The 45,827-nt window shown below is 42.9% G+C and carries 40 protein-coding genes (1 of these 40 cut by a window edge); 26 read left to right on the top strand and 14 right to left on the bottom strand.

Annotated elements, in window-relative coordinates; genetic code table 11:
* Positions 1-459 precede the first annotated feature (459 nt).
* The 5 genes from IM475_RS03780 (at position 460) to IM475_RS03760 (ending at position 5,452) form a co-directional block, all read left to right on the top strand.
* Positions 460-1,629, top strand: a complete 1,170-nt coding sequence (locus IM475_RS03780; protein WP_287726735.1) for a phosphotransferase — start codon at positions 460-462, stop codon at positions 1,627-1,629.
* Positions 1,630-1,653: 24 nt separating this feature from the next.
* The gene (locus tag IM475_RS03775; RefSeq protein ID WP_287726734.1) at positions 1,654-2,757 is read left to right on the top strand and encodes a T3SS effector HopA1 family protein; all 1,104 of its coding nucleotides are present in this window, start codon (positions 1,654-1,656) and stop codon (positions 2,755-2,757) included.
* A 380-nt stretch (positions 2,758-3,137) separates the two neighbouring features.
* Positions 3,138-3,359, top strand: coding sequence for a hypothetical protein (locus IM475_RS03770; RefSeq protein WP_287726733.1), 222 nt, complete (start codon positions 3,138-3,140; stop codon positions 3,357-3,359).
* A gap of 922 nt (positions 3,360-4,281) precedes the next feature.
* Positions 4,282-4,509, top strand: coding sequence for a hypothetical protein (locus tag IM475_RS03765; protein WP_287726732.1), 228 nt, complete (start codon positions 4,282-4,284; stop codon positions 4,507-4,509).
* A 721-nt stretch (positions 4,510-5,230) separates the two neighbouring features.
* Positions 5,231-5,452: a hypothetical protein gene (locus tag IM475_RS03760; RefSeq protein WP_287726731.1), complete on the top strand. Its 222-nt coding sequence runs from the start codon at positions 5,231-5,233 to the stop codon at positions 5,450-5,452.
* A 144-nt stretch (positions 5,453-5,596) separates the two neighbouring features.
* On the opposite strand, the gene IM475_RS03755 is transcribed toward IM475_RS03760, so the two are convergent.
* The 6 genes from IM475_RS03755 to tig form a co-directional block, all read right to left on the bottom strand.
* Positions 5,597-5,875 carry a peptidylprolyl isomerase gene (locus IM475_RS03755; RefSeq protein WP_287726730.1) on the bottom strand — a complete coding sequence of 93 codons (279 nt, stop codon included), beginning with the start codon at positions 5,873-5,875 and terminating at the stop codon, positions 5,597-5,599.
* A 15-nt stretch (positions 5,876-5,890) separates the two neighbouring features.
* Positions 5,891-6,748, bottom strand: a complete 858-nt coding sequence (locus tag IM475_RS03750) for an alpha/beta fold hydrolase (RefSeq protein ID WP_287657899.1) — start codon at positions 6,746-6,748, stop codon at positions 5,891-5,893.
* A complete protein-coding gene (locus IM475_RS03745; protein WP_002752152.1) occupies positions 6,726-6,935 on the bottom strand; it encodes a hypothetical protein in 210 nt (69 codons plus the stop codon). Before IM475_RS03745 ends, IM475_RS03750 begins: the two co-directional genes overlap by 23 nt.
* A 21-nt stretch (positions 6,936-6,956) precedes the next feature.
* A complete protein-coding gene (gene clpX, locus IM475_RS03740) occupies positions 6,957-8,291 on the bottom strand; it encodes an ATP-dependent protease ATP-binding subunit ClpX (protein ID WP_287703893.1) in 1,335 nt (444 codons plus the stop codon).
* A 7-nt stretch (positions 8,292-8,298) separates the two neighbouring features.
* A complete protein-coding gene (gene clpP / locus IM475_RS03735; RefSeq protein ID WP_002736918.1) occupies positions 8,299-9,000 on the bottom strand; it encodes an ATP-dependent Clp endopeptidase proteolytic subunit ClpP in 702 nt (233 codons plus the stop codon).
* 404 nt (positions 9,001-9,404) lie between these two features.
* Entirely contained in the window at positions 9,405-10,796 is a 1,392-nt protein-coding gene (tig, locus tag IM475_RS03730; protein ID WP_287726729.1) for a trigger factor, read from the bottom strand.
* A 324-nt stretch (positions 10,797-11,120) separates the two neighbouring features.
* Between tig and IM475_RS03725 the strand changes: the two genes are divergently transcribed.
* The 5 genes from IM475_RS03725 (at position 11,121) to dxs (ending at position 18,239) form a co-directional block, all read left to right on the top strand.
* Positions 11,121-12,158, top strand: coding sequence for an aspartate-semialdehyde dehydrogenase (locus tag IM475_RS03725; RefSeq protein WP_287726728.1), 1,038 nt, complete (start codon positions 11,121-11,123; stop codon positions 12,156-12,158).
* A 274-nt stretch (positions 12,159-12,432) separates the two neighbouring features.
* Positions 12,433-13,326 carry a 4-hydroxy-tetrahydrodipicolinate synthase gene (dapA, locus tag IM475_RS03720; RefSeq protein ID WP_287726727.1) on the top strand — a complete coding sequence of 298 codons (894 nt, stop codon included), beginning with the start codon at positions 12,433-12,435 and terminating at the stop codon, positions 13,324-13,326.
* A 242-nt stretch (positions 13,327-13,568) separates the two neighbouring features.
* Positions 13,569-15,317 (top strand): ribonuclease J, encoded by a 1,749-nt coding sequence (locus IM475_RS03715; RefSeq protein ID WP_287726726.1) that lies wholly within the window; start codon positions 13,569-13,571, stop codon positions 15,315-15,317.
* A gap of 167 nt (positions 15,318-15,484) precedes the next feature.
* Positions 15,485-16,255, top strand: coding sequence for a nickel pincer cofactor biosynthesis protein LarB (gene larB / locus IM475_RS03710; RefSeq protein WP_287726725.1), 771 nt, complete (start codon positions 15,485-15,487; stop codon positions 16,253-16,255).
* Between the two features lie 73 nt (positions 16,256-16,328).
* Entirely contained in the window at positions 16,329-18,239 is a 1,911-nt protein-coding gene (gene dxs, locus IM475_RS03705) for a 1-deoxy-D-xylulose-5-phosphate synthase (RefSeq protein ID WP_287726724.1), read from the top strand.
* Between the two features lie 68 nt (positions 18,240-18,307).
* Here the strand turns inward: dxs and IM475_RS22930 are convergent, their stop codons facing one another.
* Complete coding sequence (locus IM475_RS22930; protein WP_002797375.1) at positions 18,308-18,481, bottom strand: type II toxin-antitoxin system VapB family antitoxin; 174 nt, start codon at positions 18,479-18,481, stop codon at positions 18,308-18,310.
* A 195-nt stretch (positions 18,482-18,676) separates the two neighbouring features.
* Here IM475_RS22930 and IM475_RS03700 point away from each other — a divergent pair, with 195 nt between their 5' ends.
* The 4 genes from IM475_RS03700 to IM475_RS03685 all read left to right on the top strand — a co-directional run bounded on the left by IM475_RS03700 (position 18,677) and on the right by IM475_RS03685 (position 20,013).
* On the top strand, positions 18,677-18,913 hold the full coding sequence (locus tag IM475_RS03700; protein ID WP_002758607.1) for a DUF433 domain-containing protein: 237 nt from the start codon (positions 18,677-18,679) through the stop codon (positions 18,911-18,913).
* Entirely contained in the window at positions 18,910-19,263 is a 354-nt protein-coding gene (locus IM475_RS03695) for a DUF5615 family PIN-like protein (RefSeq protein WP_002777887.1), read from the top strand. The genes IM475_RS03700 and IM475_RS03695 overlap by 4 nt, the downstream gene beginning before the upstream one ends.
* A gap of 118 nt (positions 19,264-19,381) precedes the next feature.
* Positions 19,382-19,594: a hypothetical protein gene (locus tag IM475_RS03690; protein ID WP_287671218.1), complete on the top strand. Its 213-nt coding sequence runs from the start codon at positions 19,382-19,384 to the stop codon at positions 19,592-19,594.
* A gap of 20 nt (positions 19,595-19,614) precedes the next feature.
* Entirely contained in the window at positions 19,615-20,013 is a 399-nt protein-coding gene (locus IM475_RS03685) for a helix-turn-helix domain-containing protein (protein WP_002777883.1), read from the top strand.
* A 175-nt stretch (positions 20,014-20,188) separates the two neighbouring features.
* Here IM475_RS03685 and IM475_RS03680 read toward each other — a convergent pair whose 3' ends face one another.
* Entirely contained in the window at positions 20,189-22,288 is a 2,100-nt protein-coding gene (locus IM475_RS03680; protein WP_287726723.1) for a serine/threonine-protein kinase, read from the bottom strand.
* A gap of 470 nt (positions 22,289-22,758) precedes the next feature.
* Here IM475_RS03680 and IM475_RS03675 point away from each other — a divergent pair, with 470 nt between their 5' ends.
* Positions 22,759-23,547 carry an ABC transporter permease gene (locus IM475_RS03675; protein ID WP_287657911.1) on the top strand — a complete coding sequence of 263 codons (789 nt, stop codon included), beginning with the start codon at positions 22,759-22,761 and terminating at the stop codon, positions 23,545-23,547.
* Positions 23,548-23,732: 185 nt separating this feature from the next.
* Positions 23,733-24,317, top strand: a complete 585-nt coding sequence (locus IM475_RS03670; RefSeq protein WP_002793040.1) for a pseudouridine synthase — start codon at positions 23,733-23,735, stop codon at positions 24,315-24,317.
* Positions 24,318-24,338: 21 nt separating this feature from the next.
* Here the strand turns inward: IM475_RS03670 and IM475_RS03665 are convergent, their stop codons facing one another.
* Complete coding sequence (locus IM475_RS03665) at positions 24,339-24,767, bottom strand: Tery_1686 family protein (RefSeq protein ID WP_108936199.1); 429 nt, start codon at positions 24,765-24,767, stop codon at positions 24,339-24,341.
* Between the two features lie 198 nt (positions 24,768-24,965).
* Here IM475_RS03665 and IM475_RS03660 point away from each other — a divergent pair, with 198 nt between their 5' ends.
* Entirely contained in the window at positions 24,966-26,270 is a 1,305-nt protein-coding gene (locus tag IM475_RS03660; protein ID WP_287726722.1) for a hypothetical protein, read from the top strand.
* 251 nt (positions 26,271-26,521) lie between these two features.
* Here the strand turns inward: IM475_RS03660 and IM475_RS03655 are convergent, their stop codons facing one another.
* Complete coding sequence (locus IM475_RS03655; RefSeq protein ID WP_409817266.1) at positions 26,522-27,997, bottom strand: YifB family Mg chelatase-like AAA ATPase; 1,476 nt, start codon at positions 27,995-27,997, stop codon at positions 26,522-26,524.
* Between the two features lie 232 nt (positions 27,998-28,229).
* Between IM475_RS03655 and IM475_RS03650 the strand changes: the two genes are divergently transcribed.
* Both IM475_RS03650 and IM475_RS03645 read left to right on the top strand, forming a co-directional pair.
* Positions 28,230-28,571: a histidine triad nucleotide-binding protein gene (locus IM475_RS03650; RefSeq protein ID WP_287726720.1), complete on the top strand. Its 342-nt coding sequence runs from the start codon at positions 28,230-28,232 to the stop codon at positions 28,569-28,571.
* An 83-nt stretch (positions 28,572-28,654) separates the two neighbouring features.
* Positions 28,655-29,188: a retropepsin-like aspartic protease family protein gene (locus IM475_RS03645; RefSeq protein ID WP_287726719.1), complete on the top strand. Its 534-nt coding sequence runs from the start codon at positions 28,655-28,657 to the stop codon at positions 29,186-29,188.
* A gap of 144 nt (positions 29,189-29,332) precedes the next feature.
* Here the strand turns inward: IM475_RS03645 and hppD are convergent, their stop codons facing one another.
* Positions 29,333-30,418 (bottom strand): 4-hydroxyphenylpyruvate dioxygenase, encoded by a 1,086-nt coding sequence (gene hppD / locus IM475_RS03640; protein ID WP_287726718.1) that lies wholly within the window; start codon positions 30,416-30,418, stop codon positions 29,333-29,335.
* Positions 30,419-30,538: 120 nt separating this feature from the next.
* The gene (locus tag IM475_RS03635) at positions 30,539-31,243 is read right to left on the bottom strand and encodes an SDR family oxidoreductase (RefSeq protein WP_002757862.1); all 705 of its coding nucleotides are present in this window, start codon (positions 31,241-31,243) and stop codon (positions 30,539-30,541) included.
* 131 nt (positions 31,244-31,374) lie between these two features.
* Here IM475_RS03635 and sat point away from each other — a divergent pair, with 131 nt between their 5' ends.
* From sat to msrA, 4 genes are all read left to right on the top strand, one after another.
* Entirely contained in the window at positions 31,375-32,544 is a 1,170-nt protein-coding gene (sat, locus tag IM475_RS03630; RefSeq protein ID WP_002803711.1) for a sulfate adenylyltransferase, read from the top strand.
* On the top strand, positions 32,541-34,613 hold the full coding sequence (locus tag IM475_RS03625) for a caspase family protein (protein WP_287726717.1): 2,073 nt from the start codon (positions 32,541-32,543) through the stop codon (positions 34,611-34,613). The genes sat and IM475_RS03625 overlap by 4 nt, the downstream gene beginning before the upstream one ends.
* Before the next feature lie 75 nt (positions 34,614-34,688).
* Complete coding sequence (locus IM475_RS03620; protein ID WP_287657922.1) at positions 34,689-36,338, top strand: DUF6930 domain-containing protein; 1,650 nt, start codon at positions 34,689-34,691, stop codon at positions 36,336-36,338.
* Between the two features lie 135 nt (positions 36,339-36,473).
* A complete protein-coding gene (msrA, locus tag IM475_RS03615) occupies positions 36,474-37,136 on the top strand; it encodes a peptide-methionine (S)-S-oxide reductase MsrA (protein ID WP_287726716.1) in 663 nt (220 codons plus the stop codon).
* A gap of 193 nt (positions 37,137-37,329) precedes the next feature.
* On the opposite strand, the gene IM475_RS03610 is transcribed toward msrA, so the two are convergent.
* Positions 37,330-39,729: an ATP-binding cassette domain-containing protein gene (locus IM475_RS03610; RefSeq protein ID WP_287726715.1), complete on the bottom strand. Its 2,400-nt coding sequence runs from the start codon at positions 39,727-39,729 to the stop codon at positions 37,330-37,332.
* Positions 39,730-39,925: 196 nt separating this feature from the next.
* Here IM475_RS03610 and sir point away from each other — a divergent pair, with 196 nt between their 5' ends.
* The 3 genes from sir to IM475_RS03595 all read left to right on the top strand — a co-directional run bounded on the left by sir (position 39,926) and on the right by IM475_RS03595 (position 45,009).
* The gene (gene sir, locus IM475_RS03605) at positions 39,926-41,863 is read left to right on the top strand and encodes a sulfite reductase, ferredoxin dependent (protein ID WP_287726714.1); all 1,938 of its coding nucleotides are present in this window, start codon (positions 39,926-39,928) and stop codon (positions 41,861-41,863) included.
* Between the two features lie 113 nt (positions 41,864-41,976).
* The gene (locus tag IM475_RS03600; RefSeq protein ID WP_287726713.1) at positions 41,977-43,752 is read left to right on the top strand and encodes a tetratricopeptide repeat protein; all 1,776 of its coding nucleotides are present in this window, start codon (positions 41,977-41,979) and stop codon (positions 43,750-43,752) included.
* A gap of 3 nt (positions 43,753-43,755) precedes the next feature.
* On the top strand, positions 43,756-45,009 hold the full coding sequence (locus IM475_RS03595) for an AAA family ATPase (protein ID WP_287726712.1): 1,254 nt from the start codon (positions 43,756-43,758) through the stop codon (positions 45,007-45,009).
* Positions 45,010-45,313: 304 nt separating this feature from the next.
* Here IM475_RS03595 and IM475_RS03590 read toward each other — a convergent pair whose 3' ends face one another.
* Positions 45,314-45,827: the 3' portion of an NAD(P)H-dependent glycerol-3-phosphate dehydrogenase gene (locus IM475_RS03590; RefSeq protein WP_287657931.1), read on the bottom strand. Its footprint extends 416 nt past the window's final position; only the last 514 of its 930 coding nucleotides appear in the window; the start codon falls outside the window, past its right edge; its stop codon occupies positions 45,314-45,316.

The raw sequence follows: 45,827 nt of genomic DNA, 5'->3' as shown, positions 1-45,827 counted from the left end.
GCTCTTCTAGGTTCTGTGTGATAAGTTTAACTTACATAGGATCGATCTTTGTGTCCTCTGTGTCTGGAGTGGTTCCCTCCACTCCCTCGCCAGCAGGACTGTATCTCAGAATACATTTTACCCACCAAATCCAAAAGAGCCGGTACTTTTAAAAACCAATCATAACGAAACTGTACCATATACTTACCGAATTTATGGAAGGCAGCAAAAGCCGCCTTGTCCCTGTGGAGAAACCCAGTTTCCAGTTGAGAAACCGGGTTTCTTTGTCTATGGAGCGATCGCAATTAGCCCTAAACCAATCTAACAGGTAGGTTGACTGGCGCGATTAGTTGAAGTTTAGACATAATTGTGTTAATTATGTTTTTTTAATGCAGATGAATAGCTTGGCAATAAGGCTATCATCAATTATAATTAAAATCAATAAAAACAGATCAGCGATATTTGAGAATAATTGTAATTATGAAATTTGTGTTAAGTTCTCAAAATGTTTATGACTATTTAATCGACCAAAAAATCTGCGATCGCTTTCTAGAAAATCCGGGAGTAGAGCAGATTCAGGCTAAAAATTTTAACTTATTAGTGACTTTACCAGAGGGGCGAAAGTTACTGGTTAAACAAGAACAATTTATTAATTTACAAAAGGAAACGGTGGGTGAGTTTTTTGGGGAATGGCGAATCCCCAAATTTCTAGAGAACTTTCCTGAAATTGACCATTGGCGTAGTTTTCTGCCAGAATTACTGCTCCACGATGCTGATAACTCAATTTTAGTTTCTACTTATCTGGATAATTATCAGGATTTAGCAGAGTTTTATTCTAAAGAGAATCTCTTTCCGGCTCAGGTTGCTACTCAAATCGGCAGTTGTTTGGCGACAATTCACCGTGATACCTGGAATCAGAGTATTTATCGGGAATTTTTTGTCAAAGAAGAGTTTGCTGGAAAACCGAAAGTATCTCCGCTATTATTAGAGAGTTTGGAAAGGATCGGTCCTGAAATTTTTGGACTGGCTCCGATGGATGGATTGAAATTTTTTGCACTTTATCAACGATATGATAGCTTAGGAGAAGCAGTTCATCGAGCCAGTGAAACTATTTCTCCTATTTGTCTGACTCACAATGACATCAAGCTGAATAATATTCTTCTGAATCGAAACTGGGAAGATATTAATGGAAATGTGATCCGGTTGATTGATTGGGAAAGGTCTGATTGGGGAGATCCAGCATTTGATTTGGGAATGGCGATCGCTAGTTATCTACAAATTTGGTTGGGTAGCTTGGTGATTAGTAATTCTCTCAGTATTGAAGAGTCTCTGCGACTAGCCACTACTCCCCTAGAATTACTGCAGCCATCTATCGGTGGGTTAACTTTAGCTTATTTAGAAACTTTCCCAGAAATCTTAGAATATCGTCCTGATTTCTTAAAGCAAGTAGTCCAGTTGGCTGGTTTTTCTTTAATTATTGCAATTTTGGCCATGGTTCAGTATCAAAAAATCTTTAATAATACCGGAATTGCTATGCTTCAGGTAGCCAAGGCTTTGTTATGTCGTCCTGAATCATCAATGCCCACGATTTTTGGAGCTACTGCTACTCAGTTAAATCAGATGAATTCTTCTGTTGTTGGCCAAGTTTAATATCGTTGAGTATCTTGAAAAATTATGTCATTACTTAATTCTCAATTCCATCATTTAGCCCCTGAGGTTAGAGGTCGGTTAAAGGAAGTTTTGTTAGATATTGTTGAAAATCTCGAAATTTCCGCTGATTTTTCGATTCGTCATCCTAACTATCAACCCTGGGAAATGCCTGCTGAGATGTTGTCTCGGATTCAGGCTTTACCGAAGGAAATACAGGATAAATATATGAGTTTACAGTTGAGGAGTTTTCTTTATGGCATTTATTATAATGGGTCGATGCAAGCATCGCAAGCATTAGGTTCTGAGAATAAGGGTCAGCAATTAGATTTGGAGAATAATAGTTTTGCTGGCGTAGCTATGGACTTTTTTTTACAGTTGGAAGCAGCGAACAAGGGGGAGGGATATTTTGATTCAGGTTGGTCGATTTTGAGAGAGGAAACCGATGGCAGTTTGGCTGTGACTAAGGGCGGTTTGCGACTGCATATCCAACGGGAAAAGCATCTTCAAGAGTCTGAGCAAGCGGCGGCAGTGGGGGCTGTTGTGTCAATTTTGATGCCTAAGAATTTTGTACAAAATGGCTTTTATATGGCGGTGGGTAATGCTGGTTTACAGAGAGAGGAAGCTATGGTGCGGCTCTATTTTAATGTTACTCCTGAAGGCGCGGTGGCTGTGATGACTGGGTTGACTGAAAAGTTAAATCAGAGGGGGATTCCTTTTAGTTTTAAGGCTTTATATAATCCGGTTGATTATCAACGATATGATGCTGGGGTGCTTTATTTTGGCAAAACAGATTATGAGTTGGTCAGGCAGGTTGTGGCTCATGTTTATCAAGAAAATCAGTCTGTTTTTAAGCCAGAAATACCTTTGTTTACTCTGGAGTTAGCACCGGGTTTGGGGTTGGCGGAAGAACCAGACAAAAAGTTTGGCAGTGAGGAGAGTTTTGGGATGAATCGCTGTCAGATTATAGCCAATGGGTTATTGATGGCTTGGCAACAGGAGGACAATTCTGCGGCGGGTCGGATTACTGCTATTTCTGAGCAGTTTTCTGGGTTGGGGATTGATTGGCAGCGTCCTTATTTGAATGCTGATTCTGAGGATGTTTATCAGGGATTAGAGTTGGCAGGCTGATATTAGTCGCCTATCTGGGAATCAAAGAGTGATTGGCCCGTCGGTAGATTTTAGCCTCATTAGGTCATGGGGCTATTTTTTTGCTCTGCCACCACCCGAACCCTGGGCAGAGAGATATAAAAAAAACATAATTGTGTTATTTATGTCTTGAAAAACAAGGCTCGTTGATACGAGATTATGGGCATTTGCGGTCATAATCTAGATGAAGTTACGGTTTTTAGTCGGTAAAATTGAGACATAATTGTGTCATTTATATTAATTTTAAAGTTGCTTAACCTATTGTCATTGTTGGAGAGTTAGGCAATAATAATAGTCATAGGGAAAGGAAGAACATAAATCTGATTACCTCAAAGTAAAACTTATTCCAAGAGGAAGTAAAAATGGCTAATATTACTATTTCTGAGTTACGCCCTGCTGGTGCGGATTTACTCTTTGATTCTGAAAGCTTTTTAGATTATCTAAATGATGACGAGCTTTACAGTGTTTCTGGTGGAGGCTTAACGCCAACGACGTCAACGATTGTTACGACCACTTTTGCTTGTGGAGTGGTTGTTGGTATCGCCGCAGTTGGTTCTATTGCTTGGGCGATCTCAAAAAAATAAAGGATGAGTATTATGCAAAAAATCAGGCGTTGTCAAATTGAAAGATGATCCGAATCAGCTTGGAACTCAAATTACTTTGATAGCAAGGATTGCATTGCATCTTTCATATTCTGATCTGACAACGCCAAAAATCAGGATTGACAACTTAGAGTGTCCTGCTGGATAGGATTTATTCCTTGATTCTGAAAGCTTTTTAGATGAAGTACATGAATCTGAATACCAGAGAATCAATGGTGGAGTTGCACCTACAATTGCTAAGTATTCGGACATAAGTTTTTGCTGGTGTATAAAGTTCTGTAAATAGGGTAGAAAGCTGTATGCAGCAGCGAAAACCGCCTATTTTACATTCCTTAACATAGTGTTGTTGATTTATGTCCGACTGCTTAGTAGTGTTTGGTGTTTCGCAGGAGGTGTGGCAGTTGGGGCGGCTATATCGGCTGGCATTGCATGGGGTGTAAACAAAATTATGGGAAAATAGAATTTACCTAGGTAAACCTGATTTTTCTGAGAATGTTTATCAGGGATTAGAGTTGGCAGGCTGATATTAGTCGCCTATCTGGGAATCAAAGGGCGATCAGCCCATCGGTAGATTTTAGCCTCATTAGGTCATGGGGCTATTTTTTGCTCTGCCACCACCCAAACCCTGGGGAGAGATCTAAAAAAGACATAATTGTGTTAGTTATGTCTTGAAAAACAAAGCTCGTTGATACGAGATTATGGGCATTTGCGGTCATAATCTACATGAAGTTACGGTGTTTAGTCGGTAAAATTGAGACATAATTGTGTCATTTAGATTAATTTTAAAGTTGCTTAACCTATTGTCATTGTTGGAGAGTTGGGCAATAATAAATAGAAAGAGGAAGAACATAGATCTGATTACCTCAAAGTAAAACAGTAAAACTTATTCCAAGAGGAAGTAAAAATGGTTAATATTACTATTTCTGAGTTACGCCCTGCTGGTGCGGATTTACTCTTTGATTCTGAAAGCTTTTTAGATTATCTAAATGATGACGAGCTTTACAGTGTTTCTGGTGGAGCCGTACAGACGATAACGACAACGATAAAGACAGTTGTTACGACCACTTTTGCTTGTGGAGTGCTTGTTGGTATCGCCGCAGTTGCTGTTATTGCTTGGACGCTCTCAAAATAAAGGATGAGTATTATGCAAAAAATCAGGATTGACAACTTAGAGTGTCCTGCTGGATAGGATTTATTCCTTGATTCTGAAAGCTTTTTAGATGAAGTACATGAATCTGAATACCAGAGAATCAATGGTGGAGTTTCACCTACAATTGCTAGTAGTGCTTGGTGTTTCGCAGGAGGTGTGGTAGTTGGGGCGGCTATATCGGCTGGCATTGTATGGGGTGTAAAGAAAATTTTAGCATAGAATTTACAGTGTAAATCCTAGTATTTTGTCTCAAAATACTAGGATTTATCTAGGTAAACCTGATTTTTCTGTGGATGTTTATCAGGGATTAGAGTTGGCAGGCTGATATTAGTCGCCTATCTGAGAATCAAAGAGCGATCGGCCCATCGGTAGATTTTAGCCTCATTAGGTCATGGGGCTATTTTTTTGCTCTGCCACCACCCGAACCCTGGGGAGAGATATAAAAAAGACATAATTGGGTTATTTATGTCTTGAAAAACAAAGCTCGTTGATACGAGAGTATGGGCATTTGCGGTCATAATCTACATGAAGTTACGGTGTTTAGTCGGTAAAATTGAGACATAATTGTGTCATTTATATTAATTTTAAAGTTGCTTAACCTATTGTCATTGTTGGAGAGTTAGGCAATAATAATAGTCATAGGGAAAGGAAGAACATAAATCTGATTACCTCAAAGTAGAACTTATTCCAAAAAGAAACAAAAATGGCTAATATTACTATTTCTGAGTTGCGCCCTGCTGGATATGATTTATTCCTTGATTCTGAAAGCTTTTTAGATGAAGTACATGAATCCGAATACCAGAGAATCAATGGTGGAGCTACACCTACACTTGCTAGTACTGCTTGGTGTTTCGCAGGAGGTGTGGCAGTTGGGGTGGCTATATCGGGTGCCATTGTATGGGGTGTAAAGAAAATTTTAGCATAGAATTTACAGTGTAAATTCTATTTTGAGACAAAAGACTAGGATTTATCTAGGTAAACCTGACTTTTCTGTCTCTAAATAGGAAGCTATTTTTAGATAAAAAATCTACTTAAAATAGCTTCTATTTACTTTTATTGATGAGTTGAACTACTCCAACCTTGTCCTTAAGCCACTCGCCAAACAACTCTGACCCAATTTGATAGCGTAACTGATCATCCAATTCCGCTGTATAATTTCCTCCACTAAAATCAAGCTTATCCCTTTAGCTTTCACAATAGGTTTAAGCAACTGAGGAGGTTTCGTAGCAAACACAGCAGCAGATATTTCTGGTTTTAAATCCTGGCGACGCTGTACCCCCAAATATCCACCCTGACGGCGTAACTCTTTATCCTCAATATACTTGCGAGTCACATCATGGAAACTCATTTCCCCTAGCAAACCCTAATTAATTTCCAAAAAATCTCGCAATTTTTTTAGATAAGTAGGGGCATCTTCTAACATGGGAAAGTGAGCGGTATTAGCCATCTCCACATACTGGATATTATTATTCAAATCCGCCGCCATTTTGCCCATTTTGGCGGGGATGATAATATCTTTTTCCCCGGATACTAAAAGAGTTGGTACCTTAATCTCGGCAAATTTACCCGGCATAATTTCCACTGCCTTTTTACTCACAGATGTATAAATTGTGCCTAGGGCGGCCTCGTAATCCGCCGCCAAAAAATCTTCTAAAAAAGCAATTCTTTCTGATTTTGGGATCGATCGATGCAAAAATCTCGCCATAAATAATCGATCAGCAAAAGGTACTTTTAAAAACCAATCATAACGAAACTGTACCACATACTTACCGAATTTATGGAAAGCAGTAAAAGCGGCTTTATTATACTCAAAAATGCCATTACAGGTTAAAATTGCTTTGACTACTCTTTCGGGGTACATAGTAATAAAAAAAGTCGCCACCGATGCCCCCATAGAGTGACTATTGAGATAGATTTTTTCAATTTCCAAACTATCTAAAAACAAGGCTAAATCAAGGGCATATTCTTCTAAATCGTAGGAAAGATCGGGGGATTTTTCCGGCAATTTAGACCGACCAAAACCCCGCATATCGTACAATAAACAATCAAAGCGATCGCAAATTGCCGCAGCCGTTGATCGCCAATAGCGTCCCGATCCTCCCCAACCATGAATAAACACCATGACTGGCTTTTTCTGGGCAGATTCCGACTGTCGAATCCACTCGTAATAGTGGGGAACACCGCGGACAGTGATTGTTTTATCTATTATTTGAGTTTTCATGATAGATGTCGTCTTCCAGATTATCCCAAATCTTAGCCAGTGCAGTTTCGCTGACTTTTTGCCAGAAATCCGAGTTTGTCTCCTCCGGGATGAGGGTGACTAAAACCCTAGTACCCTCTGGAATCGGCACAGATTCGAGGAGTTCGATCCGGCCTTCTTTGACGATCGCGGGAACGGTGTTCAGCATGGTTAACCTCGATTTTTCCCCTTAAGCGGATTCTTGAGTGGGTAGAGAGGAAGGATGAACCAATAGATCTGCCGTGGAACGTTTTTCCACCATTTCGCGGGTGATTAAACATCGTTTCACGTCTTTGCGCGAGGGCAATTCGTACATGACATCGAGCATTAATTCCTCGACAATACCCCGCAGGGCCCGGGCCCCAGTTTTGCGACGATAGGCCTCTTGGGCGATCGCTAGGACGGCATCAGATTTAAACTCTAACTGTACATTGTCCATCTTCAACAGTTTTTGATACTGTTTCACCAAAGCGTTGCGGGGTTGCGTCAGGATAGCGATTAAAGCTTCCTCATCCAGGGGTGACAGTGCCGCTAGGACGGGAATCCGACCGACAAACTCTGGAATCATGCCAAATTTGACTAAATCATCGGGAGTCATTTGTTTTAATAACCCTGCCGCTACCTTATCCTTACTAGCTTGGCCATCTCCCGGTTGAATAAAGCCCATGGATTTTTTACCGAGACGCTGATCGATCACCTTATCTAAACCGACAAACGCCCCACCGCAGATAAACAGGATATTGCTGGTGTCAATCTGAATACAATCCTGATAGGGGTGTTTGCGGCCGCCTTGGGGGGGAACATTGGCGATCGTTCCCTCTAACATTTTCAGTAAAGCTTGCTGTACCCCTTCTCCGGACACATCCCGGGTAATCGAGGTATTTTCGCTCTTGCGGGCAATTTTATCGATTTCATCGATGTAGATAATGCCTCGCTGCGCTTCTTCCACGTCTAAATCTGCCACTTGTAACAGACGCAAGAGAATATTTTCCACATCTTCCCCCACATAACCGGCCTCGGTTAAAGTGGTGGCATCGGCGACAGCAAAAGGTACATCGAGGATTTTAGCCAGAGTTTGAGCTAGAAGGGTTTTTCCCGATCCTGTGGGACCAATTAACAGAATATTAGATTTTTGCAGTTCGATGCTATCTTCTGGACTACCGCCACCGGCTTTTTGGGTTTGGATATCTTTGAGGCGTTTGTAATGGTTATAAACGGCCACAGAAAGCACTTTTTTCGCCTCATTTTGACCGATAACGTAGTCATCGAGGTATTTTTTAATCTCTCTGGGTTTGGGAATTTGTTCCCAAGTGGTTTTGTTTTGGCCCGATCGCCGTTTGTTGGGACGTTCCTCCACTGGGGCGACCGGACTGGGCGGTTCCATCAATTCCTCATCGAGAATTTCGTTACACAGTTCCACACACTCGTCACAAATATAGACCCCCGGCCCGGCGATTAATTTTCGCACTTGTTCCTGGGATTTGCCGCAAAATGAACACTTGAGGTGGGAGTCGTACTTAGACATAGTTTATTTACAGGGAAGTAACGGGAACGGTAGGATCGGGCAGTTCGGGACGGGAAATCACCAGATCGATTAACCCATATTCTTTGGCTTCGACGGCCGACATGAAAAAGTCCCGTTCGGTGTCGTTGGCGATACGATCGTAGGGTTGACCGGTGTGATGAGCCAGCATGGTATTGAGTCTCTGTTTAATATAGAGGATCTCTTTGGCTTGGATGGCGATATCACTAGCTTGACCTTGGGCGCCGCCGAGGGGTTGGTGAATCATGATCCGGCTACTGGGTAGGGACATCCGTTTACCTGCCGCGCCACCACAAAGCAGGAATGCTCCCATACTAGCGGCTAAACCGAAACAAATTGTCGCCACGTCGGGGCGAATTTGTTGCATGGTGTCGTAGATAGCTAGTCCGGCATAAACGGAACCACCGGGGGAGTTGATATAAAGTTGGATATCCTTTTCGGGATCTTCTGCTTCCAAGTAGAGGAGTTGGGCGACGATCGAATCAGCGACCTGATCATCGACGGGGGTTCCCAAAAAGACAATTCTCTCGCGCAGGAGTCGAGAATAGATATCAAAAGCCCGTTCACCCATGCCAGACTGTTCGATTACCACGGGTAAAACGTTAGCTAGGGAGTTTCTCCCCGTGTTGGCGTAGATAGCAGGGCGACAATTACTGGTAATTGGGTAGTCAGGTGATCTCGATTCGAGCATAATTTTTTCGGTTCCGCTATCACAATCTTAGGGGTTTTGCTTGGCTGTGGAGCTTTTACTGGCAAATGTTAAGCATCTTTAGCACTTCTGTCCATCTATTATGCCCTAAGTTTCCCCCGGTTGGCAGGAATCAGTCATCAGTTATCGGTGATCAGTTATCAGTGATCAGCTTGTGAAGGCAAAAGGCAAAAGGCAAAAGGCAAAAGAAAGAATCTGGCAATTGTCTTACCTAAAAATAAGGTTAGAAACTAAGCACATCAAAGCTTTTAGCTTAATAAATTAGGTTTTAGATTCGGTCGAGTTGTCAGTGATCACTGATCAGTTATCAGGGAATGGGGGGATGGGGGAATTCAACCAATACCCTAAAACCCCAACACCCCAAAACGACTGCTAACTCCTTACGGTTATTCTTCCTCGGCTGCCAACACTTCCACTTCGGTGAATGCGAAGGTTTCTTCTGTTTCCTCCTCCTCGCTTGCTTCCTCCTCTAGGGAACCTTTGGGGACGAGGGTGATAGTAGCTTTTTCTTTCAGCCATGCCAGGGTGTTTTCCGCCAGGATTTCTTCGGCGATCACCTGTTCCAGACGCTCTCTATCTATGTCGCGATCGGACAATTGCGCCATGATTTTGGCGATTTTTTCCGTTACCGCTTCGGGACTGACTTCAATGCCGGCGACTTTAGCCAATTCTTGCACCACCAGAGTCTCTTTCAGACTTTCGATCGCATCGGGACGGGTACTTTCCCGCATTTTGGGAATATTATCTTTTGTAAACAACTGGTTGACATCTAGCCCCATTTGTTGAAATTCCATGAAGCTTTGGGTCAAAATATGCGTCACTTCCTTTTCGATCAGCGTCTCCGGTAAATCTAAAGTCGCACCCTTAACTAATTCCTTGGTTAAAGCGTCATAAATGCTTTCTTTGGTTTCCTTCTCCGCTTGTTCTTGGAAGCGTTTCTCTAAACTTGCTCTTAATTCGGCGATTGTCTCCTGATCGCTGACTTCTTGGGCAAAATCGTCGTCAAGCTCTGGTAATTCCTTTGCCTTTAACTCTTTCATCGTAATGGTAAAAATTACCGCTTTTGCTGCCACATCTTCTTTGGGATAATCTTCTGGGAAAGTTAAAGTCATCTCTTTGACTTCTTCCGGTTTCATGCCGACAATTCCTTCCACCATCCCCTCGATAAAGCGTCCTGCTTCCATATCCACCCGCAGATCTTCGCCGTCAATATCCGGGATATCTTCGCCAGTTTCGGCGGATTTGCCTCGATAATCAACGATCGCCACATCTCCCAGCTGCGCTCCCCGATCTTCCACGGGAACCAATGTCGCTAACTGTTCTTGACGCTCTTTAAACCAATTTTCCACGGATTCGGGATCATAAACGGTTTCTTCGGCAGTAACGCTCAGATTTTCGTAATCTCCGAGAATAATTGTCGGGGCCACATCCACGGAAACTGAAAAAGTCAAAGCTTTACCCGGTTCATAGGTAGCGATCAAATCCTCAAACTTAGACAATAGCTGCGGATTGCCCAGGGACTCGATCCCCTCCTGTTTCAGGGCAGATTCGAGGCAATTCTCGATTAATTCCTCAATTACTGCCGCTTTTACCGCCTTAGTTCCCAATCTTTGCAGAAGAATCTGACGGGGAACTTTCCCGGGGCGAAAACCGGGTATATTGGCCGACTTCGCTAAATTATTTACCACTTTCTCGTGGGTGTTTTTCGTGGTTTCGGCGGGAATTTCAATTTCTAAACCTATCTGACTGGCAGGAAGCTTTTCCTGAATAACTTTCATTGATTTTTCTAGCTCTTACGACAAGGAACGTTTATAATAGGGTGAGCGGTGTTTACGCCTGCGGTGGATCCGTCCCGCTCATGATATTCTAGGGGAATAGCTGCAGTTGTTCCCCAAGCTGTCACAATCTTTTTATTTTAGCGGTCAATGGGGTATATTTAACTTATTCCGTCCTTGGGGCAGTTAAGCCCAATCAGAAAATTTTGCTGATCAAAAGCCGATCAATCCAAGTTTTAGAATAACTCGGTGGACAAAAAAGATTTTTTACTGTAACGATTTCTTCGGATCATTATCATCACCCAACTCGTCAGGAGGTCACACAATTTGAGTCAAAAAGTACGGGTCGCTATTTTAGGAGCCACCGGGGCCGTGGGAACGGAATTACTAGAGTTATTAGCTAGTCGTCAATTTCCTCTCGCTAGTCTAAAATTACTGGCTTCCGAGCGTTCTGCTGGAAAAACCCTCGATTTTCGGGGCGAAAGTCTCCTCATCGAAGCGGTAAACGAGCGCTCTTTTCAGGACGTGGATATAGTTCTTGCTTCTGCGGGGGGGTCCACCTCGAAAGCTTGGGCGAAAACTATTGTCGAGTCGGGTGCGACGATTATCGATAACTCCAGTGCTTTTCGCATGAATCCCGAAGTGCCTTTGGTTGTACCAGAAATCAATCCCGACAGTGTGGACAATCACCGGGGCATTATCGCTAATCCCAACTGTACGACAATTCTTTTAGGAGTGGCGATCTGGCCTCTCCACCAAGTACAGGCGATCGAGCGAGTAGTAGTTTCTACTTATCAGTCCGCCAGTGGTGCTGGAGCGCGAGCCATGGAGGAGGTAAAACAGCAAGCACAAGCAATTCTTGACAATCGGCAACCTCCCACTAATTCCTTCCCCTATCCCCTCGCTTTTAATCTTTTTCCCCACAATACCCCGATTAATGGTCAAGGGTACTGCGAGGAAGAAATGAAAATGGTCAACGAAACCCGCAAGATTTTTGCTTGTCCAGGACTGCGGGTTAGCGCCACCTGTGTGAGGGTTCCCGTCCTGCGGGCCCATTCGGAATCGGTTAACCTAGAATTTAGTCGGCCTTTTTCTGTGGTGAAGGCTAGAGAAATTCTTCAATCCGCTCCGGGGGTAAGATTAGTGGAAGATTGGGACGCTAATTATTTTCCCATGCCAATTGATGCTACCGGTCGCGATGAAGTATTAGTGGGACGCATTCGTCAAGATATCTCCCATCCTAACGGTCTAGAATTGTGGCTATGCGGCGATCAAATTCGCAAGGGTGCGGCTTTAAATGCTGTACAAATTGCGGAACTTTTAGTGAAGAAAAATCTCGTCGGTTCAAGATTAGCAACAGTTTGATAATTAAGCGATCGGCCGTCAGCTAGATCAAGGCGATAATAACTAGAAAAATCGCTAATTAATCGGATAAATCAAGTCTGAAAGCTGATTGCTGATCGCTCAAAAACTGATAACAAGAACCGAATCTAAAACCTAATTTGTTAAGCTAAAAGCTTCAATGTACTTAGTTTCTAACCTTCTTTTTGGGTAGGAGGATTGCCAGATTCTTTCTTTTGCCTGTTGCCTGTTGCCTCTTGCCTTCAGAAGCTGATAACTGATAACTGATAACTGATCAATGAGTGAAACAACATATTTTGGACGAGTAATTACGGCGATGGTGACTCCCTTCACCGTCGAGGGTCAAGTTAATTATGCCCTGGTGGAAAAATTGGCCGATTATCTAGTTACTCACGGTAGCGATGCTATAGTGGTCTGTGGGACGACGGGAGAATCACCCACCCTAAGTTGGCAGGAAGAATACGAACTATTTAGTATTGTCAAAAAAGCGGTTAATGGTCGGGGAAAAGTGATCGCGGGGACGGGTTCTAATTCCACTTCCGAAGCGATCGAAGCTACCCAACAGGCTGCTAAACTGGGTTTAGATGGTTCTTTACAAGTGGTTCCCTACTACAATAAACCACCCCAAGAGGGTTTATACGAGCATTTTCGCACCATTGCCAAAGCTTGTCCCGATCTGCCGGTGATGCTTTATAATATCCCTGGTCGTACGGGTCAAAATATGACCCCGGAAACGATTATTAAACTGGCAGCAGTTGATAATATTGTGGCGGTAAAAGAAGCTAGTGGTAATTTAGAACAAACCTGCAAGATTTACTGTCACACCCCTGAAAATTTCGCTATTTATTCCGGCGATGATTTTCTCACCTTACCCCTGATGACCTGTGGTGCGGTGGGGGTGGTCAGTGTTGCTAGTCATCTAGTAGGAGAAGAAATCCAAGGGATGATTCAAGCTTTATTAACCGGAGATGCGGCCAAAGCGATCGAGATTAACTTGAAATTATTTCCCCTGTTTAAAGGTTTATTCTGTGCCACTAATCCAATTCCAATTAAAGCGGCCTTAAATCTAGTCGGTTGGGAAGTGGGGGGTCTAAGACTTCCTTTATGTTCCTTAAGTCCCGAACTAGAAGAAGGATTAGCAAAAATTATGCAAGAATTGGCTTTAATCTAGAAAAATACTAGAAAATTTGGCTAACTAAACTAGGATTTTTTCGAGAAAGTAGGTTATAATATTAATAGCTTAACTAGAAGAAAAGAAATATAGTTTAGAACGGCGAGAAAGTATTGATATAAGTGAATTTAGCTAGGTGTTATTCCCCTAGTCAGACTTATTCTAACTATTCATTTTTTGAGATTTCCTGTCTACAAAACCCACCTGAAAAATCACCATAACTTACCATCAAAGGATACCTAATGAATCAAGATAAAACCGAAGCAAAACTAAAGATCATTCCCCTAGGAGGATTACACGAAATCGGCAAAAACACCTGTGTTTTTGAATACGATGATGAGATTATTCTCTTGGATGCCGGTTTAGCTTTTCCTTCCGATGATATGCACGGGGTCAATGTAGTGCTTCCCGATATGACTTATCTAAGAGAAAATCGCCATAAAATTAAGGGTATGATCGTTACCCACGGTCACGAAGATCATATCGGTGGCATTCCCTACCATCTCAAACAATTTGATGTACCAATTATCTACGGTCCGCGTCTAGCGATGGCTTTATTGCGGGATAAATTGGAAGAAGCAGGATTAGCAAATCGTACCAAATTAGAAACCGTAGTTCCTCGGCAAATGGTGCGTTTAGGTAAATCTTTCATGGTGGAATATATCCGCAATACCCACTCGATCGCCGATAGTTTTTGTGTAGCAATTCACACTCCTTTAGGGGTAGTTATTCACACGGGAGATTTTAAAATTGACCATACTCCTGTGGATGGCGAATTCTTTGATCTACAAAAAATTGCCGAACATGGCGAGAAAGGGGTGCTATGTTTATTGAGTGATTCCACTAACGCGGAAGTACCCGGTTATACTCCCTCGGAAGCTTCCGTTTATCCCGGTTTAGAGCGGGTTTTTAACCAAGCAACGGGACGGATTATGATCACTACCTTTGCTTCCTCGGTGCATCGGATTAATCTGGTGTTGAAATTGGCCCAGAAATTTAACCGGAAAGTGGTGGTAGTGGGTCGATCGATGTTAAATGTCATCGCTCATGCGCGCAATTTGGGGTATATAAAATGTCCCGATGATCTATTTGAACCCTTGAAAGCGACCCGCAATTTAGCCGATGAAAAAATCGTTATTTTAACCACAGGCTCCCAGGGGGAACTTTTAGCGGCCATGACGCGGATTTCTAAGGGTGAACATCCTCATATTCGCGTGCGTCAGGGAGATACAATTGTCTTTTCCGCTAATCCGATTCCGGGTAATACCATCGCTGTGGTCAATACAATTGATCGCCTGATGATGCAGGGTGCTAACGTGGTTTACGGACGCGATAAGGGAATTCACGTTTCCGGCCATGGTTCCCAAGAAGACCATAAATTGATGCTATCTTTGACCCGGCCGAAGTTTTTTGTGCCAGTGCATGGAGAACACCGAATGCTGGTCAAACACGCTCAGATGGCCCAAAGTATGGGGATTCCCGCCGAAAATATGGTGATTGTCAAAAATGGTGACACGATCGAGTTAACCAGCGATCGCATTGGACTTGGCGCTCCAGTGCCTTCGGGAATCGAGTTAGTCGATCAAGCGGGTGTAGTCCACGAACACATTATGCAGGAAAGACAACAGTTAGCCGAAGATGGTGTGATTACGATCGCATCCTTCGTTAACGGTGAGGGACAATTAAGCGCACCTCCAGAGATTAATTTGCGCGGTGTGGTCACAAAAGTGGAAATCTCGCTGCTGAATCAGTTAATTATTCGGGCGATCGAACGCTGTTTAAGCGATCGCATCGGTGAATTTAAAACCGCCACGGGGTCCCCGGATTGGGCCGGTTTGCGGGCCGAAATCGAGACGACTTTGCAACGTTTAATCAAACGGGAGTTACAGAGTCAACCTCTAGTGATTTTCCTCTTGCAAGCGGCGGCAACGGAACCAGCGAACAATCGTACTTATCGCCGCCGTCGTCCCGCAGCCACCATGGCCTCCTAATAGCAGTGAGCAGTAATCAGTAATCAGTGATCAGTAAACAGTGAAAAGATGGCAAGAAACTGCTATTTAATACTGGTCACTTAACACATACTGCTCACTTAAAACTCAAATCTGATAACTGTTAACTTACCCACTGATAACTGATAACTGATAACTGATAACTGATCATGTTCCATGCTGCCGATTTGCGATCGCTGCTGACCGCCGTTGCCAGGGGAGAAATTAACCCGGAGACAGCCTTAGATAAACTTAAACATCTGGCCTTTGAACCGGTGGAAGACTTCGCTAAAATTGACCATCATCGTCAATTAAGAACGGGATTTCCGGAGGTTATCTGGGGGCCGGGTAAAACCACCGCTCAAATCGCCCAAATTATCGGTGTATTGCGTCAAAATAGTCCCGTGGTTATGGCCACCCGCATTGAAGCAGAGACAGCAGCCCAGCTACAGGAACAGGTAACGGACTTAGTTTATTATCCCTTAGCCCGCATCTGTGCCATTGCCGCAGCCGCTCCAGAAAATCCCCCAAAAGGGATAATTTCCATCCTAACGGCGGGAACTGCCGATATTCCCGTAGCGGAGGAGGCGGCGGTTACTGCTCAATTATGCGGTTTTTCCGTGCAGCGTCTCTGGGATGTGGGAGTAGCGGGAATTCATCGCCTCTTGAATCATCGCCATCTACTGGATGCCGCCGATGTGTTAATTGTTGTTGCGGGAATGGAAGGAGCCTTACCAAGTGTGGTAGCGGGATTAGTCGATCGCCCAGTGATCGCCGTTCCCACCAGTATCGGTTACGGAACCAGTTTCGGCGGTATTGCTCCTTTGTTAACTATGCTCAATTCCTGCGCGGTCGGCATCGGTGTGGTTAATATAGATAATGGTTTTGGGGCTGCCATGTTAGCCGGCCAAATTTTACGCACGGCGGCCAGATTAGCCTAGATTTTCCCTCATCTCAGGCTGAAAATCCTATACAGTTGGTATAGGGATAAACTACTTTGAAAAAGAAGCCGATATGCACCTAAGTGAAATTACTCATCCCAACCAGTTACATGGTTTATCACTCCGTCAATTAGAAGATATTGCCCGTCAGATTCGCGAAAAACACCTCCAGACGATCGCCGCTACCGGTGGACATTTGGGACCGGGGTTAGGAGTCGTAGAGCTAACGATCGCCCTTTACCAGACCCTCGATCTCGATCGAGATAAAGTCCTTTGGGACGTGGGACACCAAGCTTATCCGCACAAACTCCTCACCGGTCGCTATAACGATTTTCACACCCTGCGCCAAAAAAACGGCGTTGCGGGCTATCTAAAACGTTGCGAGAGCAAATTTGACCATTTTGGGGCTGGACACGCCTCCACGAGCATTTCTGCGGGGTTAGGAATGGCTTTAGCCCGGGATGCCAAGGGGGAAGATTTCAAGGTGGTATCGATCATCGGGGACGGCGCTTTAACCGGGGGTATGGCCCTAGAAGCGATTAACCATGCTGGACATTTACCGAACACCAACATCATGGTTATCCTCAACGATAACGAGATGTCCATTTCCCCCAACGTCGGGGCAATTTCCCGCTATCTCAACAAAGTTCGTCTAAGCGAACCCGTCCAGTTTATTGCCGATAATCTCGAGGAACAATTTAAAAATCTACCCTTCTTCGGTGACTCCCTCACTCCCGAAATGGAACGAGTCAAAGAAGGAATGAAACGGTTAGCAGTTCCCAAAGTTGGCGCAGTGATTGAGGAATTGGGCTTTAAATATTTTGGCCCGATTGATGGTCATAATATTCCCGAATTAATCGCCACTTTTAAACAGGCCCATAAGGTCCACGGACCGGTTTTCGTCCACGTTGCCACCGTTAAAGGCAAAGGCTACGAATGGGCCGAAAAAGATCAAGTGGGTTATCATGCCCAAAATCCCTTTAATTTAGCCACGGGTAAACCGATTCCCTCCAGTAAGCCGAAACCTCCCGCTTATTCCAAAGTTTTCGGGCATACTCTCACTAAATTGGCGGAAAATGACCCGCGCATTATCGGTATCACCGCCGCTATGGCCACCGGGACGGGATTAGATAAATTTCAGGCAAAACTACCGAAACAGTATATCGATGTGGGAATTGCCGAACAACACGCCGTTACTCTCGCTGGTGGTCTTGCTTGCGAAGGAATGCGCCCGGTTGTCACTATTTACTCTACTTTCCTGCAGCGGGCTTTTGATCAGATTATTCATGATATCTGCATTCAAAATCTACCGGTTTTCTTCTGCATGGACCGGGCCGGTATTGTCGGGGCCGATGGACCGACTCACCAAGGGATGTACGATATCGCCTACCTGCGTTGTATCCCCAATATGACCATTATGGCCCCCAAAGATGAGGCGGAACTGCAAAGAATGGTGGTGACGGGGATTAATCATACCAGCGGACCCATTGCCATGCGTTACCCCCGGGGCAACGGTTTAGGGGTTCCCCTGATGGAAGAGGGTTGGGAAGCTTTACCCATCGGTAAGGGCGAAATTCTCCGCAGTGGCGATGATATTCTCCTGTTAGGATACGGCACTATGGTCAACACTTCCCTACAGGTGGCCGAAATCCTCAGCGAACACGGCATCGAAGCCACAGTGGTTAATGCTCGTTTTGTCAAGCCCCTTGATACAGAACTTATCTTTCCCCTTGCCCAACGTCTTGGTAAGGTGGTGACTTTAGAAGAAGGTTGTTTGATGGGTGGTTTTGGTTCTGCGGTTTTGGAAGCTTTACAGGATGCTAATATTCTAGTTCCGGTCAAGCGTTTCGGGGTTCCCGATAAATTAGTGGACCACGCAACACCGGAGGAATCCTTCGCTGATTTGGGTTTAACCAGTCCCCAGATTGCCGAACAGGTTTTGGCGGTATTTTTTAGCCAAAAACAAACCGCTAACGTTGGTTAAAATCTCAAGATTAGCTTGGCCAGTTTTCCCGAAAAATTAGGGAAGACTGGTTTTTTTGGTCTAGATAGTTAATGAAGACTGCCGGCAATAAATAGTGAGGGGAACGAACCACAGAGACACAAAGGACACAAAGATCGATCACTACTATAGAAGTTAAATTTATCACACAAAGAATAGGAGAGTCCAGTAGCTTTAAGAGCATCAGCCATGAGTTGGTCATCAATGACAGTGTTAGTTCTCATAGTATCCCTAGTTGTGTATAGTAGATTAAACCTCTTGCATAATTAATTTGCGAGGGTTCAAAAATGAGAAAAAAGGTTAAATTTTGTCAAGAAATTGCTTAAAGTTTTGTAAAGCAACTTGACTTAAAGACAGAATTGTGCATAGTAGAAGTAGGCGGAGAGAAGATTGGACGATTACAAGCAACTGAATTACCTATGGAAAACCAACTTTGGCAGCGAATCACCCTCGATTTAAATATCTGTCATGGCAAACCTTGCCTTCGAGGATTGCGTTATCCTGTTGAATTTATCCTAGAATTACTTAGTTCTGGCATGAGTATCGAAGACATTTTAGCCGACTACGATGATTTGGAACGGGAGGATATTCTAGCGGCGTTATTGTTTGCCACTCGATTAACTCAGGTAAAAAGCATCTACCAAATTGCACCATGAACTTTTTAGTCGATGCCCAATTGCCAGTTCGTTTAGCCCGTTTTTTGCAAGCTGCTGGTCATGATACAATTCATACTAAAGATTTACCCCAACAAAATGCCACGACAGATGCAGAAATTAACGCTCTTTCAATTCAACAAAATCGTATTGTTATTACCAAAGACACAGATTTTCTCGATTCATTTTTGATTAGTCAAGAACCTTATAAGCTTCTGCTAGTGACTACGGGTAATATTACGAATGTTGAATTAGAAGCATTATTTCAGAATAATTTACCTCAAATAAAAGCACTTTTTACTCAACATTCCCTAATAGAAATGAGTCGCAACTCAATCATCGTTCATCAATAATTTTACCCGGAGTGCTGTGTATGGTTTCATCAGTTCATCGTATGGCTTCTGGCGTTGAAACAAATTTTGTTTTAAAGCTAACCTTTGAGCAAGAGCAGAATAGGAGGATATGTCAACCATGTTAAGCACTGATCTAGAGATAAGACTAGCAGCTTTAGAAGCTGAAGTAGCACTGCTTAAGCGTTTGCTACCTACTGTCAGCGAAACTCCCTGGTGGGAAAAAATTGTCGGCACTTTTGCTGATGATCCAGCTTACGAAGAGGCAATGCAGTTTGGTCAAGAGTACCGCCAGTCTCTAAAACCATTAGCCGAGGAAGCATCCGAACCCTGAAATGTATCTCCTTGACACCGATGACCCTTACTTTTAATCCAGAAAAATACAAAGAATTACTAGCTCGCCATTTACCTAAAGTTATTAAAACAGAGGCAGAAAATGAAAAAGCTTTGGCTATTGTGGAAGAATTAATGCACCGTCAGCAGCGAACTCCCGAAGAAGATGAACTTTATGAGCTTCTAATTTTTTTAATTGGGAATTTTGAAAAAAGCTTTTATCTACAGGAATCAACCACACCTCATTCTATGTTATTGTTTTTGATGGAACAGCAAAGCGTTAATAAGAAAGACATAGCCAGAATCCTTGGCTCTGACAAAATTGCCTCTAGTTTAATTGAAGGAAAAGGGTCAATTACCCAAGAACAGGCGAAATTATTAGGACATTTCTTTAATGTAGATTATAGTTTGTTGATGTAGATACGACCCCCTCTAGCTTGTCGGTTGGGTTGAGCGCTTTAATATTTAGAAGAAAACTGCTCGATTCAATAATTTGAGCCAAAACCCAATATTTTTAAAGACATCGGTGCAGTTTCCCGCAAGTGTCGCTCATTTTCGATAGACAAAAATTATTGCTGTCACCCCAAACACAACTTTACTGTCCCACCCGCCAAATTTTGATAGTTTTGTCACGACTCCCACTAGCTAAATAGCGGCCATCGGGACTATATACCACTGAACTAACCCAGCTAGAATGACCGTTAAGGGTACGCAATTCTTTTCCCGTTGCCACCTCCCAAATTTTGATAGTTTTGTCACGACTCCCACTAGCTAAATAGCGACCATCGGGACTATATACCACTGACTCAACCCAGTCAGAATGACCGTTAAGGGTACGCAATTCTTTTCCCGTTGCCACCTCCCAAATTTTGATAGTTTTGTCACGACTCCCACTAGCTAAATAGCGGCCATCGGGACTATATACTACTGACAAAACCTCACTAGAATGACCAGTAAGGATACGCAATCCTTTTCCCGTTGCTACCTCCCAAATTTTGATAGTTTTGTCATCACCCCCACTAGCTAAATAGCGGCCATCGGGACTATATACTACTGAATTAACGGGGAGATAATAACCAGTGAGGTTACGCAATTCTGTTCCCGTTGCTACCTGCCAAATTTTGATAGTACCGAAACTATCCCCACTAGCTAAATAGCGACCATCGGGACTATATACTACTGATTGAACTGAGTAAGAATGACCAGTAAGGGTACGCAATTCTTTTCCCGTTGCCACCTCCCAAATTTTGATAGTATCGTCCCAACTCCCACGAGCTAAATAGCGTCCATCGGGACTATATACCACTGAACTACCCCAGCCAGAATGACCAGTAAGGGTACGCAGTTCTTTTCCCGTTGCTACCTCCCAAATTTTGATAGTATTGTCATAACTACCACTAGCTAAATAGTGGCCATCGGGACTATATACCACTGAGTAAACCATGTCAGAATGACCAGTTAGGGTTTTATCGAGAAAGCTAACACTAGGAAAATTAGAGATCAATAATTGAAGACTGGCGGGAAACTGCTTATATTTAAAATAACCATAACCTTGAGTTACTCCTATTCCTAATAACAAAACTCCACCAATAGCTATTAATCCATTTCTCAGATTATTATTTTTAACCAGTTGTGCTGGTGTTTTTTTTGGTACAGCTACGGGTGAAACTGGCGGAGAAGGATTAATCTTAGGAATAACCTGTGGTTGTTTTTGAGTTACAACAGGCTGCGGATTTGGTGGTGGTGGAGATGGTCTATTAGGAGTTATAGGAGGTAACTTTAATTGCCGTTCAATCTCATCCAAACGCTGTAAAATAACCCTAGTATTAGCCGGTCTATTCTTGGGTAATCTTCCCATCAACTCATCAATAAAATCCAACAATAACGGGTGAATATTTTCCGTTTCTTCTCGCCAAGGTAAAACATCATTAATCGGATCATAAATTTCTAAGGGATGTTTTCCGGTTAATAAATGCACAAAAGTTCGTCCTAAAGCATGAAAATCTGATTGAATCACTGCTTGGCCATGTTGTTGTTCATTGGGGGTATATCCGGCTGAGGTAATACCTGTTACCTGTTGACCTTTTACCTTTTGATGATAGGTTTGGGTTTCTTCCCTTGCTGTCCCAAAATCAATTAACACCAACTCGCCACTATTCCGCAGCATAATATTAGGGGGTTTAATATCTCGATGCAGCCAATTCTGTTGATGAATTTTATCGAGAATTAAAGTAATTTCTCTCAGCCATTTTAAAGCCCGTTTTTGACTTAACTTATCATACTGGTTTAGCCACTGTTCTAAATCAATACCCTCCACTTTTTCCATAACTAAACAGTGTAATATTTTCCCTTCTCTCGTGGAATATTGAAAATAGGCATCTGCGCGAGGAACACCGGTGACATTTTGACGACTTAACTCTAATAAAACGTCATATTCCCGTTTAAATAATTCCACTGCCTTCGGGTCATTATTCCATTTTTCTTGTAATACCTTGAGGATTTTGGCTGTAAAACCTTCAAAAGCCTCATAAACAACCCCAAAACCGGTCGTATCACTCAATAACCGACTTACCCTATATTTACCATTTAACAACAATTGAGAGCCGCAACTTTGACAGTAACGAGTATTCGAGTTATTATTACTCGGATGCTCCGGTTGAGAACAATCGGGATTAATGCAGTAACAGGGTTTCATCTCGGCTATCAGTTATTTTATTGGGTGAATAATTGCAAGTTTTCCCTCCCTGACCTTGACAGCATTTTATCATAAGTAAGCTGGTTATAATTAAATTAAAAATGGATTTTGCCTTTAATCCCCCCTTAATAAGGGGGGTGCCGATAGGCGGGGGGATCCCCCCTTGATCCCCCCTTAATAAGGGGGGCATCTGATAATTTTTAACGCCTACCTACTTAAGTAAGCTAAAACGGATTTTAACCGCCTATCCTTAAATTAGCTGAATCTCTCCCAATCCCTTTACTGTTGCCTTTTGCCTTTTGCCTCTTGCCTATCCTTAAATTAGCTGAATCTCCCCCAATCCCTTTACTGTTGCCTCTTGCCTATCCTTAGACGATGATTATTTTTCTGGTGCGAAAAGCTCACTCTTGAAAAAGGGGACAATTATTAATTATTATTAAAAGTGTATTTACTAATTAACCAAAATACCAGTGAAACTAGCTCAAGCTCAGACGATATTAACAGACACTTTAACCGTATTTTGGGGAGAATGGCTAGATTTACGCGCGAGAGTCCTTCAGATCGCCGCCACAGGTTTAGTTTCTCCCCTAATCTATATTATCGGTTTCGGGTTGGGGTTGGGAAGCGCCCTCGATCGCTCGATGAAACCCTCGCTCGGCGATTCCTATCTAGAATTTATTTTACCCGGAATGGTGGCCCTGTCCTCAATGGCGATCAGTTTCGGGGGAACCACCTTTTCCATCTGTGGCGATCGCTTATTTAGTAAAACCTTCGAGGAATTATTATTACTTCCCGTCCATCCCCTCTCATTATTTTTAGGCAAAGTTTTCGCGGGAATTTTGCGCGGTGTAATGACTTCTGCATCAGTGATTCTCGTTGCTATCTTATTTACAGGAAAATTTGTCAGTTTTCTCAATCCCCTCTTTTTATTAGTTTTAATCTTAAATTGTGCCGTCTTTGCCGGTTTAGGGGCAATTGTCGGATTGCGAGTTAAATCCCTCGAAAGTGTCGGTCTCTATAATAACTTTTTAATCGTGCCGATGTCTTTTTTAGGAGCAACTTTTTTCGATCCCCAAACCTTACCCTGGCCATTAAAAATTATTGTTTATTCCTTACCCCTCACCTATGCTAGTCTGGGATTAAGAGCCGCAGCCTACGATATTAGTCAATTTCCTTGGTTCGCTATCCCTATTTTATTAATCGTCGCTATTCTTCTCTCGATTGTCGGTGCTTATCAATTCTCCCATCAACGGGATTGAATCAGTGATCAGTAATCAGTAATCAGTTATCAGTTATCAGTTATCAGATTTAAGTATTCGGTGAACAGTATTAAGTGGCAAGTTTTGAGCTTTATTTTCACGGATTACTGTTTACTGTTTACTGATAAAAGCAAAAAGCTCCTGACTCCTATCTCCTGACTCCTGACTCCTGACTCCTTTTTCCCTTGAATAAATATATCCTTTTTTATAAACCCTACGATGTATTATGTCAGTTTACTGATGAAAATGGTCGCTCGACTTTAAAAGATTATATTCCCATCCCAAATATCTATTCTGTCGGTCGTTTAGATAGGGACAGCGAGGGATTATTATTACTCACAGATAACGGTCAATTACAGCATCGTTTGGGTCATCGTCAATTTGCACATCCGCGCACCTATTGGGTACAAGTCGAAAGAATTCCAGACCTAAACGCTTTAGAAAAATTGCGTCAAGGTCTTCCTATTCAGGATTATCGCACTCGACCGGCAATAGTTAATTTACTAGATTTTGAACCAGATTTACCCCCCAGAGAGCCACCGATTCGTTATCGAAAATCTGTCCCCACCGCTTGGTTAGAAATTACCTTAACTGAGGGGAGAAATCGTCAGGTAAGACGGATGACGGCAGCCGTTGGTTATCCCACTTTAAGATTAATTAGAACAGCCATTACTATTGACAAAAACAATAAATTATGCTTAACAGGATTACAACCCGGTCAATGGCGAGAAGTGACTGAAAAAGAGAGAAAAGCCTTAGAAAAATTGTAGATCAAATTATTGATAAATCAGCTATAGATTCTCATTTTTAAAAACTTCAAACACCTGCCGGCTGAAATATTTTAACTTATCAGCCACCTTAGCAGAAGGTTGATAATTGCCGACTAATTGCCAATTTTCCACCGTAGATAGTCGCCAAGCGGTTCCTTGATGGTTAAAAGCCTGCATTTCTAAGCCAATCAAACGCTGATGCTGATCCTCGCTATCGAGATGAAAACGAATTTGTACCAGAATACTGCGCCCTTGAATTCTGGGACTCCAGCCGGGAAAATGGAAAGCGATATCGATCGAGTCGGGATCCGTTAACTCCCTTGTGTGGGGATCATTGCGCCAAGGTTTCAGATCTGCCTTTGCATCGGGGAATTGTTGTTTAAACAGGTTGACGAGTGTGGCGATCTTCGCCGTTAATTCTAATCCTTTTGCCTGTTCCGACGCATTCATGCTCACCTCTGATAATTGCTTATAAAGTAACTATTTATACAGTTTAGCCCTGCTTTTTGCGACTATTGGAACAATTATAACGATATTTTCTCGATCGAGTCCAAAATGCCGCACCTGTCAATCAAGATAGCCGCTGCCAAAAAGACAAAATCAAAACTAAACTAGAAAGTAGGATAATCGACAGGAACAGTATTTTCTATGAATCCCCAAGAGTCTCTATTACAATCGATCGAAAAATTAGGCTATCGGGTTACGGTGGGTGATGTGGCGGCAAAATCGGGTTTAGAGATTAACGCCGCACAACAGGGATTATTAGCTTTAGCGGCGGAAGCGGGGGGACATTTACAGGTAGCAGATACGGGGGAGATTATCTATCTTTTTCCCGAAAATTTTCGCTCGATTCTCCTGAGTAAATATTGGCAATTGCAGTTAAAAGCTTTCGCCAGTAAAATCTGGAAAGTAGTTTTTTATGTTATTCGCATTTCCTTTGGCATTGTTTTAATTATTTCGATTTTAATCCTCTTGTTTGCTATTCTGGCGATCCTGATAGCTTCAATGTTTAAAGATAGTGACTCGGATAACAATTCTGGAAATAACAACATTAATATTAACTTCTTTCCCACGGACTTTTTCTGGATTTTTTATCCCGATTTTGGTAATAACTACTACGAAAAAAGAGATAGGGAAGTTAAGGCAGAAAAACCCCCTAGTAAGATGAATTTTCTCGAGTCAGTTTTTTCTTTTCTTTTTGGCGATGGCGATCCTAATTTTAATTTAGAGGAGAGACGCTGGCAAACTATCGGTAAAGTAATTCAAAATAATCGTGGCTCGATTATCGCTCCACAAATTGCCCCCTATCTCGATAGTATTAACCCCAGTCAGGAGGAGACAGAAGATTATATACTCCCAGTTTTAACTCGTTTTAATGGGTTGCCGCAAGTGTCCGATCGAGGCGATATTATCTATTATTTTCCCGATCTACAGGTGACAACCAAAGAGAGAAAAGTACAAGCATTGTCACCCTATCTAAGGGAAAAACGCTGGAAGTTTAGCGAAGCAGATAGCGGTCAAATTATCTTAGCTTTAGGTTTAGGGGCGGTTAACTTTATCCTCGCTTTAGTTTTAGGATATTTGCTCAACAGTGATAGTGTCGATTTGAGCGGTTCTCTGGGGTCGATAGTCACAGGTATCTACGGTTTTCTCCTCAGTTATGCCGCTGCTTTTTTGGGGATTCCCCTCGGTCGTTATTTCTTTTTGCAGTGGAGAAATGAGCGGGTTAATCAACGCAATCAACAGCGAGAAAAAAGAGCAGATCTATTAGCCCAAAATAATCCTGAATTAGAGCAAAAACTGGCCTACTCTCGTCAATTCGCTGACCAAAAAGTGATTACAGATGCTGATATTAGTTATTCTACCGATCAAGACTATCTCGAACAAGAGATCGAGCGATCGGATAAAATCGATCGAGAATGGCAAAAACGCTTAGAATCGCCCGATTCCTGACTCCTGACTTGAAAGAGGGTGTAGGGTGTAGGGTGTGGGGTGTGGGGTGTGGGGTGTAGGGTGTGGGAATTATGAATTATGAATTATGAAGTGGGGAATGGGGAAGTGGAGTAGTGGGGTATTGGGGGAATTTCAACTAAAACCCCAACACCCTAAAACCCTAAAACCCTAAAACCCTATCTCCAGACGACCGACGACCGACGACCGACGACCGACTCCTAACCCCACCAACAAACTTTTTGCCGCAAACCCTAACTTAAACGATCAAGAGTGCGATACTGAATTGCTTCGGCAACGTGGGAACTTTTCAGCATTTCACTATCTCCTAAATCGGCAATGGTGCGGGCAACTTTGAGAATGCGATCCATTGCCCGGGCTGATAAACCCAATTTTCGGATTGCCCCTTCTAAAATATGGCGACTGCTATCATCAAGAGCGCAAAAACCCCGCAAATGCTCGGAATTCATCTCCGCATTAGAGCGAATCCCCGTATTCTGAAAGCGATCGCTGGCCTTTTGCCTGGCCCCTTCTACCCGTTGCCGCACCTGCTCAGAAGCTTCTCCCCGACTCTCTTGGGTCATTTCTTCTGGTTTCAGGCGATTTACCGTCACTTGTAGGTCAATACGGTCTAAAAGCGGCCCCGATAATTTCGCCCAATATTGTTCCCGTTGTCGCGGGGAACAGCTGCAGGGTTGCACCGAATCGCCGTAATAACCGCAGGGACAGGGATTGGTGCTGGCTACCAGGGTAAAACGGGCCGGAAAAGCGACGGAAAGACGAGTGCGAGAAATGCTCACATAACCATCCTCTAGGGGTTGCCGGAGATATTCCAAGACACTGCGCTTAAATTCCGTTAATTCGTCCAAAAATAAAATACCACGGTGGGAAAGGGAGATTTCCCCCGGTCGGGGATAAGTGCCACCTCCCACCAGTGCCGCTCCGGAAGCGGAGTGATGGGGACTGCGAAAAGGACGCTCGCGCACCAGGGAACCTCGATCCTTCAGTAATCCGGCGACGGAATGAATCTGGGAGACTTCTAGGGATTCGGCAAAGGTAAGCTGGGGCAGAATACCGGGTAAACGTCGCGCTAACATGGTTTTACCGCTGCCCGGCGGCCCGACAAAAATTAGGTTATGACCTCCAGCTGCGGCAATTTCCAGGGCCCGACGGCCAATGGCTTGGCCTTTGACATCCTTGAGATCGGGGAGATTTACTCGCGATCGCCCAAATTCCTCGGCAGCGTTAAAAGTCATCGGTGAATGGCGATCGGGTTCATTTAAGAAATTTACCACTTCCGATAGATGACGAAACCCATACACTTGTACGCCTTTGACCACGGCCGCTTCTTTGGCATTATCGGCGGGAACCACTAAACCCTTGATCCCCATTTTTTCGGCAGCGGCAGCAATGGGTAAAACCCCCGCCACGGGACGCAAACTACCATCGAGGGATAATTCACCTAAAAAGAGAAAATCCCCCAATAAATCGGCTTCTACCTGTTCGGAAGCCCCTAAAATGCCGATACTAATCGGTAAATCATAAATTGGACCCTCTTTGCGGATATCGGCAGGACTTAAATTGATGACAATTTTGCGGATGGGAAAGGCAAATCCGGCATTTTTTAGGGAAGCTTTTACCCTTTCTTTCGACTCCTGCACGGCGGTATCGGGTAAACCCACCACGGCAATTCCGGGTAATCCCCCCGATACATCCACCTCTACCCCGATTTTAATGGCATCGATGCCGATAATTGCCGCACTCCAAACCCTTGCTAACATTTTGGCTCAAGTAAAAATAAAGTGAGTTCTTAGGAAAATGAAACAGGATGTTAGGCTAGTTTTCCGCATAAAAATGATTTTATCTGGGAATTTACCCTGAAAATCAGTCTATTTCTCGGGATAAACTAGCCAGAAAAGCTGAGAGCTTAATGGTATAGTTGAAAAAAAAAGCAATTTGTCTATGAGCGAGACTATTTTTAGCAAAATTATCCGTAAAGAAATTCCAGCCTCGATCGTTTATGAAGATGATCTGGTTCTCGCTTTTCGAGATGTTAATCCCCAAGCACCCACCCATATCCTCATTATCCCCAAAAAACCGATTCCGAAACTAGAGGAAGCCAGCGACAGCGATTGCGATTTATTGGGACATTTGTTACTAACTGTTAAAAAGGTGGCCGCCGAAGCTAAATTAAGTCAAGGTTATCGAGTAGTGATCAATAATGGGGAACATGGGGGTCAAACCGTCGATCATCTTCATGTCCATCTCTTAGGCGATCGCCCAATGACCTGGCCCCCCGGTTAAACCCCCGTTATTTTCCCGCATTTTTGGGGAATTATAGAACTAGAATCGTTCTTTTCCGAGTCAGTCTTCTCGATGTTAAACCCATGAATAGGTCTATTTCTGCGATCGCATTGTCCAGCACCCTGCTGTTATTTCCCTTCACCGCTGCGACTCTCGCTCAATCGGAATGCTTTCTCCAAAGAGCAGATGGACAACACATAGATCTTAGCCGTCTCTGTGGCAGTTCATCTAGAAATAGGAAAAATTCCCCGCAAGTTTATCAGCTACCGATTCAACGCCGGGTTAACGGCATTCCCACGGTGATGGTAGTTTTTAATCACCGTCACTATTATGAAATGCTTTTTGATACAGGTGCTAGTGGTATCGTCCTCACCGATGCCATGGCGAAGGCGATGAAAGTCAAACGGGAAAAGGAAGTACTCGCTCATACCGCCGGCGGTGTCGTTACTGTGTATCTTGGTCGCATTAATTCTGTTAAAGTTGGCGAGGTGGTTTTATCTAATCAGATTGTTGGTATTTCTCCCCAAATGGAAGGATTAGGACTCTTGGGACAAACCTTTTTTGGTTCCTATGATGTCACGATCAAAAAAGATGTGATTGAATTACGTTATCGTTGATAAGTAGCTGGTTATAATTAAATTAAAAATGGATTTTGCCTTTAATCCCCCCTTGATCCCCCCTTAATAAGGGGGATGTCTGAAAACTTTTATTTTAACACCTACCTACTTAGTCTCAGGGGAAAAATTATCGCTTTCCTGATTCTAATCTAAAGTTCCTCGCTGTATTTGTTCCCGTTCGATCGCTTCAAATAAGGCCCGGAAGTTGCCTTCTCCAAAACCTCTAGCGGCATGACGTCGCTCGATTAATTCAAAAAAGAAAGTCGGCTGGGAAAAAATTGGTTTAGTGAAAATTTGCAGTAAAGTTGGCTTTTCTGGGAGGGAATGACTATTTTGTTCAAAATCGATGAGAATTTCCCTTTTTTTTATTTCTGACCATTCCCAATCAGCAATATTAAAATCTTTTTTTTGATAGTTAATTTGTTGATAATAACTGTCGGGAACTGATAAAAATTCTACTTTTCTTTCTTTTAATTTTTGAGTTAAGTTTACAATATTTTCTGTTTTTAAAGCAATGTGTTGAATGCCAGATTTTTGATTAATATCTAAAAATTCTTGAATTTGAGAACTGTTACTATCTGGCTCATTAATCGGTAATTTTAATTCGGTTTTGGGGTGAACAAGTACCTGGGAATAAAGACCAGAACGCTCCGTTTTAATAGTAAAAGTTTGCCTTTTTTTAAAGCCTAAATTTTCCTCGTACCAATTGGCTGTTAACTCTAAATTCCCTTGAAAAACATTTAAAACTAAGTGATCAATTGCCAGAATATCCTGATTATATTGTTCCCTACCATCGTATTGAATCAGATGAGGATCGGCTAAAATTGGCGTGATTCCCTGCCTTTCAATTAACGTATGTTTGAGATTAGCAATGCTAGAGATTTGACAGCTTTTTATCTTACCCCTAGCCAAAACAGTTTCCTGAATAAAAATATCCTGTTTAATTTTCCTAGCTAAACTGTCTAAATCCTGCACTTGAAAAGCTACGTCCGCCACCCCTTCAGGATATTTACTTAAAAATTCCGCCACGGGACTAAGGGAATTTAAGGGAGAAGATAAGATAAAAATAATCTGTTTAGTTTTATCTTTTTGGATGCCATTGCCGACTATTTCCGTGTGTGTGTGGAGATTAACTAAACTTGCGATCGCCTGAAAATCCATCACCCCCACAAACCAATCCCGCCATTTTTTGGCCGATTCTACATAAAAATGAATATGATCAATAAACATAGATAAAGTCAAAAAAGGGGTGTTTTTCAGTGAGCAGTAAACATTGAAAATAAAACTCCGAACTTGCCACTTAATGCTATTCACTGATAACTGATAACTGATAACTGAAAAAGCTGACGACTAAAAAAAGAGATGACTATCGGGTTGAATATTAATTTCCATGGGGACGGCTTGGGGTTCAGCATTCATGGCAAAATAGATAGCATCGGCGGCAGTTTGAGCGGTTAACATTTTAGTGCGATCAACTTTTAAGCTCACCTGATCCCAAAAAGGAGTATCGACACCACCAAAATAGAATAAAGTCATTTTAATACCATAGCGTTTTAACTCATCGGCCAAACATTTACTAAAACCGACCACCCCGTACTTAGAAGCACAATAAGCGGCAGCCATAGCCATAGAATGCTTACCCAAAATTCCCACCACATTACAGATATGACCAGCTTTATTTTCCTTCATCACATTAGCGGCAGCCTGACAGGTATAAAAACTCCCCTTCAGATTGAGGTCGAGCATTTTATCTAAATCTTCCGGCGTGATTTTATTGTATTGTTTCATCACACCGGCTCCGGCCGCATTAACCAACACATCCAACCGGCCGTAATGGGAGACAATTTTTTCCATCAAAGTTTCTACCTGGGTTGGATTGGTGATATCCGTCGGCACAATTAAAGAGGGACAAGGCAACTCACTCGCTAAATTAGATAAATTATCGGCATTTCTGGCTACTAATACGAGTTTATGACCATTAACAGCTAGTTTACGCGCTAAAGTGGCACCGATCCCCCCCGTAGCACCGACAATCAGGACAACTTTTTCGCTCATAATTATTGATAATTCTTTACAAATCTTATTGTAAACTGTTCCGACTGGAAAATCATCGCTAGTCCCAACCCCTTGATTAAGGGTTAACCAACTTCTGATAGGATAAACCGTGACAATGTAAAGAAATTTTTATGACTGTACTGACCGAAGGAATTGCGCCCCACGGTGGGCAATTAATTAATCGTATTGCTACCGCTGCCGAAAAAGCAGAATTTCTGGCCTTAGCTGAAAAACTACCGCGAGTTTCCTTAGATGAACGAGCGCTCTCGGATTTAGTTATGATTGCTATTGGTGGTTTCAGTCCCCTCAAAGGCTTTATGGAACAGGACGACTACGAAAAAGTCGTCGATGATATGCGTCTAATCAATGGTTTACCCTGGGCAATTCCCGTGACTCTTTCCGTTAGGGAAGAAGTGGCGGATCCCCTCAAAGAAGGCAACTGGATTCGTTTAGATGACAGCGAAGGCAACTTTGTCGGAGTCCTAGAACTAACCCAAAAATACCGTTATAATAAGGCCCACGAAGCAGTTAACGTCTATCGTACCGACGACCAGAAACACCCCGGGGTAAAAGTCCTCTATGAACAGGGAGAAATTAACCTCGCAGGTCCAATATGGTTACTTCAGCGCGATCCTCATCCTCAGTTTCCCAAATATCAGATCGATCCTCTGCAATCGCGCAAGATGTTCCACGAAAAAGCTTGGAAAACGATTGTCGGTTTCCAAACCCGTAATCCCATCCACCGGGCCCACGAATACATTCAAAAATGCGCCCTAGAAGTGGTAGATGGTTTATTCTTGCATCCCCTTGTCGGCGCTACCAAAAGCGATGATGTGCCGGCCGATGTGCGGATGCGTTGCTATGAGATCATGATGGATAAATACTTCCCCCAAGATCGCGTTATTCTAGCTATCAACCCCTCAGCTATGCGTTACGCCGGTCCCCGGGAAGCAATTTTCCACGCTATTATCCGTAAAAACTACGGTTGTACCCATTTTATCGTCGGTCGTGACCATGCCGGAGTCGGGGACTACTACGGAACCTACGATGCTCAGTATATCTTTGATGAGTTCGAGCCTGGGGAATTGGGAATCGTGCCGATGAAGTTTGAACACGCTTTCTACTGTACCCGCACTTCGGGAATGGCAACCACCAAAACTAGCCCCAGTTTACCGGAAGAAAGAATCCACCTTTCGGGAACGAAAGTCCGGGAACTGCTGCGCAAAGGAGAATTACCACCTCCGGAATTCTCCCGTCCAGAAGTAGCTGCCGAATTAATCCGCGCCATGCAAGGATCATGAAGATAACTAGGCGAGAATTTATCCAGCAGACAGGTTGGGGGTTGCTGACTTTGGCGATTAGTCAAGGAACCCTTAACCGTCATTTGGCTGCTCTCGCCGCCCCCAATCCCCGAAAATTGGCTCTTTTAGTCGGTATTGACCAGTATGGGGCGAATATTCCGCCGCTGCCCGGCTGTCTTACCGATGTGGAGTTACAAAAAGACCTTCTCCGTTATCGTTTTGGCTTTCAGGATGCTGATATAGTGACTTTAACGGGACAACAAGCCAGTCGAGAAGCGATCAAAGCGGCTTTTTTAGAACACCTGATCGCCCAAGCCAGGTTGGGGGATGTGGTAATTTTTCACTTTAGCGGTTATGGCAGTGTTGGGGCCGGAAAAGAGGTTTTTATTGCTGCGGATGGGGCAGAAAATGCTTTACTTAAGGAAAATATCCTGCTGATGGCTCGCTGTCTAGCTACGGATAAGTTTAGCTTGATTTTTGATAGTAGTCATCTCCCCCAACCTCAGCCCTATCTCGGTAATCTTCGCGTTCGTTCCTATTCTAAAACCATTACTGATCTTAACCCCGCCGAATTAACTTTCGCTGCCGATATTAAAACCCGTTTTAACCTCAAAAATAAGCCTAGTAACGGCGTTATTCTCGCTGCCGCTAAACCAGAGCAAATCGCCCTGGAATTGAGCGGTAATAGCCCCAATGCCGGCTTATTCACCTATGATCTCACTCAGTATCTCTGGCAAGTTTCCCCCAGTCCGACAATTGCGATCGCTTTTCCCCATCTCCGTCATCTCGTCGCTAGTCACAGCAGTCAACAACAGCAACCAGCAATCCTGACCAATAATCAAAATAATTCTGTGTCGCTGTATCATACAACGCCAGAAAAGTCAAGGGGTGGGGCGGCAATTGTTACAAATCTTATTGATGAACGCACCCTAGAAGTCAATCTGGTCGGCCTGCCCTTAGAAATCCTAGAAAATTACGGGATTAACTCCTGTTTAAGCTTTATTGAGGCGACTGGGGAGGAAATCAGCCTACAAATTCTCTCCCGTCAGGGTTTAAAAGCCAAAGCCCAGTTATTATCAGCAACCGCCTCCCTAGAAACTGGACAGATTCTAGAGGAAAAATTGCGGGTTTTTCCGGGTCAAATCGGCTTAATCGTCGGTTTGGATAGTAACTTAACCCGGATTGAACGGGTAGATGCCACCAGTACCTTTGCCAGTTTGCCCGATGTGGCCGCCGTGGTTAACATTGGCGAACAAACGGTAGATTGTCTCTTAAGTCGAGTTGGTGGCGAAGAAACTGGCAATTATCAGTTATTATCTGCCAATGGCTCCCCAATTATCGGTAGTTTAGGGGCGGCCAACGAAGCGATTAAATCGGGGATCAAACGACTGCAATCGCAACTAGAAACCCTGCTGGCCCGCAAATTGTGGCACTTGTTGATCAATCAAGAATCCTCCGGTTTAGCCGTCATTGTCACCCTGGAAAGCCTCGATCAAACCTATATCTCGACGCTCCAAACCCAAAAAATACCGGGTAGCAGGGGGGCTAATATCGCTAAAAACGACTTAATTCTGCCCGTCGGGACGGAAATTCGCTATCAAATTGAGAATCAAGAAGAACAACCCCTCTACGCAATGATCCTTGTCCTCAACAGCGATCGCCAGCCGCTTTTATACTGTTTCCGTCCAGAAAACCCCGATAATTTCACCGATTCCAGCCCATTAGCCCCCTTTGTCGTGGCCGCCAAAACCAAGGCCACCATCCCCAATGACCGCCAAGGGCATTGGAAAATTAGTCAACCCAAGGGCATCAGAGAAAATCTACTGATCCTCAGTCGCCATCCTTTCCCGAACACCTTGACCCTTCTCAATGCCACTCAAAGCCTCAAGGGAGAAGCCACCCAACTGCTCACCCTGACTAACCCCCTAGAAATAGCCAGAGCTTTCTGGAGCGATCTAAAATTAGATTTAGGCTTAAAAATGGATAGTTCTGGCAGTGTAATTGATGAATACGCCTTTGATCTAGGAACTTGGTCAGGTTTCCGGTTTATTTATCAAGTTATCGACTAAATCGATAGAATAATTCTATGGAATCCTTGAAAAGAAAAGGTTAAAATCCTAACACAGCTACCCCTAAATTTTCCGATGAATCTTCTGCCCCGGACAACCCAAAGCCGCCTCAAAAAAATTCCCCAAATTCCCAGTGTTTGGGAAGGAGATCGTCGTGCTTTATCCTTATCCGAGAGAATGCCCCGGGCCACCTTAGAACCAAATCAAGAAAGCGGCGGCGAGTGCGTGATCTGGGTGGATGGTAGCGAGGGCTGTGTACGCTCTATGGAAGTAGTTTCCCCCGAAACCGGGCCGGAGGCCATGGTCAGAACCTTAATCCGCGCCATCGAAACACCGCAAAGTCCCGCCCGGCCAGCCAGACCGAAAAAAATTATCGTCCGCGATCGAGAAACACAGTTTTTTCTGCGCGGAGTACTGCAAGATCTCGATATCACCATCGATTATGTCCCCAGTTTGCCCCTGATCGATGATCTCTTTCGTGGATTCGACGAATTCCAAAATAACCGCCCCCCGGCAATTCCTCCCGCTTGGCAGTCCGCTTTAGTGAAAACCGCTCACGAAATTTGGAAAGCTGAACCCTGGTCCTGTTTAGCCGATTACGATATTTTGCAAATTAAGCTCGATCGCTCCGATTTCCCGAATCTTTACGCCTGTGTCATGGGAATGCTCGGTCGGGAATACGGAGTCATTCTCTATCGTTCCCTAGAATCCCTCAAACAATTCCGGCAGTCCGCTTTAGAAGAAAAATCGATGGAAAGATTAGAAAAGGCCTTTCTTTCCCAAGATTGCTGGTTTTTAAGCTACGAATTGGCCGATGATGATGAGGATGATGATGAGGATGACTACGATCTAGCCTCGGCCGCCCCCTCCCAAATCCATCCAGTTTTCGGCAGCGTGCATCCCTACGAAGGTATTCGCCCCTATTTAGATGAAGAAGAAGCAATCACGGTATATTTAGCTTTAATAGCTCTGTTGCGCTTTTTTAAAGGCAATCAATCCGCTTTATCCGAAGAACCGATCGGAGAATTACAGCGTCGTTTTCGCATTCCCATCGATCCCGAACAAGCAAAAGGGGAAACCGTGGCGGTGACAGTAGCCACGATGCCCGATCTATGTGCGGAATTTATGCAACTCTTAGAGGAGGAGGAGGACGACGACGACGATGATGAGGATGATGAGGAAGAATCCGTACTCAAGGAGAATCTAGTCCCTGATAATGCACATCTCAGTCTGGGAATGGTTCCCTGGCAATTATTAGATAAAATTCGCAGTCGTCCAAAAGTCCATTATCAACCCCAATCCGTACCCACAAAAGGAGAGGGTTTCCCCGTGGTTATGATCCAGACCTCCCGACCGAAAGCCAAGGAACTGATCGAAAAAATCGAACAAGCTGGCGGTTTGGCGGCCATTGGTTTTAACCCCGGCGAAGATCCCCTCGAAGATACCCGTTATGATCTGGGGATTCTGAAAATGGCTAATGGTGATCTCTATCTGTTTGGGGAATTTGAGGAAGACGATCCCGACCACCGTAACGCACGCCGCAATTGGCAAAAACGCATCAAAAATACCGAGGGTTATTGTGGTTTGATTATTGCCATGGGCGTAACCGGTTCCTCCTGCGGTAATCCCCAATTAAACGATATGTTAGCCCTCTACGAGGCAAAATCGATCGATAGTAAAGATTTAGACTTGGGGGTTTTGACTCTTATGCCTCACTTCGGTTAATTTGAACCGGCAGCGACGGAGCTTTTTTCAGTGAACAGTAATCAGTGAACTGAAAACTCTAATCTGATCACTGAAATCCCTAAAATTAAGCGACAATGTAAAGTAAAGTAAAACTTTCTGGACAAATTCTTAATTATGGTGTTATTCGGATTCGGAAAAAAAGTAACTTTGCCCACAGCAAGGGAAGCACTACCCGGGCGATCGGAAAAAATGCCCGTACCTAGCGGCCACTACGTTAACGGTCATCCTTTGCAGCCCCCCTTTCCCGCCGGTATGGAAACCGCAATGTTTGGTTTAGGCTGTTTTTGGGGAGCAGAGCGGAAATTTTGGCAATTAGAAGATGTTTACACCACGGCCGTAGGTTATGCGGCTGGTATCACCCCCAATCCCACCTATCAGGAAGTGTGTACCGGCATGACTGGGCATAATGAAGTGGTCTTAGTGGTCTATGATCCCAGTGTGATTTCCTACGAACAACTGTTAAAGGTTTTCTGGGAAAGTCATAATCCCACCCAAGGAATGCGTCAGGGTAATGATACGGGAACTCAGTATCGATCGGGTATCTATACTTATAGTCCCCAGCAAAAGCAATTAGCGGAAAAATCTCGATCGATCTATCAAGAAGCTCTCAATAAAGCGGGCCATGGTCAAATTACCACGGAAATTATCGACGCACCTGAATTTTATTATGCTGAAGTTTATCATCAGCAGTATTTAGCTAAAAACCCCGGCGGTTACTGCGGTTTAGGGGGAACGAAAGTGGAATGTCCGATCGCTCTTGATCTGAAGTTAAATTAAGTAGGGTTAGCCGTCAGTTATCAGTTATCAGTTATCAGTTATCAGTTATCAGTTATCAGTTATCATTCATAATTTATCATTCATAATTTATAGCGTTTCCTGTTCGCAAGAGGTACATTATCGATGTTGAAAAGCCTAATCAGCAAAGGTTTAACTGTCACACCCAGGTGTGAGAACCGCTATATCATTCAGATCATAAAATATCTTTTCTTTTTTGCAACCAAGAGGTAAGGAGAAAATAAATAAGAGAATGAAGAATTAATACTCCCCAATTCAATAACAAATTATTGATAGATAATTGATAAACTTGATTGGTATCCTCAAAGGGTAAAGGGAAATTAAAACTATTTTGTTCTTTTGCTTCTGCAATCATAGTTTCCACCTCTACTAATACCCCATAGGCAGCAATCGACCAGCGACTAATCATCAACCATGATAGATATTTTCCCAGACCTTCTAAGTTAAATAATACCCCAGCAAAGATAATCTGAGGAATTAAAATTAAAGGTAAGGCACTATTTGCTTGGGTGATATTATTAACGCCAGCAGAAATTAATAAACCGAGATTAATCGCCGCAAATATAGTTAAAAATGTGGTAACAAAACAGCCAGTTAACCAGGTCATTAATTCTGGTTGCGGGTCAGTAAATCCCCAAAATATCACGCAGGTAATTACAATTGTTTGCAGAAAAGCTAAGGCTGCTAAAACCAGAATTTTTGAGAATAAATAGGGTAATAATCCCAGATTAACTAATCTTTCTCGCCGATAAATTGGCGATTCTTTGACAATTTCCTGTAGGGAACAGGCAAAACCTACCCATAATTCCGCGCAGGTAAAAACAAAGAGAGTTTTTAAGGCTAAAGGTGCGGATTGGATAGCCTCATCAAAACTAGGATTATCTCCCAAAAATAAAGGATTTTTGCCACCTAAAACCATAGCCATTAATAAAATTCCGATCGGGGCGGTTAATAGGTATAAAATTAAACTAACCTGATCGCGGATAATTAATTGGCTATAGCGTTGACATAAGACCTGTAGTTGTGGCCAAAAAGATTGTTGAACCTGTTGTGGTTTACTATTATTTTGCTGAAATACTTTACCGATTCTTGCTTCAATATTATTTTTGTAGTAGTCGGATTGTTGGAAACGTTGGCATTCTTGCTCAACTTTTTCGCTAGTTTCCAGATGAATATAAATATCGGCAAAATCCCCCTGAGGTAAAGAGAAAAAATTTAAGGCCTCCCCCGGAGAACCAAAATAACATAAATTGCCTCCTTGACCGAGAAAAACTAATCGATCGCAGAGATTGATATTATTAGTAGCATGGGTGACTAGGAGAATTGTTCTGCCTTCTTTGGCCAATTTTGCCAGCAATTCCATCATCTTTTTATCTAAACCGGGGTCTAATCCCGAGGTGGGTTCATCTAAAAAGAATAATTTGGGATTGGCTAATAATTCTACCGCAATACTCACCCTTTTTAACTGACCACCGCTTAAGTCTCTGACTAAAGTATTTCTTCTTGCTAACAATTCCACCTGCTCTAGGGTTTTCTCGATCACTTCTTGGCAATTAAGATCGGGAGGTAGCCTTAATTTAGAAGCGTAATATAACACTTCTCCCACGGTTAAATCCCTGTGGACGATATCGTATTGGGGAACATAACCGATTTGGGTGCGATAGATATTAAAATTCTGGCGCAGCTCTTCCCCATTCAGATAAACTGTCCCCGAGGTGGTGGGTTCAATTCCCAATAAAGTCTTTAATAAAGTCGATTTTCCCGCACCGCTTCCCCCGACAATCGCCACTAATTGACTCGGTTCGATCGGTAAGGAGATATGATTGAGAATTATCAAAGGTTGTTTCTTTTTATCCCGCACCATCCTGACGATATTTTCGGCATCCAGACGGATATTATCCCCCGTATCTAATAAAACTAATTCATCTCCTTGCAACCGAAAACTATAGGGGCCGATTCTCACCGTACAACCGTTGGTTAAAATGGCACTACCCGATACTTTTTCTCCGTCGATAAAGACTCCATTGGTGCTTTTGTCGTAGAGAATATAACGATTTTGGTTATCGCTATCGATAATCGCGTGTTGTCGGGAAATTGTCGGAGCGTCTAAAACCACAGTGGCAGCATTATCTCGTCCTAAAACTACACTACGATTGCTTAGGGAAACTGATTTAAAAGCTAAAGATTGGCTTTTTACTGGTTGGTTAGGATGATAATAGGTGATCTTGACCCAATTTTTGACATCTTGACCGATATTAATCTCATCCCCATTTTGTAAAAGATAGCCCTCTTTGGGAGTAATGACGCGATTATTGATAAAAAGTTTATTGGAACTAGGATTAGTCCCGTCTCCATCGTAGATATAGTAATCATCTCCCTGACGACGAAAACAAGCTTGGACTCGACTCACCACCGTCCAGTGTTGGGGAACAACTAAATCCACCTGTTGACCATCCCGACCCAATTTATAATTAGGACGACTCAGATTAATAGAAGGGAGAATTTCTCCCTGATTGTTAAGAATAATGTAGGGTTCTTGACTAATAACCGTTTTAATGTTAGGAGAATTGGTCATAAAAACTCGATCGGTAGATGGCGTTCGCGGGGGACGGTAAGAAGCTAAGATAGAATTAAGGTCTCGATCGCTACTGTTAACCTCAGAGTCTGGAACGAACTCTAGAGATCATCTTAGTAAAACTTCTTAGGATTGATCGAGCTTGTCTAAATTCCTATTCCTAAGACCTATCCACAGGTTATCGTGCTGTTAGACGATGGTTACAACTCCTATTTCTCCTACCGCCAAGGTTTCTAAAGTCGAAGGTATCAAAGAACGCAGTAATTATCTACGAGAACCTTTGGCCAGTGAACTCCTCGAAGATACAACCCATTTTACCGATGCGGCGGTGCAGATCCTCAAGTTTCACGGTTCCTATCAACAGGATAATCGCGACAATAGAGCCAAAGGTCAAGAAAAAGACTATCAAATGATGTTGCGTACCCGCAGTCCGGGGGGTTTTATTCCCGCGCAACTATATCTTACCCTCGATAGTTTGTCCGATCGCTACGGTAACGGCACTTTACGCGTGACAACCCGCCAAGGCTTCCAATTACACGGCATTTTAAAGAAAAATCTCAAAGCTACCCTCGGGGAAATTATCCGCAGTATGGGATCCACTTTAGCGGCCTGTGGTGATGTTAACCGCAATGTCACCGCACCGCCAGCCCCCTACAAAAATCGCCCCGAATACGGCTATGCTTGGGAATATGCCAATAATATCGCCGATTTGCTCACTCCCCAAACTGGAGCTTACTACGAAATTTGGCTCGATGGCGAAAAAGTGATCAGTGCAGAAGAAGCGCCAGAAGTCAAAGCATCGAGACAAAAAGATACAAATGGCATTAACAAAAACGATCCGATCGAACCGATCTACGGTCAACATTATATGCCCCGTAAGTTCAAGATGGGTGTCACCGTGCCGGGAGACAACTCCATCGATATCTACACCAATGACATCGGTTTAGTGGTGATTACCGACGCAAACGGTCAATTACAGGGTTTTAACATCCTTGCGGGGGGTGGACTGGGAAGAACCCACAATAAGGAAGAAACTTTCCCCAGAATGGCCGATCCGATCGGTTATGTAGACAAAGAAGATGTGTACGATCTGGTAAAAGCGATCGTGGCAACTCAAAGAGATTACGGAGATCGCGGCGATCGTCGTCATGCGAGAATGAAATATATCCTCGAAGAATGGGGAGTAGAGAAATTCCGCAGCACTGTTGAGGGTTATTTCGGCCAAAAAATTGCCCCCTACCAACCCCTCCCCGATTGGGAATATCAAGACTTTTTGGGATGGAATGAACAGGGAGACGGAAAATTATTTTTTGGTCTTTCTGTGGAGAATGGCCGGGTTAAAAATGAAGGCAGTTTTCAGCTAAAAACCGCTTTAAAAGTGATTATCGAGCGTTTTCAGTTACCCATGCGCTTGACGGCTAACCATAATATCATTCTCTACGAAATTGAACCCAAGGATCAGCAAGCGATCGAGGCGATCCTGAAAGAACACGGAATTATCACTAATCCCGCCGAAATTGACCCTTTAACTCGTTATGCCATGGCCTGTCCCGCTTGGCCCACCTGTGGATTAGCGATTACTGAGTCAGAAAGAATTTTACCCAGCGTGATTGAACGCATTCGCACCCTGCTTAATCGCTTAGGATTAAGCAAAGAGCAATTTGTCATCCGCATGACAGGATGTCCCAATGGCTGCGCGCGTCCCTATATGGCAGAATTAGGATTTGTGGGTAGCGCTCCCAATTCCTACCAACTCTGGTTAGGGGGAACAGCCGATCAAACTCGACTAGCGCGCCCCTATTTGGATAAAATGGCGATCGATGATCTAGAAAAGGTCTTAGAACCGATTTTCGTTTACTTCCAACAGGATCAACAAAATAACGAAACCTTCGGAGAATTCTGTCATCGAGTCAATTTCCCTGCTTTACAAGCATTTTCAGCCACCTACACACCTAAAATGACCGAAACTACTACCACTGAATCAAAACCCAAACGCGTGCGTAAAAATCAAAACCGTGTCAGCGTCCCCGATGATATGTTTGTCCGTCTCAAGGAAGCTTCGGAAACGGAAAAACGGCCGATGAATCAAATCATCAATGAGGCGCTAGAGGCCTATTTCAGCCAAAAATCCTAATCAGTTATCAAGGTGGGACTTAACCCACCTTTTTTTAATTAGTATATTCATAGGGTCGGTCTGTCGAAAAAATCATCGTCCATCACATCATCACATCAATCACAATCAAAGCAATGAATGAACAACGCGCTCAAGCTTATGTGAATTTAATTGAACAGTTGCTTGCTCGTGCCGATGATGAGGAACTCAATAATATTCTGCAAGCAAATCAGGAATTGATTGACCCCCAATTTTTGCAGGTGATGGAAAACTATGCAACGGGGTTAATTGATATTTCAGAGTCTCCCTTGGGAAGTCGGGCTAATAATCTGGAAATCGCTATTACAGGCTATCACACCCTGTTAAAAGTATATACCCGTGATGCTTTTCCTTATGAATGGGCAGCAAGACAAAATAATCTGGGGAATGCTTATAATAAGCGTATCAGAGGGGAAAGGGCAGAAAATTTAGAGTTAGCTATTGTTGCTTATAATCTGTCTTTAGAAGTATATACCCGTGATGCTTTTCCTTATGAATGGGCAATGATACAAAATAATCTGGGTAATGCTTATAGTGATCGTATCAGAGGGGAAAGGGCAGAAAATTTAGAGTTAGCTATTGTTGCTTATAACCAGTCTTTAGAAGTCTATACCCGTGATGCTTTTCCTTATGAATGGGCAGGGGTACAAAATAATCTGGGTACTGCTTATAGTAATCGCATCAGAGGGGAAAGGGCAGATAATCTAGAGTTAGCTATAGCAGCATTAAACCAGTCTTTAGAAGTATATACCCGTCAAGCTTTTCCTGAAGATTGGGCAGTAATACAAAATAATCTGGGTACTGCTTATAGTCAACGCATCAGAGGAGAAAGGGCAGAAAATTTAGAGTTAGCTATTGTTGCTTATAACCAGTCTTTAGAAGTCTATACCCGTGATGCTTTTCCTTATGAATGGGCAAGGACACAAAATAATCTGGGTGCTGCTTATAGTCAACGCATCAGAGAGGAAAGGGCAGATAATCTAGAGTTAGCTATTGTTGCTTATAACCAGTCTTTAGAAGTGTTGACCCGTGATGCTTTTCCTCAAGATTGGGCAGTAACACAAAATAATCTGGGGTCTGCTTACATAAACAGAATCCAAGGAGACATAGTAGAGAATATAGAAACCGCAATTTTCTGTTATCAAGAAGCCTTAAAAATTCGTACTTTTGATGTCTTTCCTCTTGACTGGGCAACTACTCAAAATAATTTAGGCAATGCTTACAGTGAACGAATTAGAGGCAATAAAGCCGAGAATATCGAAAATGCAATTGTCTGTTATCAAGAAGCCTTACAAATTTATACCCGTCAAGCCTTTCCAAGAGATTGGGCAGAGACACAATATAATTTAGCCAATACTCTCAGAGAACGATTTAAACTTCTTGGTAAAGTGACAGACATTCAACAAGCAATTAACTCTTATAAACAAGCTGGAGAAATTATTGAAAAAACCGAAGACAAAACCTTATATTTTAACTATTCCTATCAATTAGGAAAAGCTTTATTTGAGGGCGGATATTATACAGAAGCTATTGAACACTTAGAAAATTGTCAGCAACTTTATCAAAAACAAAAGGATATTAGTAGTTTGGCTCCAATTTTATTGGAACTTGCCCGTCTCTATCATCGCACTGGTAGGCTCGAACAGGCAAGACTTTATTTTAAAGATTCTTTACGTCTATTCCGTCGTTTGGGTGATCAAGATAATGTGGCTTCTGTGACAACTGCACTGGGCAATCTAGAAATACAAATTGGCAAGATTTCCCAAGCTTGTAGTCATTTAAAAGAGGCACAAACATATTATCAAGAAAACAATGATAAGGAACGACTAGAGGAAATTAATTATCTACTAAAAATTCTACAATCTGCGTAAAAAATGTCAAGACTCAGCCGTTATCAATCAACTCTCAAAAAATGGGGACTTATAGAAAATCCTTTTCGACCAACTCCCCCCGATGATCGCAAAAAATTAGCAAAGATTTTTTATGGACGAGATCAAGTTTTAGATATAGTTATTCCGACCCTCTATGAAGGACGTAATATCTTAGTTAGGGGGGCTTGGGGTATTGGTAAAACTGCTTTGATTTTTAATTTAATTAACCAGTTACAACAGGAAGTTAACCAATTAAATGAAAAAATGTTATTGCTTTATATTAGCAGTATCCCTGGGGAAAATTCCACGGAATTTTATCGTGCTTTATTATTAGCTGTAGCCGATAGTTTAGCGGATAGTGATCAAGAATCAAGAGACATTGCTAATACGCTTTTAGGGTATTCTATTCAACGCAATAAAACCACTACTGAAGGACAAGTTAAATTAGGCTTTTTATCCTTTGGCAAAAAGGAAGAATCCCCTGCTAATCAACTGACTCCCACTGCCAATGCTGATCCCTATCCTTTACTCATTCGTTTATTAAATAGAGCCGAAGAAATTTATTCTCGTATTGTTATTGCTATTGATGATTTTGACAAAAAAGACCCCATTGTTGTCCAGACAATTTTAGAAAGTAGTTTAGATTTATTTCGGATGGGAAAACATCGGGGATTTATCATGACAGGAAGAGGCTTTACCGAGTTTCAAGAAGCAACCTTAAAAGCCCTTGGTATCTTTTCTGAAGATATTCCCCTTGAACCCATGAGTCAAGATGATTTACGTCACATTGCTATTAATTATCTTAATAGTGCCAGAAACGAACAGCGAAATGATCCCTATCCTTTCACAGAGGAAGTCATCAATTTAATTACGGGTTACGCTCAAGGAATTCCTCGAGAACTGAATACTATCTGTGAAAAAGTATTACGGCAAGCTGCTTCAGAAGGATATGAAATTATTGATGAAACTGCTTTTTATTCAATTTGGCAAATCCTTCAAAAAGACTTTACTGATTATTTAAGTCCTCAGTTTCGTCATTTATTATACGTTGCTCATCAAGCCGGTGGCATTAGTGAGAATATTTCTGATCAAACTTTGGCTAAACTTGATGCTATAACCTTTGTTGCTCTCTTGCCCCAACTTAAATCGATGGAAGAACAAGGATTATTAATTCGTCAAGAAGATCAAAGCGGTTCTCGTTTTTTTCCTTCCCAATTATTTCAACCTAAGTTACTCCCTGAGTCTCAGTCTGAGTAAATAATAATTGAAGCCATTAGGGGAGTTATAAAAATCGATCGAGCAAAAAAGCAACTAGGTAATGATTGGGTAGTGGTGGTGAGCCATGGTGCTTATCTTGTATGAAGTGTGTAAAATATTTGTTAATAACAATAATTTGCTTAACGCACTATCTTTATCTAAAAAAATGGAGAATCCCGTTGGGGCTATTTGATACTTTATTGATTACTAAGATGACCAACAAAGCAAATCGTTAAACCTTCGTCCCCACTTCCCAACCCCTCACGGATTACTTTTTACTGATTACTGAAAAATCTCTTGTCTCTTAATCAAATTCTGCTTTTAGATCGCGACGCATTAATTCATAAACGGCAACTTGGGGAGAAATTTCCCCGCGCAAAAGACGATCAACTTGACAGGTAATCGGTACATATAAATTTTTTTCTTGGGCAATTCTCATCAAAACTTCTGTGGTATTTATTCCCTCGGCAGTTCCCTCTAATTTCGCCAAAACTTCCGGCAAAGATAAACCTAAAGCTAATTGATAACCCACTTGATAATTGCGAGATAAAGGACTATTACAGGTAGCTAATAAATCCCCTAAACCCGATAAACCGAAGAAAGTTTCTTGACAACCTCCTAGACAAGTTCCCACCCGAATTATTTCCGGTAAAGCGCGAGTTAATAGGGCAGATTTGGCATTAGTACCTAACTGTAAACCATCACAAACCCCAGAAGCGATCGCCATGACATTTTTAAGAGTGCCACCTAACTCTGTTCCCAAGGGATCGCTATTCAGATAAACCCGAAAAGATTCGCCAGATAATAATTTTTGTAAC

It is taken from the genome of Microcystis sp. M061S2, from assembly GCF_020245605.1.
In the GTDB taxonomy this organism is placed as follows: Bacteria; Cyanobacteriota; Cyanobacteriia; order Cyanobacteriales; family Microcystaceae; genus Microcystis.
This window is presented reverse-complemented; position numbering and strand designations above follow the sequence as displayed.

Excerpts from the sequence above, each read along its gene's own strand:
- IM475_RS03780 (WP_287726735.1), top strand. The coding sequence starts at position 460 with ATGAAATTTGTGTTAAGTTCTCAAAATGTTTATGACTATTTAATCGAC.
- IM475_RS03775 (WP_287726734.1), top strand. The coding sequence starts at position 1,654 with ATGTCATTACTTAATTCTCAATTCCATCATTTAGCCCCTGAGGTTAGA.
- IM475_RS03770 (WP_287726733.1), top strand. The coding sequence starts at position 3,138 with ATGGCTAATATTACTATTTCTGAGTTACGCCCTGCTGGTGCGGATTTA.
- IM475_RS03765 (WP_287726732.1), top strand. The coding sequence starts at position 4,282 with ATGGTTAATATTACTATTTCTGAGTTACGCCCTGCTGGTGCGGATTTA.
- IM475_RS03760 (WP_287726731.1), top strand. The coding sequence starts at position 5,231 with ATGGCTAATATTACTATTTCTGAGTTGCGCCCTGCTGGATATGATTTA.
- IM475_RS03755 (WP_287726730.1), bottom strand. The coding sequence starts at position 5,875 with ATGAGTTTCCATGATGTGACTCGCAAGTATATTGAGGATAAAGAGTTA.
- IM475_RS03750 (WP_287657899.1), bottom strand. The coding sequence starts at position 6,748 with ATGAAAACTCAAATAATAGATAAAACAATCACTGTCCGCGGTGTTCCC.
- IM475_RS03745 (WP_002752152.1), bottom strand. The coding sequence starts at position 6,935 with ATGCTGAACACCGTTCCCGCGATCGTCAAAGAAGGCCGGATCGAACTC.
- clpX (WP_287703893.1), bottom strand. The coding sequence starts at position 8,291 with ATGTCTAAGTACGACTCCCACCTCAAGTGTTCATTTTGCGGCAAATCC.
- clpP (WP_002736918.1), bottom strand. The coding sequence starts at position 9,000 with ATGCTCGAATCGAGATCACCTGACTACCCAATTACCAGTAATTGTCGC.
- tig (WP_287726729.1), bottom strand. The coding sequence starts at position 10,796 with ATGAAAGTTATTCAGGAAAAGCTTCCTGCCAGTCAGATAGGTTTAGAA.
- dapA (WP_287726727.1), top strand. The coding sequence starts at position 12,433 with ATGAGTGAAACAACATATTTTGGACGAGTAATTACGGCGATGGTGACT.
- IM475_RS03715 (WP_287726726.1), top strand. The coding sequence starts at position 13,569 with ATGAATCAAGATAAAACCGAAGCAAAACTAAAGATCATTCCCCTAGGA.
- larB (WP_287726725.1), top strand. The coding sequence starts at position 15,485 with ATGTTCCATGCTGCCGATTTGCGATCGCTGCTGACCGCCGTTGCCAGG.
- dxs (WP_287726724.1), top strand. The coding sequence starts at position 16,329 with ATGCACCTAAGTGAAATTACTCATCCCAACCAGTTACATGGTTTATCA.
- IM475_RS22930 (WP_002797375.1), bottom strand. The coding sequence starts at position 18,481 with ATGAGAACTAACACTGTCATTGATGACCAACTCATGGCTGATGCTCTT.
- IM475_RS03700 (WP_002758607.1), top strand. The coding sequence starts at position 18,677 with ATGGAAAACCAACTTTGGCAGCGAATCACCCTCGATTTAAATATCTGT.
- IM475_RS03695 (WP_002777887.1), top strand. The coding sequence starts at position 18,910 with ATGAACTTTTTAGTCGATGCCCAATTGCCAGTTCGTTTAGCCCGTTTT.
- IM475_RS03690 (WP_287671218.1), top strand. The coding sequence starts at position 19,382 with ATGTTAAGCACTGATCTAGAGATAAGACTAGCAGCTTTAGAAGCTGAA.
- IM475_RS03685 (WP_002777883.1), top strand. The coding sequence starts at position 19,615 with ATGACCCTTACTTTTAATCCAGAAAAATACAAAGAATTACTAGCTCGC.
- IM475_RS03680 (WP_287726723.1), bottom strand. The coding sequence starts at position 22,288 with ATGAAACCCTGTTACTGCATTAATCCCGATTGTTCTCAACCGGAGCAT.
- IM475_RS03665 (WP_108936199.1), bottom strand. The coding sequence starts at position 24,767 with ATGAATGCGTCGGAACAGGCAAAAGGATTAGAATTAACGGCGAAGATC.
- IM475_RS03660 (WP_287726722.1), top strand. The coding sequence starts at position 24,966 with ATGAATCCCCAAGAGTCTCTATTACAATCGATCGAAAAATTAGGCTAT.
- IM475_RS03650 (WP_287726720.1), top strand. The coding sequence starts at position 28,230 with ATGAGCGAGACTATTTTTAGCAAAATTATCCGTAAAGAAATTCCAGCC.
- IM475_RS03645 (WP_287726719.1), top strand. The coding sequence starts at position 28,655 with ATGAATAGGTCTATTTCTGCGATCGCATTGTCCAGCACCCTGCTGTTA.
- hppD (WP_287726718.1), bottom strand. The coding sequence starts at position 30,418 with ATGTTTATTGATCATATTCATTTTTATGTAGAATCGGCCAAAAAATGG.
- IM475_RS03635 (WP_002757862.1), bottom strand. The coding sequence starts at position 31,243 with ATGAGCGAAAAAGTTGTCCTGATTGTCGGTGCTACGGGGGGGATCGGT.
- sat (WP_002803711.1), top strand. The coding sequence starts at position 31,375 with ATGACTGTACTGACCGAAGGAATTGCGCCCCACGGTGGGCAATTAATT.
- IM475_RS03625 (WP_287726717.1), top strand. The coding sequence starts at position 32,541 with ATGAAGATAACTAGGCGAGAATTTATCCAGCAGACAGGTTGGGGGTTG.
- IM475_RS03620 (WP_287657922.1), top strand. The coding sequence starts at position 34,689 with ATGAATCTTCTGCCCCGGACAACCCAAAGCCGCCTCAAAAAAATTCCC.
- msrA (WP_287726716.1), top strand. The coding sequence starts at position 36,474 with ATGGTGTTATTCGGATTCGGAAAAAAAGTAACTTTGCCCACAGCAAGG.
- IM475_RS03610 (WP_287726715.1), bottom strand. The coding sequence starts at position 39,729 with ATGACCAATTCTCCTAACATTAAAACGGTTATTAGTCAAGAACCCTAC.
- sir (WP_287726714.1), top strand. The coding sequence starts at position 39,926 with ATGGTTACAACTCCTATTTCTCCTACCGCCAAGGTTTCTAAAGTCGAA.
- IM475_RS03600 (WP_287726713.1), top strand. The coding sequence starts at position 41,977 with ATGAATGAACAACGCGCTCAAGCTTATGTGAATTTAATTGAACAGTTG.
- IM475_RS03595 (WP_287726712.1), top strand. The coding sequence starts at position 43,756 with ATGTCAAGACTCAGCCGTTATCAATCAACTCTCAAAAAATGGGGACTT.